This is a genomic window from Flavobacterium sp. J49 (assembly GCF_011742145.1).
In the GTDB taxonomy this organism is placed as follows: Bacteria; Bacteroidota; Bacteroidia; order Flavobacteriales; family Flavobacteriaceae; genus Flavobacterium.
In genome coordinates, this window is sequence record NZ_JAAQQU010000094.1 from 57672 (window position 1) to 114252 (window position 56581).

General features: G+C 38.6%; 47 protein-coding genes and 1 tRNA gene (1 of these 48 running past the window's edge). 28 read left to right on the forward strand and 20 right to left on the reverse strand.

Annotated features, from left to right (window positions below; translation table 11 throughout):
• A protein-coding gene (locus HA632_RS02700; RefSeq protein ID WP_176305684.1) for an Ig-like domain-containing protein crosses the window boundary here: on the forward strand, positions 1–3287 show its 3' portion. Its footprint begins 1741 nt before the window's first position; 3287 of the gene's 5028 nt are visible here — the last part of the coding sequence; its start codon lies beyond the left edge, outside the window; it ends in the stop codon at positions 3285–3287.
• Between the two features lie 261 nt (positions 3288–3548).
• A complete protein-coding gene (locus HA632_RS02705) occupies positions 3549–9401 on the forward strand; it encodes a GEVED domain-containing protein (protein WP_176305685.1) in 5853 nt (1950 codons plus the stop codon).
• A gap of 69 nt (positions 9402–9470) precedes the next feature.
• Here the strand turns inward: HA632_RS02705 and HA632_RS02710 are convergent, their stop codons facing one another.
• A complete protein-coding gene (locus HA632_RS02710) occupies positions 9471–11621 on the reverse strand; it encodes a S46 family peptidase (protein ID WP_176305686.1) in 2151 nt (716 codons plus the stop codon).
• Positions 11622–11863: 242 nt separating this feature from the next.
• Here HA632_RS02710 and HA632_RS02715 point away from each other — a divergent pair, with 242 nt between their 5' ends.
• The gene (locus tag HA632_RS02715; protein ID WP_176305687.1) at positions 11864–12442 is read left to right on the forward strand and encodes an outer membrane beta-barrel protein; all 579 of its coding nucleotides are present in this window, start codon (positions 11864–11866) and stop codon (positions 12440–12442) included.
• 233 nt (positions 12443–12675) lie between these two features.
• Positions 12676–12903: a hypothetical protein gene (locus tag HA632_RS02720; protein WP_176305688.1), complete on the forward strand. Its 228-nt coding sequence runs from the start codon at positions 12676–12678 to the stop codon at positions 12901–12903.
• A 35-nt stretch (positions 12904–12938) separates the two neighbouring features.
• Here HA632_RS02720 and obgE read toward each other — a convergent pair whose 3' ends face one another.
• The 4 genes from obgE to hpt form a co-directional block, all read right to left on the reverse strand.
• The gene (obgE, locus tag HA632_RS02725; RefSeq protein ID WP_176305689.1) at positions 12939–13973 is read right to left on the reverse strand and encodes a GTPase ObgE; all 1035 of its coding nucleotides are present in this window, start codon (positions 13971–13973) and stop codon (positions 12939–12941) included.
• An 82-nt stretch (positions 13974–14055) separates the two neighbouring features.
• Positions 14056–15330: a hemolysin family protein gene (locus HA632_RS02730; protein ID WP_176305690.1), complete on the reverse strand. Its 1275-nt coding sequence runs from the start codon at positions 15328–15330 to the stop codon at positions 14056–14058.
• 60 nt (positions 15331–15390) lie between these two features.
• The gene (locus HA632_RS13955) at positions 15391–15963 is read right to left on the reverse strand and encodes an adenylate kinase (protein WP_228778745.1); all 573 of its coding nucleotides are present in this window, start codon (positions 15961–15963) and stop codon (positions 15391–15393) included.
• A gap of 30 nt (positions 15964–15993) precedes the next feature.
• Positions 15994–16524 carry a hypoxanthine phosphoribosyltransferase gene (gene hpt, locus HA632_RS13960; protein ID WP_228778746.1) on the reverse strand — a complete coding sequence of 177 codons (531 nt, stop codon included), beginning with the start codon at positions 16522–16524 and terminating at the stop codon, positions 15994–15996.
• Between the two features lie 97 nt (positions 16525–16621).
• Here hpt and HA632_RS02740 point away from each other — a divergent pair, with 97 nt between their 5' ends.
• The 5 genes from HA632_RS02740 (at position 16622) to HA632_RS02760 (ending at position 21634) form a co-directional block, all read left to right on the forward strand.
• Positions 16622–17155: a hypothetical protein gene (locus HA632_RS02740; RefSeq protein WP_176305691.1), complete on the forward strand. Its 534-nt coding sequence runs from the start codon at positions 16622–16624 to the stop codon at positions 17153–17155.
• Between the two features lie 96 nt (positions 17156–17251).
• Complete coding sequence (locus tag HA632_RS02745; protein ID WP_176305692.1) at positions 17252–18409, forward strand: 5-(carboxyamino)imidazole ribonucleotide synthase; 1158 nt, start codon at positions 17252–17254, stop codon at positions 18407–18409.
• Between the two features lie 25 nt (positions 18410–18434).
• Positions 18435–19034, forward strand: coding sequence for a hypothetical protein (locus HA632_RS02750; protein ID WP_176305693.1), 600 nt, complete (start codon positions 18435–18437; stop codon positions 19032–19034).
• The gene (gene purE / locus HA632_RS02755; protein ID WP_171222621.1) at positions 19031–19516 is read left to right on the forward strand and encodes a 5-(carboxyamino)imidazole ribonucleotide mutase; all 486 of its coding nucleotides are present in this window, start codon (positions 19031–19033) and stop codon (positions 19514–19516) included. Before HA632_RS02750 ends, purE begins: the two co-directional genes overlap by 4 nt.
• Before the next feature lie 93 nt (positions 19517–19609).
• Entirely contained in the window at positions 19610–21634 is a 2025-nt protein-coding gene (locus HA632_RS02760; RefSeq protein ID WP_176305694.1) for a M3 family metallopeptidase, read from the forward strand.
• Positions 21635–21872: 238 nt separating this feature from the next.
• On the opposite strand, the gene HA632_RS02765 is transcribed toward HA632_RS02760, so the two are convergent.
• The gene (locus tag HA632_RS02765) at positions 21873–25862 is read right to left on the reverse strand and encodes an S-layer family protein (RefSeq protein WP_176305695.1); all 3990 of its coding nucleotides are present in this window, start codon (positions 25860–25862) and stop codon (positions 21873–21875) included.
• 267 nt (positions 25863–26129) lie between these two features.
• On the opposite strand from HA632_RS02765, the gene HA632_RS02770 reads away from it, so the two are divergent.
• The 5 genes from HA632_RS02770 to HA632_RS02790 are packed head-to-tail and all read left to right on the forward strand — an operon-like array spanning position 26130 to position 28227.
• Positions 26130–26633: a GbsR/MarR family transcriptional regulator gene (locus HA632_RS02770; RefSeq protein ID WP_176305696.1), complete on the forward strand. Its 504-nt coding sequence runs from the start codon at positions 26130–26132 to the stop codon at positions 26631–26633.
• A gap of 57 nt (positions 26634–26690) precedes the next feature.
• Positions 26691–27029 carry a hypothetical protein gene (locus HA632_RS02775; protein WP_176305697.1) on the forward strand — a complete coding sequence of 113 codons (339 nt, stop codon included), beginning with the start codon at positions 26691–26693 and terminating at the stop codon, positions 27027–27029.
• On the forward strand, positions 27026–27370 hold the full coding sequence (locus HA632_RS02780) for a hypothetical protein (RefSeq protein ID WP_176305698.1): 345 nt from the start codon (positions 27026–27028) through the stop codon (positions 27368–27370). The genes HA632_RS02775 and HA632_RS02780 overlap by 4 nt, the downstream gene beginning before the upstream one ends.
• 12 nt (positions 27371–27382) lie before the next feature.
• Complete coding sequence (locus tag HA632_RS02785) at positions 27383–27763, forward strand: hypothetical protein (RefSeq protein ID WP_176305699.1); 381 nt, start codon at positions 27383–27385, stop codon at positions 27761–27763.
• Positions 27764–27774: 11 nt separating this feature from the next.
• Positions 27775–28227, forward strand: a complete 453-nt coding sequence (locus HA632_RS02790; RefSeq protein ID WP_176305700.1) for an SRPBCC family protein — start codon at positions 27775–27777, stop codon at positions 28225–28227.
• Here HA632_RS02790 and HA632_RS02795 read toward each other — a convergent pair.
• Positions 28210–29025, reverse strand: a complete 816-nt coding sequence (locus HA632_RS02795; RefSeq protein WP_176305701.1) for a hypothetical protein — start codon at positions 29023–29025, stop codon at positions 28210–28212. The two genes, HA632_RS02790 and HA632_RS02795, sit on opposite strands and share 18 nt — an antisense overlap.
• 179 nt (positions 29026–29204) lie before the next feature.
• Between HA632_RS02795 and gcvP the strand changes: the two genes are divergently transcribed.
• Together gcvP and HA632_RS02805 are read left to right on the forward strand one after the other, a co-directional pair.
• Positions 29205–32048: an aminomethyl-transferring glycine dehydrogenase gene (gene gcvP / locus HA632_RS02800; protein ID WP_176305702.1), complete on the forward strand. Its 2844-nt coding sequence runs from the start codon at positions 29205–29207 to the stop codon at positions 32046–32048.
• Positions 32049–32189: 141 nt separating this feature from the next.
• Positions 32190–32567: a group III truncated hemoglobin gene (locus HA632_RS02805; RefSeq protein WP_176305703.1), complete on the forward strand. Its 378-nt coding sequence runs from the start codon at positions 32190–32192 to the stop codon at positions 32565–32567.
• Between the two features lie 16 nt (positions 32568–32583).
• Here the strand turns inward: HA632_RS02805 and HA632_RS02810 are convergent, their stop codons facing one another.
• A complete protein-coding gene (locus HA632_RS02810; RefSeq protein ID WP_176305704.1) occupies positions 32584–34083 on the reverse strand; it encodes a T9SS type A sorting domain-containing protein in 1500 nt (499 codons plus the stop codon).
• Positions 34084–34259: 176 nt separating this feature from the next.
• Here HA632_RS02810 and HA632_RS02815 point away from each other — a divergent pair, with 176 nt between their 5' ends.
• The 5 genes from HA632_RS02815 (at position 34260) to HA632_RS02835 (ending at position 38357) form a co-directional block, all read left to right on the forward strand.
• A complete protein-coding gene (locus HA632_RS02815) occupies positions 34260–35318 on the forward strand; it encodes a 3-oxoacyl-ACP synthase III family protein (protein WP_176305705.1) in 1059 nt (352 codons plus the stop codon).
• Positions 35319–35360: 42 nt separating this feature from the next.
• On the forward strand, positions 35361–35885 hold the full coding sequence (locus HA632_RS02820) for a methyltransferase (protein WP_176305706.1): 525 nt from the start codon (positions 35361–35363) through the stop codon (positions 35883–35885).
• Entirely contained in the window at positions 35885–36733 is an 849-nt protein-coding gene (locus tag HA632_RS02825; RefSeq protein ID WP_176305707.1) for a glycosyltransferase family A protein, read from the forward strand. The genes HA632_RS02820 and HA632_RS02825 overlap by 1 nt, the downstream gene beginning before the upstream one ends.
• A gap of 110 nt (positions 36734–36843) precedes the next feature.
• Positions 36844–37590 (forward strand): ABC transporter permease, encoded by a 747-nt coding sequence (locus HA632_RS02830; protein ID WP_176305708.1) that lies wholly within the window; start codon positions 36844–36846, stop codon positions 37588–37590.
• Entirely contained in the window at positions 37590–38357 is a 768-nt protein-coding gene (locus HA632_RS02835) for an ABC transporter ATP-binding protein (protein WP_176305709.1), read from the forward strand. Before HA632_RS02830 ends, HA632_RS02835 begins: the two co-directional genes overlap by 1 nt.
• Positions 38358–38359: 2 nt before the next feature.
• Here the strand turns inward: HA632_RS02835 and HA632_RS02840 are convergent, their stop codons facing one another.
• The 12 genes from HA632_RS02840 to HA632_RS02895 all read right to left on the reverse strand — a co-directional run bounded on the left by HA632_RS02840 (position 38360) and on the right by HA632_RS02895 (position 50299).
• A complete protein-coding gene (locus tag HA632_RS02840; protein WP_176305710.1) occupies positions 38360–41836 on the reverse strand; it encodes a gliding motility-associated C-terminal domain-containing protein in 3477 nt (1158 codons plus the stop codon).
• A gap of 110 nt (positions 41837–41946) precedes the next feature.
• Positions 41947–43008, reverse strand: a complete 1062-nt coding sequence (locus tag HA632_RS02845) for a mannose-1-phosphate guanylyltransferase (RefSeq protein ID WP_176305711.1) — start codon at positions 43006–43008, stop codon at positions 41947–41949.
• A gap of 51 nt (positions 43009–43059) precedes the next feature.
• A complete protein-coding gene (locus HA632_RS02850; protein WP_176305712.1) occupies positions 43060–43662 on the reverse strand; it encodes a SprT-like domain-containing protein in 603 nt (200 codons plus the stop codon).
• Positions 43663–43732: 70 nt separating this feature from the next.
• Entirely contained in the window at positions 43733–44410 is a 678-nt protein-coding gene (locus HA632_RS02855) for an SDR family oxidoreductase (RefSeq protein ID WP_176305713.1), read from the reverse strand.
• A 49-nt stretch (positions 44411–44459) separates the two neighbouring features.
• Positions 44460–45083, reverse strand: a complete 624-nt coding sequence (locus HA632_RS02860; RefSeq protein ID WP_176305714.1) for a hypothetical protein — start codon at positions 45081–45083, stop codon at positions 44460–44462.
• Positions 45083–46117 carry a D-alanine--D-alanine ligase gene (locus HA632_RS02865; protein WP_176305715.1) on the reverse strand — a complete coding sequence of 345 codons (1035 nt, stop codon included), beginning with the start codon at positions 46115–46117 and terminating at the stop codon, positions 45083–45085. The genes HA632_RS02860 and HA632_RS02865 overlap by 1 nt, the downstream gene beginning before the upstream one ends.
• A gap of 50 nt (positions 46118–46167) precedes the next feature.
• A complete protein-coding gene (locus tag HA632_RS02870; protein ID WP_176305716.1) occupies positions 46168–46878 on the reverse strand; it encodes an NRDE family protein in 711 nt (236 codons plus the stop codon).
• Positions 46866–47354, reverse strand: a complete 489-nt coding sequence (locus HA632_RS02875; protein WP_176305717.1) for a DinB family protein — start codon at positions 47352–47354, stop codon at positions 46866–46868. Before HA632_RS02875 ends, HA632_RS02870 begins: the two co-directional genes overlap by 13 nt.
• Before the next feature lie 57 nt (positions 47355–47411).
• A complete protein-coding gene (locus tag HA632_RS02880) occupies positions 47412–47801 on the reverse strand; it encodes a DoxX family protein (RefSeq protein WP_176305718.1) in 390 nt (129 codons plus the stop codon).
• A 49-nt stretch (positions 47802–47850) separates the two neighbouring features.
• Positions 47851–48309: a YHS domain-containing (seleno)protein gene (locus HA632_RS02885; RefSeq protein ID WP_176305719.1), complete on the reverse strand. Its 459-nt coding sequence runs from the start codon at positions 48307–48309 to the stop codon at positions 47851–47853.
• Between the two features lie 97 nt (positions 48310–48406).
• Positions 48407–49084 carry a Crp/Fnr family transcriptional regulator gene (locus HA632_RS02890; RefSeq protein WP_176305720.1) on the reverse strand — a complete coding sequence of 226 codons (678 nt, stop codon included), beginning with the start codon at positions 49082–49084 and terminating at the stop codon, positions 48407–48409.
• A 75-nt stretch (positions 49085–49159) separates the two neighbouring features.
• Positions 49160–50299 (reverse strand): acyl-CoA dehydrogenase family protein, encoded by a 1140-nt coding sequence (locus tag HA632_RS02895; protein ID WP_176305721.1) that lies wholly within the window; start codon positions 50297–50299, stop codon positions 49160–49162.
• 96 nt (positions 50300–50395) lie between these two features.
• Here HA632_RS02895 and HA632_RS02900 point away from each other — a divergent pair, with 96 nt between their 5' ends.
• The 7 genes from HA632_RS02900 (at position 50396) to HA632_RS02930 (ending at position 56248) form a co-directional block, all read left to right on the forward strand.
• A complete protein-coding gene (locus HA632_RS02900) occupies positions 50396–51460 on the forward strand; it encodes an anhydro-N-acetylmuramic acid kinase (RefSeq protein WP_176305722.1) in 1065 nt (354 codons plus the stop codon).
• Between the two features lie 161 nt (positions 51461–51621).
• Positions 51622–52848 carry a Glu/Leu/Phe/Val dehydrogenase gene (locus tag HA632_RS02905; RefSeq protein WP_176305723.1) on the forward strand — a complete coding sequence of 409 codons (1227 nt, stop codon included), beginning with the start codon at positions 51622–51624 and terminating at the stop codon, positions 52846–52848.
• 122 nt (positions 52849–52970) lie between these two features.
• Complete coding sequence (locus HA632_RS02910) at positions 52971–53675, forward strand: MotA/TolQ/ExbB proton channel family protein (protein WP_176305724.1); 705 nt, start codon at positions 52971–52973, stop codon at positions 53673–53675.
• Between the two features lies 1 nt (position 53676).
• A complete protein-coding gene (locus tag HA632_RS02915) occupies positions 53677–54069 on the forward strand; it encodes a biopolymer transporter ExbD (RefSeq protein WP_176305725.1) in 393 nt (130 codons plus the stop codon).
• Between the two features lie 6 nt (positions 54070–54075).
• The gene (locus tag HA632_RS02920) at positions 54076–54861 is read left to right on the forward strand and encodes an energy transducer TonB (protein ID WP_176305726.1); all 786 of its coding nucleotides are present in this window, start codon (positions 54076–54078) and stop codon (positions 54859–54861) included.
• Between the two features lie 22 nt (positions 54862–54883).
• Positions 54884–56104 carry a folylpolyglutamate synthase/dihydrofolate synthase family protein gene (locus HA632_RS02925; protein WP_176305727.1) on the forward strand — a complete coding sequence of 407 codons (1221 nt, stop codon included), beginning with the start codon at positions 54884–54886 and terminating at the stop codon, positions 56102–56104.
• A 69-nt stretch (positions 56105–56173) separates the two neighbouring features.
• Positions 56174–56248 (forward strand) — tRNA-Val (locus HA632_RS02930).
• The last annotated feature ends 333 nt before the right edge of the window (positions 56249–56581 follow it).

A 56581-nucleotide genomic window follows, 5' to 3' on the forward strand; every position in this document is an offset into this window, starting at 1 on the left:
TTACCAACACTACGACTACATTAACATACAGCAATATAACGCAAACCACATTTTACAGAGCGGTAGTTCAAAACGGCATTACTTGTAATTTGGCTTATTCTTATGTGGTTTTAGTGGATGTAATCCCTAATATCAGACCCACTCCGGTAACAGCTACTCCACAAACCATTTGTGTTGGTGGCTCGTCAGTATTGTATTCTGAGAGTGGATTTGCCACTAGCTCTTACATCGCAGAAGGCGGAACTTTCAGTAATGCCAATCCCGACAACTGGTTAGTTGACGGTTGTGGAAACTGTTTGAATGCCGGTGGTAGTAACACTACTGAAGGACCTTTCAGATTGAGTGCCACTAATGGTGGGACTTACTCTGGTATCAATTATACCTCTATGGGTAAATTTGCCATTGCCAACGGGAGCTATAACTCAATCATGCAAACGCCTATTTTTAATACATATGGTTTGACTACCGCAGAATTAAGCTTTAACCATGCTTTTAATTTACAAGCCGGCGCTTCAGTTTCGGTTGAATTATCGTTGGATGGCGGAACAACCTACACAGTAGTACTTGCTTCTTTTACCGGACCAAGTATCCGAAGTCCTTACAATGCTTTTCCAAATCAAAGTATTGATTTAAGCAATTATATTGGCCAACCTAATTTAAGAGTTCGTTTTGTATATAACGGCACTGTTAATAGTTCATGGGCCATAGATAATATTTTAATTCCTGAATCACCAGCCAATTTGACAACACAATGGATTGACTCTATTACCGGTGAAGTTATCAGTACTACTGCAACAGCTACTGTGAGTCCAACTACAACTACAACTTATGCCGTAACTTCCTATTTGAACGGTTGTACCAGTTATGGTCCTGAGGGAACTACTTATATCACTGTTAATGTTAATGAAAGACCTACCGCTAACATTGGCCCTTCACAAACCATTTGTTTGGGAAATCCAGCCACATTCAGCGTTGCCTTAACCGGTTCAGCACCATGGAGCATTACGTATAGCAATGGTTCAACCACCACCACAGTGAATAACATCAATACTAATCCCTATGTATTCAATGTAAATGGGATTACAACCAACAGAACTTTTACCATCACGGCCTTGAGTGATTCAAAATGCACCGCAAATTCAACCAATATTACCGGCGCTGCTGTGGTTACTGTTTTAAACGGAACTCCGGGATTGTGGACAGGCATGATTAGTAACGATTGGTTTGATTGTAAAAATTGGGCCGGTGGTATGCCTTCGGCAACTATCAATGCGCAAATTCCTAACGGAGTGGTAAGAATGCCAATTATTGATCCTTCCTCCTCAAGCTTTGCAGCATTGTACGGCAACATTGCCCGTGCGCAAGATGTAATTATTGCTAATAATGCTTCTTTGACAATGGCCACCAATTCAGATTTATATGTAAGCAGAGATTGGAAAAACAGCGGGACATTTTTACCCGGAGCCGGAACAGTAACATTCAATAGTTCGACAGCAAACCAAATTCAGACCATCAATCTTGGTATCAAAACCAACGAAACGTTCTATAATTTAACTCTCAACAATTCAAATACAGCCAGAGGAATTAGTGTGGTTAATGGTTTTGAGTTGACTGTAGAAAATAATTTATCATTACTTAGTGGTGATTTACGCTTAACTGGTGAAGCCCAATTGGTACAAAACGGAACTACTGCCAATCCATCAAACGGAACCGGAAGAATATTAAAAGACCAACAAGGAACGCAAAGCAGTTACCACTATAACTATTGGTCCTCTCCGGTTACAAATAACGGCAGTAACTATACCATTAGCAGCGTTTTAAGAGATGGCTCTGATTCAGCTTCCAACCCTTTCAATCCAAGCTTGTTAAGCTTTGGGGCTGATCTTAATTTTGCAGATGGTGCCTTGACATTTCCGGCTAAATTAAGTACCGGCTGGATGTATAAATTTACCAGTCTAAGTTCTTCTTATGCCGGATGGCAACACATTGGAGAAAACGGAACCGTTAATCCCGCAGAAGGCTTCACTATGAAAGGCCCAACCGGAACCGGATCAGCTTTTGTGGAGCAGAATTATGTTTTTACCGGAAAACCAAACAATGGAACCATTGGATTAAACATTAGTTTAAATCAATCTTATCTTGTTGGGAATCCTTACCCATCAGCTTTAGATGCAGATGAATTCATCAAAGACAACATCAAAGACGGAGATGGTAGAGCAGCAAGCAATATCTTTAATGGCGCTTTGTATTTCTGGGATCATTTTGGTGGACAGACTCATATTTTGGGTCAGTATGTAGGTGGCTATGCGACTTATACTTTGATGGGTGGTGTTGTAGCTTTATCAAACGATCCGCTGACCGCCAATAACGGAAGCAGTGGTACAAAAACACCTAAAAGACATATTCCCGTTGCACAAGGATTCTTTATCGGAACAGGCCCAAGTACTGACTTAGGCTCTAATAATCCAAATTTAAGCACACCGGTTACCGGAGGAACAATAACCTTTAAAAATAGCCAGCGAGCATTTAAAGTTGAGTCGGTTGCCAACTCCGTATTTTTCAGAAATCAAAATGATTCGCAAAATGTTGATTCGGTAAACGATGAAAGACAAAAAATCAGATTGGTTTTTGAATCACCTAATCAAGTATACCGACAAATTTTAGTTGGAGTTGATCAAAATGCTACCAACTCTTTTGATATTGGTTATGATGCGCCACTAATTGAAGCCCATTCGGATGATTTGTATTGGAACATAAGTGAAGGAAAATATACTATCCAAGCGGTTTCTAATTTCAATACAGATCAAATAATTCCTATTGGACTAAAAACCTCTATTGAAGGACTGAGTACTATAAAAATTGCCGGTTTGGAAAACATTGCTGAATCAACAGAAATTTACATACACGATAACGTAACGGGAATTGACCACAATATCAGAAACAGCGATTTTGTGATTGCGCTTCCGATTGGGGAATACAACAACCAATTTTCATTGCGCTTTTCAGGACAAGCATTAAGTATTAACAACCCTGCGGAAGTTAATCCTATCATCTATTTCACCAACAATGACAGTAGCTTAAACATAAAAAATCCGAACTTAAACTTGAATTTAAAATCAGTGAGTCTTTTCAATTTGTTGGGTCAATTAATTTCAACATACAGTATTGAAAATTCTGACCAACAAAACATAAGAATCCCCATTCTCAATATCGCTAATGGTACTTATATTGTGAAAATGGCTACCGACTCCAACAAAAAATTCAGTCAAAAAATTATAAAGAATTAAAAACTTTCCTAAAATCAGCATAGCATTTAATAAAGGCGCTTATAATGAGCGCTTTTATTTTCAAGAATCATTCGAAAACATAAAACAATTTTGACAATTATATAAAAAACAACAGATTATAATCTTAAATAATAACAATTTATCAAAATTAAATTCATGAAGATTATTGCTTATCAAATAATCTAAATATCAGATAGTTACATAATTATTTATTATATTTGATAGTAAAATCAAAGTTGTGGAATGAAAATTATATGTCGCATGAAAAACAATTACAAAACAATGCCCACACTACATTTTAGAATAAAAATTTTAACTACCCTACTGCTGCTTTGCGTCTTTTCATCTTTGCAAGCACAATCCCCTTCTGTCTTTACAACTTCAGGAACGTGGATTTGTCCAGAAGGGGTGACCACAATCCAAGTAGAAGCTTGGGGCGGCGGCGGTGGTGGCGGTGGCTCAGCCAATGGAACCGGTTATAGAGGTGCTGGTGGCGGTGGCGGCGCCTATCAAAGAATCATATCCTTACCGGTTACCCCAGGACAGTCCTATACAGTCACCATTGGTAACGGCGGTACAGCCGGAACAAATAGTGTTAATGGTGGTTCCGGTGGAAACACCCTTTTCCTACTTGGCGCAAGCAATTTATTAACCGCGAACGGAGGTAGCGGCGGACAAACACAAACTACAACAACCGCTCCAATCGCAGGAGTTGGAGGAATCGGAACTTTTAATGGTGGAAATGGTTTTATTGGCACCACGACAACAGGAGGTGGAGGTGGCGGGAGTGCCGGAACTACAACTAATGGTGCAACCGCGACCTCAGCGACAGGGGGTGCTGCCGGTACCGGTGGTACAGGTACTGGTGGTTCAGGTGGCGCATGCGGTGCCGGTGCCGGTGGTGAAGGGTGTCCCGGAGTTAATTACGGTGGCGGTGGCGGTGGCGGAAATAAAAACAAAGCCGGTGGTGCTGGTGCAGGTGGTTATATGAAAATAACTTTTAGCTGTCCTTCAAACACTATCGCTGCAGCAGGCTCTGACCAAACATTAACTTGTGGAACAACGACTACTTTAGCCGGAAATACACCTGCCTACGGAACAGGAACTTGGACAGTAGTAAGTGGCGCAGCAACAATTACCTCTCCTAATTCCCCAACCTCAACTGTTACAGGCTTAATCCTTGGCAGTTCTGCTACTTTGCGTTGGACTATTGATAACGGCAGATGTGGTAGCACATTCGATGACGTGACAATCAGTACGCCAATCGGTATTGGATGTTGGACTTATTGCACTGCCAATGCTACCAATGTATACGCAATCTCATCCGTTAGTTTTAACACTATAAATAATGCTGTTGTTGGAACTACAGGTTATGAAAACTTTACTTCTATTTCAACCTCATTAACCGCAGGATACTCTTATACTATTTCGGTAAATGTGATTGGAGCCAATGGCAATCCGGCCTATACTAGTGTATGGTTTGATTGGAATAACAATGGTACTTTTGATGCCGGTGAAGAATCCCAATTGGGGACTTACAATACCGGAACATATGCCTTTACAACTTCCATAACTGTTCCACTTAATGCGGTTACCGGCACTACTCGAATGAGGGTGATAAACCGAATTTTAACCGGTTATCCTCCGGCTTGTGGCACTATCACCTATGGTCAAATTGAAGATTATACCATAAATATTGTAGCGCCTCCAGCTTGTACTACCCCAACAGCTCAACCGACTGCTTTGGTGTTATCGCCTAGTGGCACCTCATTAGCGGGAAGCTTTACGGCGGCATCTCCTGCTCCTAACAATTATTTAGTGGTAATCAATACAACAGGAACAACGCCAATACCAACCAATGGGGCAACATACACAATTGGAAGCGCAATTACAGGCGGTACTGTTGTTGATATTGACAATAACACCAGTTTTGTTGCTACAGGGCTATCAGTCTCAACCGTATATTACATCTTTGTCTTTTCTTATAATTCAATCTGTACCGGTACTCCATTGTATCTTGTAACAAGTCCTTTAAACAACTCCACCACTACTTTGGCCACCAGTTATTGTATACCAACTGGAAGTTTAGACTGTGCTACCAATGGTGATTATATTGCCAATGTCACTTTTAACACCATCAACAACAGTAGTATCTGTGCTCCCGGAGGCTATATTAATTATGCCGCTACTGCCGGTCAAACGACCACTTTAATTAGAGGAAACACTTTTAATTTGAGCATCGGGACCGGACACGGAAATAAAAAACACGGAGCTGCACTTTGGATTGATTTCAATCAAAATGGTTCTTTTGCTGATGCCGGTGAATACTTCCTGATTGGAAATAATATCATTGCAAATTCAACAAATACTATAGCCGTTGCAATTCCGGCCGGGGCAACCTTGGGACAAACCCGTATGAGAATTCGCTATGCCCAAAAAGTCACCATGGCATCAACTTTGAGCTGTACCATGAGCGGCAGTTTCGGCGAAACAGAGGATTATACAGTAACCATAGCAAACTCTGTAGTTTGTGCTGCGCCAACAACACAACCAACCTCTTTAATTTTGAGCTCAACCGGAACAACTGTATCAGGAAGTTTTACAGCCGCTGATCCCGCGCCCAACAATTATTTGGTTATTATCAATACTACCGGAACAGTCCCAACTCCAACAAACGGCACAACTTATACTGTAGGCGGTGCTATTACCGGAGGAACTGTTGTGGATATTGACTCCAACACCACATTCACAGCAACCTCTTTAACTACTCTGACCACTTATTATTTCTTTGTTTTCGCTTATAATTCAATTTGTACCGGCGGCCCCACTTATAATTTAGTCAACCCGCTAACCGGAAATATCGCTACCATAACCTCTAATTATTGTGTTCCCTCAGTAACAAGCGGAAGAGAAAGCCTTAATTATTTGACCGAGGTTAGTTTCGTAGGAACTTTAAACGATGTATCGAATTATTCTACTTATTCCTCAAGTCCTTTGGGATATCAAGACTTTACCGGCTTAGCAAACTTATCCAGACAAGCACAAGGAGAAGGTGTTAATGTTTCTGTACAGGCTACCTACTCTTCCTTCATGAAGGCCTGGGTAGATTGGAATAAAGATGGCACTTTTGATAACACCACAGAGATCATTTATAATTCAGGAACCATATCAACCGGTTCAACAACGTTTGGATTTGTAATTCCTATAAACCAGGCCTTAGGAAACTATAGACTGAGAGTTCGTGTAGACATAAACGACGGTGGTGGTTCAACTACTTTTACTGCTTGCGGCAATCTAAACAACGAAGGAGAAACAGAAGATTATTTATTTACAGTTGTGGCTAAATGTAATGCTACAATAACCGGTATAACCGAAGGCCGAACTTGTGGTCCTGGGACGGTAACTCTTGAAGCCGCTAGTTCAGTTGTTATCCCGGCGGTAACAGAATTCAGATGGTATACAACTCCTACAGGCTCAACGTTAGTAGGTACTACTAGTAGCGGAAGCTGGACAACTCCTTCTATCAACACTACTACGAATTACTATGTAACCGCATATAATGGCTGTGAATCACTTACGAGAACGGAAATTAAAGCTATTGTAAGTCCAATTCCTAATTTAACTTATTTGCCATTAAATCCGGTTTCTTGTGGCGAAGAACAAGGTGTTGAATTATCAGCCACGGGAGACGTAGAGGAAGTTTACTTAATTGATGAAAAATTCAATTCCGGATTAGGCACTTTTACCAATACCAATATTACCTCAAGTATTCGCAATGCAGATACACAATGGCAAAACAGAACCAGCACCTACATCCCAACAGCCATTTCAGGTACAAATACTTGGTATCCGGCGATATCCTCAGGAATCAGCGGTGATAGTTTTGCTATGGCAACTTCTGACTTCGCAGATGCTTTTCCATATGTTCAGAATCAAATCGCTTCTTCAGCCGTTAGTACAGTTAACTTTACCAGTCTTACCTTAAGCTTGAGAATGTTTTACTCCAGATATTTCATGGATGGTATCTATCCGGCTGAGGAATATGTGACTATAGATGTATCGACTAACAATGGAACCAATTGGATTGAAATAAAACGATTTACAGAAGATGTTGGTATTGGAACTAAATTTCAGGACCTGACTTATGATTTATCAGCTTATGTTGGTGTAAATCAATTTAAAGTGAGAGTTAGATATTACAACAACAATTGGTGTGATGGAATTGCTATCGATGATGTGCAATTATTCGGTAACCGACCTAATGTTAACTTAAATTGGACTACTACCATTCCGGCCTTTATAGATGCAGCTTGTACCACTCCTTACGACCCTTTAACAACAGCTGCTGTAATTTATGTTAAGCCAACATTAGCGCAGTTAGAAGTTACCAGCTTTAATTTTACGGTCAATGCGGTTTTAGATAATGGCTGTACCTCTTCACAAGTCATAACTGTAACAAACAATACAAAAATTTGGAACGGGACTGATAGCTTATGGGATGATGACGAAAACTGGAAACCTCTGGGGAAACCCACTGCTAATAGTTGTATTGTAATTCCTGACACTCCTTTTGACCCAATAATTTCAGGCGCAAGTTATGATGCTTTCGGAAAAAACATCACCATTAAAACGGGAGCTAATCTTACCATAGAACCCGCAAACAACATCACTATAACCGATGAAGTAATTGTTAAATCGGGCGGATTATTTGACATAAAAAACAGCGCCAGTTTAATCCAAACTAATGATGCCGCAATCAATTCGGGAAGTATAAAAATGACCCGAACCACACGTCCAATGACGCGTTGGGCTTATGTTTATTGGGGCTCACCAATTGTTGAAGATGCTTACAGCCAAATTCCAATTGAGTTTGACTATAAATTTGCTTGGCAATCCGGAACTTCCACAGGAACCTGGCTAGGACTATCTTCGATTACTCAAGGTAACGGATTTATAACCCGTGTAAGCAACGTAGCGCCTTTCAGCACAGGAACAGGCACCATTGATTTTATTTTTAACGGAACTCCGGGCAACGGTGCCATAAACGTACCGGTTGACAGCTTTGATTCAAGTTCTATGGTTGCCGGAAACACGGTACTTTTAGCGAATCCTTACCCGAGTGCGGTTGATGCAACCTCGTTCTTAACCCATTCGAACAATACCGAATTAGGAGGAACATTATTCTTTTGGACTTCAATTACTACTTACACCGGAACCGGCATCTATAATGTTTTAGACTATGGAAGTTGGAATCTTTCCGGTGGAACAGGAACGGCACCTGCCACTGATCCAAGTAACAACAGCTTAAAACCAAACGGTAAAATTGCTGCCGGACAAGGTTTCTTTGCTCAAGTTTTTGCTGATGGAAATATTACCTTCAACAATAGTATGCGTGCGGCAGATTTTAACAGTCAATTTTTCAGAACCGGTAATCCAAATGTAGACGTATCAGAAAACAATAGAATTTGGCTTAATTTATACAACGAAACCAACTTCAGACAAATGATGGTTAATTACAAAGCAGAGGCCACAAATGGATATGACAGATTATATGACGGTAATAGTTTCACGACCAACGAAATTGACCTTTATTCTATCTTGGACAACAGAAAATTAGTCATTCAAGGAAGAGGCTTGCCATTTGATGAAAATGACATTGTTCCCTTAGGTTACCGAATAACTAACGGCGGTATTTACAGCATAGCCATTGATGAGTTAGATGGCTTGTTTACACAGAATCAAAACATTTACCTCAGAGATAATTTATTGGGAATAGACCATAACATCAAAGAAGGAGCTTATAGTTTTACAACCACAGCCGGCACATTTGAAAACCGATTTGAAATTGTTTATGTATCCAATGCTTTAGGCGTAACTAATCCTGATACCAGCACAACTTTTGCCAGTATAAATCACAATACGATTAAAGTAGAGTCTAGTGAATATATTAAAACCATCAACCTCTATGATATATCGGGTAAACTGATTAACCGTTATCATTTGGCGAATGCCTCAAAACAACTTACAGACAGTTTTAATTATCCTAATGGCATTTATGTAGCCGAAATCACGTTGGAGAATGATGTAGTGGTCAAAAAGAAATTGATTCATTAATTAATAATTTAACCCAAAAAAAACGTCCCGATTGCTCGAGACGTTTTTTTTTTGCAAACTAAGCTGAAATTATTTCACCAAAGTCATTTCATCTACAATATGTTTAGCACCTGAGAAGTTCTCAATTACCCACAATACATAACGAATATCAACATTGATTGTTCTTTGCAATTTGCTGTCAAAGATAACGTCACCGGCCATAGCTTCGATGTTTCCGTCGAAAGCCAAACCAATTAATTCTCCTTTACCATTCAATACCGGAGAACCTGAATTACCACCGGTAATATCGTTATCGGTTAAGAAATTTACGTGTAACGAACCGTCTTTATCAGCATAACGACCGTAATCTTTGTTTTTGTTCATTTCCAAAACTTTCAACGGTAAGTCAAACTCTTGGTCTCCTTTTTTGTATTTTTTCACCTGACCATCAAGCGTAGTATAGTTGTTGATTTTCGCATCATTGCGTTTATCAGCCGGTAACGAACGTACTTTTCCGTAAGTCAAACGCAAAGTTGAGTTAGCATCCGGGTATTTGATTGTTCCGATTTTAGATTCTCTTAAACCTTCTACCAACAAACGGAAAGAAGCACTGTAATCGTTTTGAGCTTTGGCAATTTCGTCTGATTTTGCACCGAAATGCGTTAACATATCATTAGACAATACATACAACGGATCATTATCTAAAACCCCTTGACTTGGAATAACCAAGAAAGCTTTGATTCTGTCTAATGAAGTAAAAATACTCATATCGAAAGCCGCGTTCACGTATTTAGCAAAATCATTGTTATTCTCATCTCCAATCTTTTTTACAGAAGGTGCAATAGCATATCCGTTTGACTTGGTGGCGTACAATTTTAATTGAGCCGCCAAAATGTCTTTCTCTGCAGGGATGTGCAACTCTTTGTACATTTCTGTAGCCATTTCTTCGATAGCCGGAGCCATTTGTGCACGTTTAGCTGCGTCAGCTTTAACATAAACATCTAATTGTCTTCCCAAAGTTCTTCCAATCGTTCCAAAAGTTGTAGTTCTGAACAATTGTTGCATATAATTATCATGTCTTGACTTTTCGTTGGTCAAAGCATAAAACTTATTGATATTAGCAATAACATTACCGTATTTCGCTTTATTCGCCGGTTTATTTGCCCAAGTGTTAAATTTAGCTTCTTGCGCTGCTTTGGTTTTAGCCGTTCCAAATTTGGTTAAAGCATCAATCATTCCTTGACGGTTTTTCCAATAGTTGGCTGTTGAAGCATATTTTGAAGCATAAACCAAGTTCAAAGCATCACTTTGATCCATGTATTTTTTCATGTTGTCCATACCGGTTTTAGCACCTTCAACCCAAGCCGGATAAGCAAATTTTACATTTTGCTCAATTCCGCCAGCCGGCATCCAACGGTTGGTTCTACCCGGATAACCTAAAATCATAGCGTAATCATTTTCTTTTACACCATTAATATTTACCGGTAAATAATGTTTAGGCTGTAAAGGCACATTGTTTTCTGAATACTCTGCAGGGTTACCGTTTTTATCGGCATATACTCTGAACATAGAAAAATCGGCTGTGTGACGTGGCCATTCCCAGTTGTCTGTATCACCTCCAAATTTACCTAAACTTTCCGGTGGTGTTCCTACCAAACGAACGTCTTTATAGTCTTGGTAAACAAAGTAGTAAAACTCATTTCCTTGGAAAAACGGGCGAACAGAAACGGTATACTTTCCACCTTCGTTATTCTCTTTTTCAATAGCAGCGATTTCCTGATTGATGGCTTTTTCTCTTTCTGCTTCGGTCATGGAAGGATTAACTTTAGCCAAAATACGTTTGGTACAATCATCCATTCTTACGAAGAAACGAACAAACAAACTTGCCGGTTTGATTTCAGCTTTTCTGTTTGATGCCCAAAAACCGTCTTTCAACAAATTTTTCTCAGCTGTAGATAATTCGGCTATGGCATCATAACCACAGTGGTGGTTGGTCAAAACCAAACCGTCTTTGGAAATGATTTCTGCCGTACAACCTCCGTTGAATTGCACAATGGCATCTTTCAGACTGTGGTTGTTGATACTGTAAATTTCTTCGGCTGTCAATTGTAAGCCCATTTTTTGCATGTCTCTGTGGTTTAATCTTTCGATAAACATCAAAAACCACATTCCTTCGTCAGCTTTAACACTTGTCGGAACAAGCATAATGGCAGCAATCAAGGATAAAATAATTTTTTTCATTGTATTGATATATGTTAATAGTTTGAATGTTAGTAGTCTATCTGAAAAAATAATTGTTACATCAAATAATCTAAAAACGAGTGCGAAGATACTTTTTTTTCAGGAAATGAATTTAAAATTTTGTTAAAAACTATAACGTTATAGCTATTTCCTGAAACAAAAAAAATATTCAAGCTTAATTACATAAGAGTATTCCCTTTAAAACTATATTTTTTTTTACATTAGCCCCATAAATCCTATCCATGAAAAAAATCATTCCACTACTGGTTCTATTTACAACGCTACAAGTATTTTCGCAACAAAAAGCCTCGGTCGAATTAAATTATCCCATTCCTAAAGGTGACAATTTTATGAGCAATTACAAAGGTCTGATAGATGTTGGTTTTAAATACCGATTTTCAGACAAAGAAGATTTTACTTTTGGTTTATCCTTAAATGCCAATTATTTAACCTATACCTATGATAATCCGGGGGTTAATTTCAAAACCCAAAATTATAATTTACAACCTAGGGTTTTTGGCGAACTTAAATTAAAAGGGGTTCCAAGATTACATCCTGCTCTTGGAATAGGCTATACTTTTATGCAATTCAGCTCAAGCGGAAGTGGCGATACTGGGGAAGAAATCATTAATTTTAATGAATCTGAGAGCTTAAGCGGTTTTAATTTCAATGTCTCTTTTTCCTTTGATTTCACCAAAAAAATGTTTGCTCAAGTCCAATATGATGTCATAAAAGTAAGCGATACTCCTGAAGGTGTTCCGGACACAAAATACAATACCACAGCAAATTTTATAAAATTGGGTATTGGCTACAGATTCTAATTACTGAATTATAAAAACAAAAAATCCCGCTTAAATTGCGGGATTTTCTATTTATATACCATAACTATTTTCAGGTTTTTCAGCATCAACATTCAGCATCTCCCATAGTTTGTCTTTAATTCGGAGCATAGTTTAAATTATTTTTTTATATTTAACAAATAATCATTTTGTTGCAACAAAAAAAACTACATTAAGTTTAAAAAACATTTGTCCAAAATTTAAACTATATCGTTATGGAGGCTAATCAAACAGAAGGAAATAAATTTTTAGCATTTGTTAAGAAAGAAACTAGGAAACCCGCGTTTAGAAAGGCATTACTGATATTTTTTATCTGTGTAATTCTGGGATTTGCTATAGGATTTATTTTTGATATGCTTCAGCTTGCCGCATCAGCAGGTATAGGATTCGGACTTATCTGGATGGGTGCTGCCTATTTCGGCCAAGATGAAAACGAGAAATAAATAGAAAATCCCGCAATTTAAGCGGGATTTTCTATTTATATACCATGACTATTCTCAGGTTCTTCAGCATCAACATTCAGCATCTCCCATAGTTTGTCTTTCAATTCTGTCAACCCTTGATTAGCGACAGAAGAAATAAACATGTACGGAATACCTTTGAAGTCTTTGTCTAATTGTTGGCGCATTTCTGCTTTCAATTCGTCGTCTAACATATCACATTTGGAAACGACAATCAAACGGTCTTTGTCGAGCATTTCAGGATTGTATCTTCTCAACTCATCCAATAAAATCTCATACTCTTTTTTGATATCATCCGCATCGGCTGGTACCAAAAACAACAAGGTCGAATTGCGCTCAATATGTCTTAAAAAGTAATGACCTAAACCTTTTCCTTCGGCTGCACCTTCAATAATTCCCGGAATATCTGCCATTACAAAAGATTTGAATTCTCTGTAAGCTACAATTCCTAAATTCGGCTTTAAAGTTGTAAACGGATAGTCGGCAATTTTTGGTTTGGCTGAAGTCAGCACCGACAATAAAGTAGATTTTCCAGCATTGGGGAAACCCACCAAACCTACATCGGCTAAGACTTTTAATTCCAAAATAATGTCTAATTCTTCCGCAGGCATTCCGGGTTGAGCGTATCTTGGGGTTTGATTGGTTGAACTTCTGAAATGCCAGTTGCCCAAACCGCCTTTTCCGCCTTTAATCAATATTTTTTCTTCACCATGTTCGGTGATTTCGAATAAAATTTCATCGGTTTCTTTGTCGCGTACTACGGTTCCTAAAGGCACTTCGATGATTTTATCTTCTCCGTCATGACCGGTACTGCGAGAACTTCCGCCATCGCCACCGTGTCCGGCTTTGACGTGACGCGCAAATTTTAGGTGAAACAACGTCCAAAGACTTTTATTTCCTTTCAATATGATATGCCCGCCTCTGCCACCATCTCCACCATCGGGTCCGCCTTTTTCAATAAATTTTTCTCGGTGTAGATGCGAAGAACCCTTTCCTCCTTTTCCGGAAGAAACATAAATTTTTACGTAGTCTACAAAATTTCCCTCTGTCATAATTTCAATTTGTTGGTTACTGGTTGTTGCTTACTGGTTGCTGGCTTTATTTTTCCATCAACTGTCAACTGTCAACCATCAACTATTCTTTTATCGCTTTCACAAGCACTTTATCAATCTTCACGCCATCCATATCGATAACTTCTAATTCAAATTTGTTCCAAATCAGTTTTTCTCCTGTCTTGGGTATATTCCCTAATTCGGTCATGATTAAACCGCTTACCGTGGTTACATCATAATCGTTAATCAATTCATCCATGTCAAAATACGTCAAGAAATCGTGCAACGAATAATGTCCGTCTACCAACCAAGTGCCGTCTTCACGAGCAATTAGCTTGAATTCGTCTTCATAAAAATCCGCGGCATCACCAACCAGCGCTTCTAAGATGTCATTTAAGGTAATAATTCCCTGAAAAACACCGTATTCATCGGTTACCAAAGCATAATGCACTTTTGATTTTTTAAAATTCTCCAACGCTTTGTATGCCGAAGTGTGTTCTATCAAATACACCGGATCTTTGGTGATGGCTTTTAAATCAAACGGCCCTTTTTCAAAACCGGCGAATAAATCTTTTAATAAAACTATGCCAACCACGTCGTCTAAATTTTCATGACATACCGGATAAACCGAATGCAATTCGTCTAACACTTTGGCCTTTAACTCTTCGATGGTATCATCATAAGACAAATAAACGATTGACTTTCTGTGCGTCATTAAAGAGTTTACTTTTCGGTCACCAATATGAAAAACGCGTTCTACGATATCTTGTTCAATTTCCTGTACTTCTCCACCTTCGGTTCCTTCTTTAATGATGGCTTTGATTTCTTCTTCGGTCACTTTACCATCTGCGGTGGGTTTGATTTTGAAAACATTCAAAATAAAATCCGTCGAAACCGTTAGTAGCCAAATAAAAGGCATGGTCACTATCGAAACCATTTTCATGGGAACTGCAACGGCTTTGGCTATGGCTTCCGGATAATTTAAGCCGATTCTTTTCGGCAATAATTCGCCTAAAACCAAAGAGAAAAACGTCAAAATCACCACCACAATCCCAACGGAAATCGAGTGTGAATAAGGCTTTAACACTTCAAACCCTTCTACAAAAAGGTTGACATCTTCGGTTACTTTATCGCCCGAATAAATCCCGGTTAAAATACCGATTAAAGTAATCCCGATTTGAACGGTTGATAAAAATTTATTGGGTGAATTGGCCAAGTCTAAGGCAACTTTAGCATTCGTATTTCCTTTTTTAGCGGCTGTTTCCAAACGGTTTTTACGGGCCGAAATCAAAGCGATTTCCGACATCGAGAACACACCGTTTAACAGGATTAAAAAAAGAATAATAAGTATCTCCATTTTGAGTTATGAGTTATAAGTTATAAGTTATGAATATAACCTTCTAACCAAAAATTTCAATTATAAATTGTCTATCACTTTGCTTAAACGCTCGGTTACTTCCTCGACAGAACCAATTCCGTTCACAGCGTGAAATTTACCTTGTGCCTCGTAATAATGCATCAAAGGTGCGGTTTTTTCGTTGTATTCTTGGTATCGGTTGCGGATTTTTTCCTCATCCTGATCATCCGGTCGTCCCGAGGTTTTTCCTCTTTCCAATAATCGTTGTACCAAAATCTCATCATCGGCTTCTAAAGCTACGGTAGCCGTGATGTTTTGCCCTTTGGATGCTAAAAATTTATCCAAAGCTTCTGCTTGAGCAATCGTTCTGGGGAAACCGTCGAATAAAAATCCGGCTGAATGTGGGTTTTTATCTACTTCGCTTTGCAGCATTTGAATGGTCACTTCGTCGGGAACCAAATCTCCTTTGTCCATAAAGGTTTTGGCTAATTGGCCTAACTCGGTGTCGTTTTTAATATTGTATCTGAAAATATCTCCGGTTGAAAGATGTGTCAAATTGTATTTTCCTTTTAAAAATTCAGCTTGTGTGCCTTTTCCTGCACCTGGTTTTCCGAAAAGAACGATGTTAATCATTTTAGTAGTTATGAATTATGAGTTATTAAGTTATTGTGCCAATTGGTAAACGTCGGGTAAATTTCTTCCCAAACCATCGTAGTCTAAACCGTAACCCACGATGAATTTGTTTGGAATTCTAATCCCAACATAATCTATCTTGATGTCTTTAGTATAAGCTTCGGGTTTGAAAAATAAAGTCGCAATTTTCAAGTGCTTAACTTTTTTCTCTTTAAAAATGGCTTTCAATTCTTCTATAGTATTTCCGGTATCCACGATGTCTTCAACGATGACAACCGTTCTGCCTTCTAAATCTTGATTCAAACCGATTAATTGTTTGACTTCATTCGTGGTTTGTGTTCCTTCATAAGAAGCCATTTTAACAAAACTCACTTCACACATACCTCGGTATTTTTTCATCAAATCACTCAGCACCATAAACGCACCATTCAAAACACCAACAAAAACCGGAACTTCATCAAAAAAATCGTCGTCCATTTGTTTGGCCATATTCGCAATCGCAAAATCAATTTCTTCTGAAGAAATAAACGGCTCGAAGGTTTTATCGTGTAAGTGTATCATTTTGGTTTGAATTTTAAATAAGGTGCAAATTTACGCAAGTATTAAGTATCAAGTAGCAAGTATTTTAACTTTTTTGCAAATTTGATATATTTACCAAATGAATCCGGAATACTATAAAACCATAGCCAACAGTACGGCGCATCGAAAAAGCAGAGACGACAATAAGGATTTTGTCTTTCAACATCCGGAATTCCTGAAAGATTTACTCGAAATCAGTTTCAACACTAAAGATAAAAACCACCACAAAGCCTGCTGGATTTTAGAGCTAATTTTTGAAGAACGCCTGGAACTCATCATCCCGTTTCAAGAAGCCTTTTGCCAATCTTTAGCGCATTATGCTTCTCCTTCTGCCATTCGCTCTTTGTCAAAAATTTGTCTGTTCTTGTCCAAAAGCAAAAAAATAACCTTAACCGAAATCCAAGAAGAAAAAATCATAGAAGCTTGTCTCGATTGGCTTATCCAAACCGACAAAGCCGCCAATGCTGCCTATTCTATGAGGACTTTATATAATTTTGGCAAAAAATACTCCTGGATTAACGAGGAATTAAAACTTATTCTTTCGCGAGAATTTGAAAACCAAACACCCGGCTATCGTTTTGCGGTTAAAGACCTTTTAAAACGATTGCAATAATTTTTAACTATTGCTTATCTTTGCAGCAACTACAACAACACAGCATGACACGAGCGAAGCGACTGCATGAGACCATTAAAATAATAACAACGACGAATGAACTATTTTTCATCCGATTTTAAACTCGGCATCCTCGGTGGCGGACAATTGGGCAAAATGATTTTGGCCGAAACCCGAAAATTCGATATCCAAACTTACATTTTAGACCCAAGTGAAGCAGCTCCTTCTCAATTTGGCGCGACACAATTTTTCATCGGCAGTTTGATGGATTTTGATACCGTGTACCAGTTTGGTAAAAGGGTCAATCTGTTAACCATCGAAATCGAGAATGTGAATTTGGACGCTTTGGATAAATTGGAAGCCGAAGGGTTACCGGTTTTTCCTTCACCCAAAACACTGCGCCTCATTCAAAACAAAGGAAAGCAGAAAGATTTTTATGTTGAAAACAATATCCCAACTTCACCACACCAACGGCTTGTTGATCTCAACGATTTAAAAAAATCAATCGAAAAAGACGAATTAGATTTTCCGTTTGTGTGGAAATGTGCCCAATTTGGTTACGACGGCAATGGCGTAAAAATAGTTCGTTCGGCTATTGATTTAGTCAATTTGCCCGATGTAGAATGCATCGCAGAACAAATGGTACCGTTTAAAAATGAGCTAGCGGTTATTGTTGCCCGTTCGGTTTCCGGTGAAGTAAAAACGTATCCGGTCGTGGAAATGGAATTCCATCCCGAAGCCAACCAAGTAGAATATGTCATTTGCCCGGCACGAATTGACGACAAAGTAGCTCAAAAAGCTACCGAAATAGCCTTACAAGTATCAGAAGCTTTCAATCATGTTGGATTGTTAGCGGTAGAAATGTTCCAAACCTCGGAGGACGAAATTTTAGTCAATGAAGTCGCGCCACGTCCACACAATTCAGGACATTACAGCATTGAAGCCAGTTACACTTCGCAATTTGAAAACCATTTGCGTGCCATATTGAATTTACCACTGGGAAATACCGCTAGTAAAGTTGCAGGAATTATGGTAAATTTGGTTGGCGAAGAAGGTTTTTCAGGTCAAGTGGTTTACGAAAACATCTCCAACATCATGGCGATTGAAGGCGTAACGCCACACATTTACGGCAAACGCGAAACCCGTCCGTTTCGAAAAATGGGGCATGTGACGATTGTCAACGAAAACATGACAGAAGCCAGAAAAATTGCGGAAGAAGTAAAAAATAGTATAAGAGTGATCAGTGGTCAGTAATTAGTGTTCTGATAACAAAAAATAGATGAAGAAGGTTTTTTATACAATTGTTTTTTTTATTCTGTTTTTTGTAATTCAGCGGATACCTTATATTTTTGATAATGGAAGAGTCGGTTTTCCTTTTGCAACCCACAAGCATTGGTTTACGACAGAAAGCAACAATCGATGGAATACATCAATTTCTACTACACATATTATTGACCGCCCACAAAACATTTACCTCAATTTTGCTATATACTCAATCATTGTATTTTTGACATATTGCATTTTTGCAAAGCAAAATCCTTTTAGATTAATAACAAATAAAACAATAGGTGCTGTCAAATCGAAATGGTTTAGAAAAACATTTGAATTACTTGGCTACTCTTTTATTATTTTTGCAATAGTCCAATTTTTGCCTTTTAGTTATAACTTTGAAAATGGTATGGCTAAAAAGATAGGTTTTCCAATAGTCGCCTATTACGTATATGATGCTGACTGTTATATTGGTAAATTTTTTCATTATGATATTTTAATTGCAAATTTCGTTATTGTAACAATTGCCACATTTTTGATTTATCTCACAATACAACTTATTAAATTAATACTAAACAAACTAAAAACTACAAATCATAAACTACAATGAGCAAAGTAGCCATAATCATGGGTTCAAAATCAGATTTACCCGTAATGCAAGAAGCCATCGATATTCTTCAAGGATTTGACATCCCGACTGAAGTCGATATCGTTTCTGCACACCGAACGCCTGAAAAGTTATTCGAGTTCAGTAAAAACGCCCACCATCGCGGGATTTCGGTCATTATTGCCGGCGCCGGCGGTGCTGCACATTTACCGGGAATGGTCGCTTCGATGAGCCCACTACCTGTGATTGGCGTTCCCGTAAAATCGAGCAATTCTATCGACGGTTGGGATTCTGTCCTTTCCATTTTACAAATGCCTGGTGGCGTTCCGGTTGCAACCGTGGCTTTAAACGGAGCCAAAAATGCCGGAATTTTAGCCGCACAAATTATAGGAAGTCACGACAAATGTGTCTTGGACAAAATCATTTTTTACAAAGAAAGCTTGAAAGAAGCGGTGAACAAATCATCGGACGAACTGAAAAAATAATAGCTTTATTTGGAGCTGTTTCCCGCTTTCCGCTGTATCTCTTCGAGGATACTTGCTGCAATCGGGGCTATAAAAACATTTAGAATATACCACATGAAAATCTTAACCGAAACATTTACCACCAAACACAATACGGCACCGTTTTCGCAAATCAAAATCGAAGATTACCAACCTGCTTTTGAAGCCAACATTACCAAAGCCAGAGCCGAAATCGATGCCATAACCCACAATCCGGAAGCTCCAACTTTTGAAAACACTATTGAAGCTTTAGATTTTTCGGGACAAGAATTGGACAGATTGTCGTCTATTTTCTTCAATTTAAATTCGGCGGAAACTTGTGACGAAATGCAAAAAATTGCGCAAGAGGTTTCGCCTTTATTGACTGCTTTCGGTAACGACATCACCTTAAATGAGGATTTATTCAAAAGAGTCAAAGCCGTTTATGAGCAAAAAGACAGCTTAACACTAACACCGGAACAAGCCACTTTACTCGACAAAAAATACAAAAGTTTTGCCCGAAACGGCGCCTTACTTTCCGAAGATAAAAAAGAACTTTTGCGCGAAATTGATAAAGTTTTGGCCAAACTGAAACTTACTTTCGGAGAAAATGTTTTGGCGGAAACCAACAGTTATAAATTACACATCGCCAACGAAGCCGATTTAAAAGGACTACCCGATGGCGCTAAAGAAATGGCGCGTTCTTTAGCCAAATCCGATGATTTAGACGGTTGGTTATTTACTTTAGATTTCCCAAGCTATTTACCATTTGTAACCTATGTCGATAACCGTGAATTGCGTAAAGAAATGGCGATAGCCGCGGGCAAAAAAGCATTTCAGGAAAACGATTACGACAATCAGGAAAATGTGAAGAACATCGTGAAATTGCGTCACGAACGAGCTCAACTCCTGGGCTATAAATCGCATGCGCATTTTGTTTTGGAAGAACGCATGGCGCAAAATCCCGAGAAAGTGCAATCGTTTTTGAATGATTTATTGGAAAAAGCCAAACCGGCAGCTCAAAAAGAGTTTGCCGAACTGACCGCTTTCGCTAAAGAACTCGACGGATTAGAAAACCTTGAAAAATGGGACGGCGCATACTATTCTGAAAAATTGAAGCAAAAATTATTCAGTTTGGATGATGAGATTTTAAAGCCTTATTTCCAATTGGAAAATGTTTTAAATGGTGCATTTACCGTAGCTGAAAAACTATTCGGTATTACATTCAAAGAAGTATTCGATATCGAAAAATACCATGACGATGTACAAACTTTTGAAGTGTTAGACTTTGAAGGAAAATTAGTTGCTGTCTTTTACTCCGACTTCTTCCCGAGAAAGGGCAAACGCAACGGCGCTTGGATGACTTCGTTCAAACCACAATATATTAAAGGAGGCGTAAACGAAAGACCACATGTTTCTATCGTGTGCAATTTTACACCACCAACCGAAACCAAACCTTCACTCCTAACCTTTAACGAAGTAACAACTTTGTTCCATGAATTCGGACACGCGTTACACGGCATGTTGGCCAACACGACGTATCCGAGTTTATCGGGCACTTCAGTGTATTGGGATTTTGTGGAATTGCCAAGTCAAGTGATGGAAAACTGGTGTTACGAACCTGAAGCTTTGGCGTTGTTTGCCAAACATTATCAAACGGGAGAAATCATTCCGCAACAATATGTGGATAAAATCAAAGAGAGCGCCAGTTTCTTAGAAGGTATGGCGACTTTACGTCAATTGAGTTTTGGGATTTTGGATATGGCTTATCACGCCAAACCGCAAACCATTGACAACATAAAAGCTTTTGAAAAAGCTGTCATGGATCATACAACATTATATCCGGATGTGGCTGAAAATTGCATGAGTGTTTCGTTTTCGCATATTTTCCAAGGTGGTTATTCTTCGGGGTATTACAGTTACAAATGGGCGGAAGTTTTGGATGCTGATGCTTTTGCGTATTTCCAAGAGAATGGTATTTTCAATACCGATGTCGCCACCAAATTCAAAGACCATGTACTTTCTAAAGGCGGCACCGAATTGCCGATGGAATTGTACAAACGTTTCCGCGGTCAAGAACCGAAGCCGGAAGCTTTGTTGAAAAGAGCAGGATTGATTTAGATGGTTAGACTACTTAGATTGTTAGATAATTAGAAACCGAAGTTAATGCTTCGGTTTTTTTATGCATAGAAGTTTGCGTTAGGGATTCCTTCGGCAGTCGCTTCGCTCGTGTGCAGTGGAAATCCTTTTTCTTGAAAAAGATTGGAGTGGAAAGCCCGACCCAAAGGGGAAGGCCCAAATTCTATTAAAAACAAAAAAGCCACCTTGCGGTGGCTTTCTCTATAATGATAAACTAGATTTAGTTTTTAATTACTTTGATGGTTCTTGAAGCGTTTTCGGCCTGTACTTTTACAAAGTAAGTTCCACCGGCTAATGGCGACATGTCCACAGTAGTGCTGATAGCGTTGACATTTTTAGCAGTGATTTTTTGACCCACCAAGTTGTATACTTCAATTGAAGTAATGGTAGCTGTGTATTCTACATTTAACAAATTGCTTGTTGGGTTTGGATACAATTTCAATCCGGCTAAATCAAAAGAAGCATTACCTAAAGTTACGGTAACCGTTACGGCAAACGGTAAACTTCTACAGCCTTCTGCTGAAGTATTTACTGCATAGTAAGTAGCCCCACTAACCAATTGGGTTGATAACGCTAAAGGATTGATATCGTCAATCGCATCGTCTTCGGAAGCATACCAAGCTACATCAGTTCCTGTAGCCACTAAATCGGCCACAGTAGCATCGGCTGCGTCAGATACTTCAAAAACCTGAACAGCATCCCCTGAAGGAATTGGTGCCAGGTTAACCGTGATTCCAATGTTCGTTTCAGCATAACAACCTGTGGCAGGATTAGTTCCTCTTACGGTGTAAGTCGTTGAAGTGGCTGGAGCCACTAAAACAGTGTTACCGGTTAAGGCACCCGGATTCCATGTCCAATCTAAACCTCCTGCACCAATGCTTCCTACTTGACCTCCTAAAACAACATTCAAACGTTGTAAAGAAGTTGTTGGCGTTACCGTTCCGGCGCTAACCATATTTTGAATAGGATTAGTAGCAAAGGTTGTACTGGTAATTGCTGAAAGAGTCATGTTAGCGGTAGTAGCAGTATAGTAAGTAATGGCATTGTTGATACTATCTGCTCCATTTTGTCTGATGTCAACAATGATATTAGAAACACCATCCCAAAGATAAGGCGTTGTAAAAGTAATGGTGTTAGCTCCTATGGCATGAGTATAAGTAGCCGGACCATAAACCGTAGTCAATCCGGTTGTAACGAAAGTAGCCAAAGTAGTGTTGGTTGTATTTCCGATTCTAACTGAGAAATTAGTTACGTTAGCACCATCTCCTAAGGTAGTAATATTATAAGTAATTGAGTTAATATTTCCAGGTTTCAAACCAGCTGCTTGAAGTTCAGCCGCTGTAAATATGGTTTGGTTCCAATATTGAGCCCAACGGTTACAGAATGCAGTCGGTTGATTGGTTGCACTTGTTAGTGTAGTAGCAGTTCCAATAGTTACATTCCCCGGAGCCGTAGTTTCAGTCACAGCAGTTAAAGTAGTGGAATACCCTTCACAGATGGTTTCGTTAGTTGCTGAAGCATTTACAGTAGGATTAGAATTTATATTAACGGTCAAGTTAGTTGTAGTCTGACACAAAGAACCTGAAGATTGAGAAGCCGTTAAAGTGTAGGCTGTAGTAGTTGATGGATTGAATACCCAACCGTTTACCGCATCTCCTGTTACATTGGTAGCCGGAGACCATACATAAGAATCATAATCTGTTGCGCCGGTAACAATAGTTACCGCAGAAGTTGATTGTCCTGAACAAACTGCAGCTGTACTGTTAGTACTTAAAGCTAAAGCTGGTGGAGTTGTAACGGAAGCCACAACTTCTGTTCTTGCCGATACACAAGGTGATTTGTATTTCACATCATAGAAATAATAGTAATTGGCAGTAGTGGTTCCTCCCCATTCAGAAGCAGTAATGTTTAAACCTCCGTCTGTTCCATTGTACGGAAAAGTAACTCCTGAGTTATCACGAATTAAATTAACTCCTGAATAGGCTTTAACCAAAATTCTGTAACCTGTTCCAGCCGGCACAGTGAAGTTTAAAGGAATGATGTTTGGTGTTGTTGTTCCTCCTGCTACAACTGCGATATCGCCTGTTGCATACAATTCTGTCAAAGCGGCATTGGTGACTTTTATATTAATTGTTCCTGCAGAAGTAGAGTAAACAGATACACTTTGCAATTCAACCGGCGCTGTGGCGTTGAAAACAATACCCCAGTTGTTTGTAGTTGAAGTTGTAGCCGCCGCTGCCGGAGCCGATTTTCCAGAAGTTTGTGTTGAACCTGCTACACTAGCTTCTACCCAATAAGAAGTAGTTGTGTTGATCGTTGGAGTCGTATAGTTGGCACCCGTAACCAAAGCATTCCCTCCGGTTTGAGCGGCGTACCATTTGATATTTCCTTCACTGGCAGTAGCCGATAAATTTACAGTTCCTTGACCGCAAACAGCGCCAGGTGTTGTTCCTGTAATTGATGGAGGATTACATGGTGTTGCAAAACTTACCGGTGTCAAAGTCCAATCGCTTGTGATTCCGGAACCACAATTTCCTCTTACCCACACAAAATATGTAGTACTTGGTGTTAATGATGATAAAGTAGCTGTTAAAACACCCGCTACAACACTACCTGAAGGAGTAGTCCCTGCTGTTGGGGCAGTATTGTTGGTTGCATAATAATACTGATAACCGTCACTTGGATTTGATAATGAAGCTGTCCAATTTAAAGTAGCGGTGAAAGCTGTATTCGCCGCAGCTGTAACTCCTGATGGAGCCAAACAAGCCGGCTGTGGTATTACAGTAAGTTTGTAATCTTCTGCTTCTGTTCTGGCATTGGCATTTGAACAAGCATCCGGAGTAATCGAATTATAGTCGATTCTGATTCTCATTCTGTAATCTCCCAAAGCCGTTCCGTTTGGCACTACAAAACTACCGGTTTGGTTGAAACCGAAAGCCGTAGTAACAAATACTCTTTCAGTTGCATTGTCAAAGATTAAATCATTATTCCAATCAACCCAAATAGCGGTTCCCACAGAACCACCTACGATATCTGAAGCAAAATTAACAGTTCCTGTAGCGTATTGACTTACAGCTGTCGTGTTGAAATTATTTTGGTATCCACCAGTAGTGTAACCTGAAGCTAAATTTGATATATTGGTTGATCCACCGGTAGTGGAAAAGTTATTGATATATGTAGCTGTTGAAGTGGAAGACGGTACACAATATCCCGTATAAAAACTTCCACTGCTCCAAGAGCCAAAATCATTTGAGCCGCAATTTGACCTTACATAATAAGTGTAGGTAGTATTGGCTGTCAATCCTGTCAATGGCAATGAAACTCCGGTTGTAGTTCCGCTAGTAAACAAACCTGTAGCACCACTTCCTACTGCGCCACTGGTTCTAACTTCATAATCATATCCGCTTGCCGGTGCAGGAACAGCTGCAGTCCAACCAACAGTAGCGGTTGTACTAGAAAATGCAGAGGTTACTAGTGCTGTAGGGCCTGTACAAGTATAGGCTACAAGTGATATGTTATCAACGGAAGCTGGTGGATTAGTACCTCCTGAACCATCATTTTTCCATACAAAAACCAAACGTTTTGTACTACCCGACACATAAGTTGATTGCGCTGTCGTGAAGCTATAGGTAACATTTGTTGTTGAAGTTGGAGTACTAGTACCATTTCTTTGTAACAAATAATAACCCGTAGTTCCATTAGTATAGCCTGTCCATGTGGTATTAGTTGTATTTGTTCCGGTTGGTCCTGAAATCATAGGAGTAATTGAGGTATCTACAACATAAACCAACAAATTATCATAATTACCATCATTTCCATTAGCCCTCCAATCAAAGCTTAAAGTTACTGCATTGGTATTTGCCGGAAAGGTAACATCTCTGTAAAAAAACGAACGGTTGGCAATATTGTTGGTATAAGCCCAAGATGTTCCGCTGTCATTAGAAACATAAGCACCTCTGTCTCCTGAAAACCAAGCCGGTGTTGCTCCTAAATTCCATGTATTTGTTGCAGCATTGACGGTAGTCCAACCGTTGTCCACAAAAGTAGTCCCGTTTTCAAAACCGCCTTCTGCAGTAGGATTGATAAGGACTGTTTGCCCGGTCACAAATTGCCCTAAAAAGAGGACAAAAAGGAATAAAAAAGTACAATTGTTTTTCGATTTCGTAGGATTAAGCAATCGAAAACAATTGAAAAAAGTAATTTTTTTCATCTGTAAAAAAGATTTGGTTAATAAAACAAAATTAGATTCTTTTATTAGCATTGAAAATCATTATAAATGATTTAACGATAACAACAATTTTTTATTAAAGAAATAACTTTTTTAACATTTATTTTTTCTTAAATAAGTTAATTTATTTTCACAAAATGCAATTCTATTCAAAATTTTATTAGGTAAAAAATTACGCCCCGCTATGATTTTTTTTAAATACTTTCATTTTTTTTTGAAAGTTTAAAAACTTTTATTTACCTTTGGGTTATGGAATTCAAAGAAGCAAAAAATAAGTTCGTTCAAACTTGGGGTGCCTTGGGCTCACAATGGGGCATCAACAAAACCATGGCACAAATTCACGCCTTGTTGATGGTCTCAAACGAAGCGGTTTCTATGGAAGACATTATGGAAGAATTGCAGATTTCTCGTGGCAATGCCAGCATGAATTTAAGAGCTTTAATGGATTGGGGCATTGTGTACAAAGAATACAAAACCGGAGAACGTAGAGAGTATTTTACTGCCGAAAAAGACTTAGATGAATTGGCCGTAAAAATCTCCAAAGAACGCAGCAAACGAGAAATTAAACCGGCTTTGAAAGTGCTAAAAGAAGTGTCCTCCATCGAAGCAGACGGAACCGCCGAAGAGAGACATTTTGTAGAGCAAACTACCAAGTTGTATGATTTTGTTCTTAAAGCCGACAACGTTTTAGACAAAATGACCGAATACAAAGACAATTGGTTGGCGCAAATTTTATTAAAATTCATGAAATAAACCCTTTTTTAATCAAAACTTTCATTTTTTTCTGAAAGTTTAAAATTTATAATAATTATGAAAAACATTCAATATTTCAATGCTTTTGCGGTTGGACTTCCATTCGTCATCTTAATTTCATATCCCATCATTAAAGAAGGAGCATTTATATATTCAATTCTGTCAACAATGTTAACAGGATTCATACAAGTTATTTTAGGCTTATGCCTACTGAATGATGCACCTAACGATAGAAAACTACAATTTTACATTGGTGGCGTAGTAGCATTTTTCACGCTTTGGTTTATTAATGCTCAAATTGGATATAATGACAACTTAACCTTCATTTTGATTGGTATTCCTCCTTTGTTAGCCTTCTATTTAACTTTTGTAATTTATAAAAAAGCAAAGCCATGAACCTCAACATCATTGGCTACGCGATTTACTTACTGATAACCATTGTCATCATTGTCAAAGTAGGCCGAATTTGTTACCAAAACGGCAATGTTTATATCGCCCAACTCATTCCCGACCATAAAGACTTGTGTCATAAAATCAATCAGGTTTTACTATTGGGATATTATCTGATGAACATTGGCTACTGTGCTATGACTTTAATCTCTTGGGAAAAGATTGTCACATTCGACCAACTCATAGAAACCATCGCCTTCAAATCGGCTATCATCATCGGAACAATTGCCTTAATGCATTACCTCAACATTTACGTTCTTACCAAATACATTCAAAAATTAATTTAAATACTTACTATCATGGAAACTACAAAAATTCTAATCGGTTACGCCATTTATTTACCTGTGGCTTTGTTTCTCACTTATTATGTTTCTAAAACACTTTTCAAAAACAGTAAAATATACATGTTAGACATTTTTAAAGGCCGAGAAGAAATAGCCAATGCGACCAACAAACTTTTTGAAACCGGATTCTATTTGCTCAATCTTGGCTTTGCCTTAATGATTTTGGAAATGAATCTTTATGATGACAGCTACCAATTGCTTATTGAAGAACTCAGTTATAAAATTGGAGGATTTACCATCTATCTTGGGTTGATGTTGTTCCTCAATCTGTATTTCTTTTTTAGAGGAAAAAGAAAAGCCAGAGAAAATCAAAACCAACAAAATGCGATTGCCTAAATTTTAAAATCATGACCACCATTCGTCTCATCACCAAAATAAATGCACCGATTCAAACCGTATTTGATTTGGCCCGAAACATAGATGTTCACCAACAATCAACTGCACTATCTGACGAAAAAACAATTGCTGGTAAAACTTCAGGATTGATTGAATTGGGTGAAACGGTCACTTTTCAGGGAAAACACTTTGGCTTTTATCTCCAACACCAAAGCCAAATCACCGAAATGGAAATGCCGAATTATTTTGTGGATGAGATGCGTAAAGGTCATTTTAAATACTTCCGTCACGAGCACACTTTTGTCACTCAAAATGGTCATACGGCTATGATTGATTTTTTGCAATACAAAGTGCCTTTTGGGGTTTTGGGTAAATTGTTCAACAAATTATTCCTCCGAAAACACTTAGAAGATTTTTTATTGAAAAGAAATCAAATGCTGAAAGATTTAGCCGAAAAGAAGTAGCAAAACCCACCACAAAAAGGGAATGCTTTCCGCCCAAAAAGAAGAATAATACTTCGACCGTTTTTCATTGGCAAAGATCAAAAAAAGCAACACTGTTACAGCAATTCCTATCTTCAAAAACAAAATGGGATAATTAAAATCAGCGTATAAAAATTCCAAACCAACAAACACGAACAAAAGTAAGAAACCTAATTTTTTAGTTCGCTCCACGCCTATTTGTTGCGGTACTGTTTTCAAATGCGGATCGTCTTGCTTTAAATCGATGATTTCAAAAATCAAAATCAACACAAAAATCAGAATAAAACGTTGAATCGCGACCAAAAAAACATAAGTAGTCAATGAGATTTCTGCGTTAATTATCGGCAAAAACAAAGTCACCCCAACCCAACACAAAGCCACAATATAAATCTTTACTCCTGCCCAATTCCGAGCATTCTTTTTATTGGGAAAGAACGGTAAAGTGTAAAGCAAAGTCAGAATCAAAAAAACAACGGCAATGATTTTGGTTTTTTGCGCCAATTGCAGAAAGTAAAAGCCACAAGCCAACAACGATAGAAAACTCAAAACGGCGATTACTTTTAATTGGGTTCGCATTTGTAATTTTTGGGTTCGAGCCAAAGCATCATACTTCACAAAATTATACCCGACGATCGTCCCGAAAAAAGCAAAAAAAGCAGTCGCTTCAATGGCCGAAATTTGAAACAAAAAACCCGTCATTCGTACCAAAGCATAAACCGACAAAGCCACGTGAATACTGCTGTTGATGTAAAAATCGAGAAGTCGTTTTAAAAATAGCATAGGCTAAAAGTAAGCAAAGTGTTAATAAGAGTACATTTTGGTTAAAAAATTCTCAAAATATTAGACTTTGTTTAGCACAAAATTAGAACATTAATAATTACTTTTGTTGGCGTTAAAAAACAAACTCGTTTTCTAGCAAAACACGCACAACTAAACACACTTATAGAACTTACAATTTAATGAGAACAGACGCATTTGCATTACGCCACATAGGTCCACGTGAGAGCGACCTAAACCACATGTTCAAAACTATCGGAGTTGAAACTTTTGACCAATTAATTTACGAAACCATACCGGACGATATTCGCTTGAAAAACGACTTAAATCTGGATGCCCCGATGACCGAATATGAGTATTTAACGCACATTCAGGAATTAGGAAAAAAAAATAAAGTGTTCAAATCGTATATCGGTTTGGGTTATCACCCAACGATTGTTCCGGCAGTAATTCAAAGAAATATTTTTGAAAATCCGGGTTGGTACACGGCCTACACACCGTATCAAGCAGAAATTGCTCAAGGTCGTTTAGAAGCCATCTTGAATTTCCAAACCATGGTTATCGAATTGACCGGAATGGAAATCGCCAATGCCTCTTTGTTAGACGAAGGAACAGCAGCGGCCGAAGCCATGGCACTATTGTTCGACGTACGTTCTCGTGACCAAAAGAAAAACAACACCCGTAAATTCTTCGTTTCAGAAGAAATATTACCACAAACCTTATCGGTTTTACAAACCCGTTCTACGCCAATCGGTGTGGAATTGGTTGTTGGAAACCACGAAACTTTTGATTTCTCTACCGACTTTTTCGGAGCGATTTTACAATATCCGGGCAAATACGGTCAGGTAAATGATTATGCTGCCTTTATGGCTAAGGCCAATGAAAATGAAATCAAAGTAGCCGTGGCTGCCGATATTTTATCTTTAGCCAAATTAACTTCTCCGGGAGAAATGGGCGCTGCTGTAGTAGTAGGAACGACCCAACGTTTTGGAATCCCAATGGGTTACGGCGGACCGCACGCAGCTTATTTTGCCACTAAAGAAGAGTACAAACGTTCCATGCCGGGTAGAATCATCGGAGTTTCTATAGATGCTAACGGAAAGCGTGCGTTGCGCATGGCTTTGGGAACTCGTGAGCAACACATCAAACGTGAAAAAGCCACTTCCAATATTTGTACGGCACAAGTTTTATTGGCCGTTATGGCCGGAATGTATGCGGTATATCATGGGCCAAAAGGATTGAAATACATCGCCAATAAAGTACACGCTTCGGCGGTAACTTTGGCTGATGCCTTAAATAAATTAGGCGTTTACCAAACCAATACCGCTTTCTTCGATACCATTTCCGTAAAAGCGGATGCGCCTAAAGTAAAAGCGATTGCGGAAAAACACGAAGTTAACTTCTTCTATGTAGATGGTGAAACGATTTCTATTTCGTTAAACGAAACGACTTCGTTAAACGACTTGAACCAAATCATCGCCATTTTTGCAGAAGCGACTAGTAAAGAAGCTTTCAAGGTTTCTGAATTAAGTTCAAACAACAATTTCCCAACTTCCTTAGAAAGAACTTCAACGTTCTTGCAACATGAGGTGTTCAACAATCATCATTCTGAATCTCAGTTGATGCGTTATATCAAAAAATTAGAGCGCAAAGATCTGTCGCTAAACCACTCGATGATTTCTCTGGGTTCTTGTACGATGAAGCTTAATGCCGCGGCTGAAATGTTGCCATTGTCTATGGCGAATTGGAATAGCATTCACCCATTCGCGCCTATCGAACAAGCAGAAGGGTATATCACAATGCTTAAAAAATTAGAGCAACAATTAAATGTAGTAACCGGTTTTGCCGGAACAACTTTGCAACCCAACTCCGGTGCGCAAGGCGAATACGCAGGTTTAATGGCGATTCGTGCCTACCACCAATCTCGTGGCGACAACCACAGAAATGTGTGTTTGATTCCATCCTCAGCTCACGGAACCAATCCGGCTTCGGCAGCGATGGCAGGTATGCAAATTATCGTAACCAAAACCATGGAGAATGGAAACATTGATGTAGAAGATTTGAGAGCAAGAGCAATTGAACACGCAGCCAACTTGTCTTGTTTGATGGTCACTTATCCATCAACTCACGGGGTTTTTGAAAGTGCCATTTGTGAAATAACCAAAATCATCCACGACAATGGTGGTTTGGTTTATATGGATGGTGCCAATATGAATGCACAGGTTGGTTTGACCAATCCGGCCACTATTGGTGCAGATGTTTGTCACTTGAACTTACATAAAACCTTCGCGATTCCTCACGGCGGTGGCGGACCAGGTGTTGGACCAATTTGTGTCAACGAAAAACTGGTGCCTTTCTTACCAACGAACCCAATCATTCCGGTAGGTGGAAACAATGCGATTACCGCCATTTCCTCTGCACCATATGGTTCAGCCTTAGTGTGTTTGATTTCTTATGGCTATATCACCATGTTGGGTGCTGAAGGCTTGAAAAGCTCAACAGAACACGCGATTTTAAATGCCAATTATATGAAAGCCCGTTTAGAAGCACATTATCCGGTTTTATATTCAGGAGAAATGGGCCGTGCGGCACACGAAATGATTTTAGATTGTCGTGCCTTTAAACAAAACGGAATTGAAGTTACGGATATCGCCAAACGCTTAATGGATTACGGTTTCCACGCACCAACGGTTTCCTTCCCGGTAGCCGGAACGTTGATGATTGAACCAACAGAATCGGAAGATTTAGCCGAGTTAGATCGTTTTTGTGATGCGATGATTTCTATCCGTAAAGAAATTGCTGCGGCTTCGGCTGATGATACTAATAACGTATTGAAAAACGCTCCTCATACTTTAGCGATGCTAACGACTGACACTTGGACTTACCCTTACACGCGTGAGCAAGCCGCTTATCCTTTAGAGTACATTCACGAAAACAAATTCTGGCCAAGTGTTCGTCGTGTAGATGATGCTTATGGTGACAGAAATTTAGTTTGTTCTTGTGCACCGATTGAGGCGTATATGTAATACAAATTTAGAAGTACTAAATACGAAGTAAAAATTAAAAGGTTTCAAGTTGTAAAATTTGGAACCTTTTCTTTTAAAAGCTGACTCTAATCAGCAAAACAAAATTTGTGAAGTTTTATTTTTGTGCCAAATGAAAAAATAATGAATGACATTCAAACCCAAGACGACTTGTATTTACTCGTCGATGAGTTTTACAAAAAGCTTTTATCAGATGATGCTATCAGTTATATTTTTACCGATGTAGTCAAAATAAAACTCGAAGAACACTTACCAATTTTGGTTACTTTTTGGTCTCAAGCCATTTTGGGCACCGGTGGTTATACCAATAATTTGACGCAAATTCATTTAGATGTCAATGCCAAAGAATACCTATCGCCTGAACTGTTCAAAACTTGGCTCCATCATTTTTATACAGCCGTAGATGAGAATTTTAAAGGTCAAAAAGCCGAGCAAATTAAGACTCAAGCCTTGAGTATTGGCACGATTATGCAGATTAAAATAAAAAACGAGAGGAGTTAACCTCTCGTTTTTTATTTTATTTCTTAATTATTCTTTTAACAACAGTACCCGAATCACTGTTCATTTTAAGTACATATACTCCGGCTTGTAAAAACCGAACATCAATTTCATTGGAGTTAAAAACACCTTTTTGAACAATTTGTCCTAAATGATTATACATCTCATAATTAATCAAATAATCTGAATGAAGTACTTGTAAAAAATCATGTGTCGGATTAGGATAAACTTCTATGTTTTGAAGCAAATTCTCTAGAGTACTCAAAGTGGCATCTACTAAACAAATATTAAAACTTGACGTAGTTATCGGGGTCGAATACTCGTTTACCACCCGCACATAGTACTCGTTACCTACAGTATAATTTGTATATGTATAAGTTTCACCTGATCCGTTGCCATTTACATTTCTACAATAGACTAATGTCCCGTTACATCCTCCTTCGTACACCTGATAACCATTACTAACATCGACAACAGTTGACAAAGTAACGGTCATACTTGTATTAGTTGCTGTAAATTTATACCAAACATCTTGTGAAGGATTAGGCGAACACGAAAATATAGAACCTACACCATCCAGGGTTGAACCGCTTAATGCTACCGTATTGGTGGCACAAGTTGTGCTGGGTTGGAGAGTAATAGCGTTCACACAATTATCATTAGCCGGTGGTGGATAACTCTGTACACAAATAGAGAAGGTATTAATAGATGTTGCTATAAAAGCATTAAAAACCCTAATAAAATAGGTGGTGCCTATTTCAAAGTTATTATACAATAGGTTTTCACCGGAACCGGTTGTATTGTTAGCGTTTCTGCAAAGGAATGTCGATCCGCTGCAGCTACCGGTCAACACTTCAAATCCGTTACTAATTCCTGGAGTTCCGAATAAAACTATCCCCATTGTTTTCTCTGTTGCCACAAAACTATACCAAACATCCTGAGAAGCACTTGTCCCACAGCTAGGAGCAGCAGTATTAATTGTAGAACCAGAAAATGTGCCCTCAACTGAATTACATGAAGAGGAAGGATTCAAAGCAACAGCATTCGAACAATTATCGTTAGCCGGTGGAGGATAACTTTGCAAACAAATAGAAAATGTATTTGAAGAGGCAGCTATAAATGCATTAAAAACGCGGATATAATAAGTGGTTCCTATTTCAAAGTTATTGTACATTAAATTCTCTCCAGAACCTGAAGTATTATTGACATTTCTGCAAATAATTACCGACCCGTCACAACTTCCGGTTCTAACTTCAAATCCGTTACTAATTCCTGCTGTTCCAAATAAAACTATCCCCATCATTTTCTCAGTAGCCACAAAACTATACCAAACATCCTGTGAGGCATCAGTGGCACAACTTGGCTTAGGTGTTGAAATTGTAGCGCCGTTAAATGTCCCTTCAACAGTTATACAAGAAGAACCCGGTACTAAAACCGTAGCATTGGCGCACAAATCGTTTTGAGAATAAATTACAGTTGCACTTAAAAAGGCAACTAATAGAAAGTAAATTTTTTTCATTTGCTTTTTTTACAAAAATATAATAATCCATTTATTTACAAAAACGGTCATAATATAAATTTTGTTAAAAAAACTAGGTAAAAAACAAACGAATTCGCAAAAATTATCAATTAACAAACAAAAGTGTTTAATATTATTTTTAAATCAATAATTTAGTGGAACTATTACCATTACACATGAACATTAAAATAACCGGTTCCGGAAGCTATATCCCGACCGAAATAGTTACGAATAAAGATTTTACCAAACACGTTTTTCTTAATGATGACGGAACACCATTTCCACTTCCAAATGAGGTCATCACCGAAAAATTTTACGATATCACCGGAATTGAGGAACGCCGATATGTTACGGATGATTTACAAACTTCCGACATTGCTACTATCGCTGCCCGAAAAGCCATAGAAGACTCCGGAATCGATGCGGAAACTTTGGATTATATCATTTTCGCACACAACTTCGGCAACGTAAAAAAAGGCGCTATTCAAACTGACTTATTGCCGAGTTTGGCGACCAGAGTCAAATTTGATTTGCGTATCAAAAACCCAAAATGTGTTTGCTACGACATGCTTTTCGGTTGTCCGGGTTGGGTGGAAGGCGTAATCCAAGCGCAAGCGTTTATCAAAGCCGGAATGGCTAAAAAATGTTTGGTCATTGGTGCCGAAACTTTATCAAGAGTGGTTGACATGCACGACCGCGACAGTATGATTTATTCGGATGGTGCCGGAGCGACAATCGTAGAAGCCACAGAGGATGAAGGCGGTATTTTAGCCCATGCATCAGCGACTTTTACTTACGATGAAGCTTATTATCTATTCTTCGGAAACTCTTTTAATAAAACCCACGATCCTGATGTGCGCTATATCAAAATGCACGGCAGAAAAATATATGAATTTGCTTTGAGTCAGGTGCCCAAAGCGATGAAAGAATGTGTGGAAGCCAGCGGCATTGACATCAGTAACATCAAAAAAGTATTGATCCATCAAGCCAATGAAAAAATGGATGAAGCCATCATTCAACGTTTCTACAAACTCTTCGGACAAACCGCTCCCGAAGGCATCATGCCGATGAGTATTCACAAACTCGGAAACTCGAGCGTGGCGACGGTTCCAACGTTGTATGATTTATTGGTCAAAGGCAATCTCGAAGGCCATTCTCTTCAAAAAGGTGATGTCATTCTTTTTGCTTCGGTTGGTGCCGGAATGAATGTTAATGCGATTGTATACAGAATGTAATAAACTTTGTAACTTTGGTGCTTTAACTTTGTAACTTAATCAATGTACGAGAAGACATACCCAAGTAAGCGCTTTAACATTACCCTTCAGTTTTTAAAAAAACACATTACCACTGCTGAAACCATTTTGGATTTAGGTGTGCCCAATCCGTTTTCCAAAATCATGGAAGACAATGGCTATACCGTTATCAATACCAAAGGCGAAGATGTAGACAACGACCAATCGGCCTTGCAAAATGAAAACTACCAAGTGTTTACTGCCTTTGAAATCTTCGAACATTTACTCAATCCGTATACCGTTTTAGAAAATGTAAAAGCCAATAAAATATTGATTTCGATTCCGCTGCGTTTGTGGTTTTCTCCGGCTTATCGCAGTAAAACAGATATGTGGGACAGACATTATCACGAGTTTGAAGATTGGCAACTCGATTGGCTCTTGGAAAAAACCGGCTGGAAAATTGTGGATAGCGTAAAGTTTACACATCCCGTAAAGAAACTAGGTTTCCGTCCTTTATTGAGATATTTCACTCCGAGATATTACATGGTTTATGCTGAGAAGATAAAATAATGAACTACTATATTGTCATTCCGGCGCATAACGAAGAAGCATTCATGGCTTTGACTTTACAATCGTTAGTCGAGCAAACTGTTTTGCCCACCAAGGCCGTGATTGTGAATGACAATTCTACAGATACCACCGCTGAGATTGTTTTGGCTTTCGCCGAAAAGCATCCTTGGATTTCTTTGGTCAATAAAACTTCAGACGCCATTCATTTGCCGGGAAGCAAAGTGATTCAGGCATTTCAAAAAGGGTTGGAAACTTTAGATGAGAATTACGACATCATTGTAAAAGCCGATGCCGATTTGATTTTTCCCGTTAATTATTTTGAAACGATAATCAACCATTTTCAATCCGATGAGCAAATCGGAATGGTAGGCGGTTTTGCCTACATCGAAAAAAACGGCGATTGGATTCTGGAAAACCTAACAGATAAAGACCACATTCGCGGTGCTTTTAAAGCGTACCGAAAAGCTACATTCCAACAAATTGGTGGATTGAAACCGGCTATGGGTTGGGACACGGTTGACGAATTACTCTGTAAATTTTACCATTGGAAAGTCGTTACCGATGCATCTTTAAAAGTCAAGCACCTCAAACCCACAGGTGCCAATTACAATAAAACCGCACGTTACAAACAAGGAGAAGCTTTTTATTCTTTAGGCTATGGCTTTTTCATCACCTCGATTGCTTCTTTAAAACTGGCCATGCGAAAAGGAAAACCATTACTTTTCCTGGATTATATAAAAGGATTTTGGAAAGCTAAATCAGCTAAGAAGCCATTGTTAGTGACCAAAGAGCAAGCTCAATTCATCCGAAACTACCGTTGGAAAAAGATGAAGGAAAAGTTAATTTGAAGATTCGAGAATCTGAAAATTTGAAGATATTAAATTGAGCTCCTTTTCAAATTTCCAAATTGGTACATTTTCAAATTAATTATCACTATTTTTGACATTATTTTAAACCTATGATGCTCGTTCGCTATTTATCCCAAATAGGAAAATATTTCTTGATGCTCAAAGAAGTATTTAACAAACCCACGAAATGGTCGGCCATGAGACAGTTGATTTTCAAGGAAATTGATGATTTAATCATTGATTCGCTTGGGATAGTTTGTTTTATTTCATTCTTCGTTGGTGGCGTTGTTTCCATTCAAACAGCATTAAACTTAACCAATCCGTTGATTCCGAAATACCTTATCGGTTTTGCGACCAGACAATCGGTGATTTTGGAATTTGCCCCAACGTTTATCTCCATCATTATGGCCGGAAAAATGGGTTCGTTTATCACTTCAAGCATAGGAACGATGCGTGTTACAGAGCAAATTGATGCTTTGGAAGTGATGGGTGTGAACTCACTTAACTATTTGGTTTTCCCCAAAATTATTGCGCTACTACTCTATCCTTTTGTTATTGGAATTGCGATGTTCTTAGGCGTTTTTGGCGGTTGGATTGCCTCAGTTTACGGCGGATTTGCTTCGAGCAACGAATTTATTACCGGAATCCAACAAGAATTTATTCCGTTTCATATTGCATATGCTTTTATTAAAACCTTTGTCTTTGCGATGTTATTGGCAACAATTCCTTCGTTTCACGGGTATTATATGAAAGGCGGCGCTTTGGAAGTTGGTAAAGCCAGTACGGTTTCGTTTGTGTGGACATCGGTAACCATTATTTTGACCAACTATATATTAACGCAATTACTATTGACCTAATGATAGAAGTAAAAGATATAGAAAAGTCATTTGGCGACAGCAAAGTATTAAAAGGGATTTCCACCATTTTTGATACCGGAAAAACCAATTTGATAATTGGTCAAAGTGGTTCAGGAAAGACCGTATTGCTCAAGAGTTTGTTAGGCATTCATTCACCCGATAAAGGCACTATTTCTTTTGACGGCAGAATTTATTCGGATTTGACACCGGATGAAAAACGAACTTTACGTACCGAAATCGGAATGGTATTCCAAGGCAGCGCACTTTTTGACAGCATGACCGTAGAAGAAAACGTAGGTTTTCCGTTGAAAATGTTTACCAACAAATCGGCTGCTGAAATTAAAGAACGTGTCAATTTTGTAATTAATCGTGTGAATCTCATTAATGCCAACCATAAAAAACCCTCTGAAATTTCGGGTGGAATGCAAAAGCGTGTGGCCATTGCCAGAGCAATTGTCAACAATCCGAAGTATCTTTTTTGTGACGAACCCAACTCAGGACTCGACCCAAAAACGGCCATTGTAATTGACAATTTGATTCACGAAATCACTTTAGAATACAACATTACGACCGTGATTAATACCCACGACATGAACTCTGTGATGGAAATCGGTGACAAAATTATCTTTTTAAAAGAAGGTATTTTGGCTTGGGAAGGCACTAAAAAAGAAATCTTCAAAACCGATAATGAAGCCATTACCGATTTTGTATATTCTTCCAATCTTTTCAAGAAAATCAGAAAAGCTCAGAATAAAGGAGATTTATAAGCCTATCTATTAGCGCTTAAGAATATCCATCCGGCTTTGTTTTCTCCGGTTCTTAAATTGAGAATGTAATAGTAGGTCGAATCAGGTAATCTTTCGCCATTCATATTTTGGCCATGCCATTCATCGATGTAGTTGTTTTTCTCATATACTTTTCTACCCCAACGGTTGTAAATTTCAATTCGGTCGACTTCAAAACCGGCCAGGTTAAAACTCTCATTAGTAGTATCATCATTTGGCGTAATCACATTCGGAATAAAACAAATCGTTCTGACAACATCAATAGTTTGTGAAGCCGAACAACCATTGACATCGGTTACAGTTAAATTGTAAAGCCCTACTTCGCCACCGGTGATAACAATAGGATTTTGAGCAGCAGTAAAATTATTTGGACCAGTCCAAGCGTAGGTCGCCATTGAAGCGTCAAACGAACCGGCAATTGGCGTAGCGGTAACTACATATTCACTTTGGATACAATTCTGACTCAAATCAAACTGAGGCAAGGCATTGACCAAAACAGCAACACTCGATGTCCCAGACTGACATCCATTTTGGCTGGCAGAAACTGTATAAGTTCCATTATTATCAGCCGAGAGATTTGAGATTATCGGATTTTGCTCAGTAGACATAAATCCATTTGGCCCGGTCCATTGGTAAGTTCCATTGAGAATAGTAGTGGCATAAAGTTGTAAACTTCCGCTTTCGCAAATAATACTATCGACACTGGCTACCGGTATCGCCGGTATTTCATAAATGATGATGTTGATAAAGGCCTCGTCAAACAAACTACAACTTCCATCAACATGGTATCTGAATTCGTAACTGCCATAAGGAACAGTGCCGGTGTTCCAAAGATTACCGCTGAGTGTACCGCTTGAAGTCATCTCATCCCAAGTCCCACCCGAATCATAATTGCCTTGCGATTGCAGTAGCGAAAATAAATCGATAGTGCCTTGTCGTCCACAATAGCTAAAAGAGCCACTATTTCCGGCATTTGGAGGAATATTCGTCACCAAAACCACATAGCTCAATACCTGATTCAAACAAGAGTTCGGATTGTTGCTGTAACTAATGCTAACGTGATAAGTTCCATTGTTGGCAGCAGCATTAAAAGGATTGAAATTCAAAGAACTTGTTGTACTGAGAATGTTGGTTGTGTCGTTGTCTTTCCACCATTGGTATTGAAAAAATGAAAAATTGGGCACCGAAAGTGTTAAGTTGTCTCCGTCACAGAACACTTGATTCGCCGTAATTTCGAGCGGATTGGGATTCACGATCTCGAAAGCACTGTTTAAGAAATTGCCACAAGCATCCTGTACCTGAAAGTTATACGTAGCCGGTTCTAAACCGGTAAAAATATTAGAATTTCCGTTCTCCACTAAAAATGGCTGTCCGTTTTTAAGGGTAATCCTGTACTGCAAAGGATCAAAACCAACCGCCATTACAATTACTTCAAAAGTACTGCCACAAGAAATGGAATATACATCTTCAATCATCGGCAATCCGTTGTAATCAAATTCATAAATAGTTTTAAAACAATTGGTTTGAATGATGCTGTTGCTCACAAAACTCCTAAAAACTTTCAAAATTCTGAAATGTCCTTGGTAAGCCAAATTATAATTGATGGTGTTATTAATTAAAGGAATAGAGTTGCTGTTATCCGGCAATACTCCCTCTACGTAAACAGTCCCGGTAGCCGGATGTCCCCAATCATTGGTAACCGTGTTCAATTTTTGTAACCAATAAGTGGTTATGCCGGTGTTGGTACTGGTGTTGTTTAAGTTAAGATCAAACGAACCGCAATTCGGAATTACGGCAACATTGGTAGTATCCTGATGTCCCAAAATAGTAAAAGCAGTATCAGTTGTGACGTTACAGGAATTGGTCGATTGAATCACATAATTTCCGGCCGGAAGTGAGTCTATTACCAAATTCGTATTGTTTATTATAAGATTACCATACAAGTTCTGCGGTAATGTACTTTGATAAGCCACCGGCGCTGTAATCAAGCTTATAGCAGTAAATTCTCCTATCATTCTGATTGCACCTGTTCCATCTTGGCATCCTTCACGTACAAAAATCTCAGGAATAACCGATATAGGATCTATATGAATCTCCAGTGTATGTGGTGCTCCACATAAGTCCAAAACGTCAAAAATATAAATCCCTACGGGTAAATTTACAAAGGTGATATAATCAGCGGAATTGATTAAACTCGTATAATCATGGGGTAAAGTAACCTGGTATGTCGCCGGAGCGGAAACCATAATGATTTCAGAAATACCATAGATAGACAAAGAACCCGTAGTACAATTTTGCCCAAAAATACTTATGAAAGGCGGTGCGATTTCCACAATAATTATTTCAATGGTAAACACTTGCGGATTACCACAAATATCGGTGGTATTGAAAACATAAGTACCTTCAACTAAATACAATATTGTAACAGAATTGTTTACAATTTGGCTTGTGTAACTCTGTGGCAGCGAAGTTGTAAAGGCTGCCGGAGCGGAAACCAAAGTGACTGTGGCCACATTAAAAAAGCTGACTTGTTTGTAAATACAACCTTGAGGCAAAACGGTGTAAGAAGCTGCAATAGACAAATTATCGATTACGCCATTATGGGTATAAACCGTACCACAACCATCGGTAAACGTAATGCTGTAATTATAGGGTTGATTGGTATAAAAAGGAACTTGTTGAAAACTGGTAAAACCGCCGTTTACTGTTTGATTGTAAGTAATAGAACCTCCGGTTGGCGGAAAAACAGTTGTGGTAACTTGTAATGGAAACTTTACTACTCCAAAGGGCGAAGGGAATAGCGATTCAAAACTGAACCCGACATTCACCGAGGTACAACTCGCCAAAGCCGGTGATAAAAATTCGACATCTAACGCCGGATTGGTTGGTTGCACGGTAAATGTTTGCACCACTCCTTCACCACAAGCGTCATAAACCCTAACTTGGTAAGTACCGGCAGTCAAATTATTGAACACATTGGAAGCTTGCAATTCTCTGATCATCGGTCCGGAAAAAAGCTCATAATTCAAGCCATTAGCCGTTAGATTTCCCGATAAAACATTGACCGTAATTCTTCCGTCATTGCCGCAAATTTCATTGATACTGTTGACCTGATAAGTCAATGCTTCAACTTCATCAAGGATGATTACGTCTTGTTGCTGCGTTCCACTGTTACCGGCTAATGATTGTGTGGCAACTACTCGGTAAGTACCGGCATTCAACCCCGACAATGAGCCACCGGATTGGATTGAGATTGGGTTAGCAACATCGGGCAGCAGATAAATGCTATATAAGATGGTTGAACCCGGAGTTGTATTGGACACACTGAAAGTCAAAGACCCATTTCCGGTACAAGTTTCATCGGTATGGTTAACCGTTAGGGTAAAATTGGACAACTGACTAAAAGTCAATTGTGTTAGGAGTAAAAAGACAAAAGTTAACTTCAATTTCAGCTGATCCATTATTACTATTTTTTTCTGACAAAACTAAATGGAAAGATACAATAAAAATTTAATGATTGTGTAAATTCTTAGTTTTTGATGGAAAGAAATGAGTAACCGCTGATTCCGGACTATAATTCGTTGGCTTTGGCTGTTATTTTTTTGATGTCTTGCTCTTTATTCTTGGGATAAATCATGAGTACATTTTCGTTATCAACGATAATATAATCATCCAACCCATCAATAACCACGAGCTTTTTAGCATTGGAACGAATAATATTATTGGAAGCATTTTCCAAAATTACAGTGGCATTAACCACAGCGTTATTTTGGTCGTCTTTATCTAACTTTTCGTGAAGTGAACCCCAAGTCCCCAAGTCGTTCCAGTCAAATGTGGCCGGAAGCACATAGACATTTTGGGCTTTTTCCATCACAGCATAATCGATGGAAATGTTTTCCGCTTTGGCATAATGGTCTTCTATAAACTGTTTTTCATTTGAAGTGTTATAATTTTCCATCCCTTGTTGGAACAAAGCATGCATTTGAGGTTGGAATTGTTGAAAAGCTGTTGAAATCGACTTTACACTCCAAATAAAAATCCCTCCGTTCCAGAGGAAATTTCCGGCCTCCAAAAACTTTTTGGCGGTTTCATAATCGGGCTTTTCTCTGAACTGTTTTACTTTTTTGATTGGATTGGTGTCGCTTTCATCAAACTCGATATAGCCAAAACCCGTATTGGGAAAAGTGGGTTGAATTCCCAAAGTCATCAAAGCATTTTCTTTTTGACAATAATCAAAACAATGCGCTAAGTTATCGGCAAAGGCCACTTCGTCTTCAATCCAATGATCGCTTGGCGCAACAACCATCACCGCATTGGGATTCTGTTTCTGAATTTTCAACGAGGCATATAAAATACAAGGTGCTGTATTACGCATGGCTGGTTCTAATAAAACTTGCACTTGCTTTACCATAGGCAATTGTTCCAAAACCAAACCGTTGTAACGTTCATTGGTTAAAATGAATATATTTTCAACTGGAACTAATTTTGACAAACGACTGAAAGTTTTTTGAATCAAAGTTTCTCCCGAGCCCAACATGTCGTGAAACTGCTTTGGAAAATCGGTGGTGCTTACCGGCCAAAATCTTGAGCCAACACCGCCGGCCATTAATATTGCGTAATAGTTGTTGTTCATTGTATGAAGTGCAAAGTGCCAAAGTTACAAAGTTACAAAGTCATATGGTAGTTATCCCGGAATTATTTCTACCTCAGCATTTGCATTGAACAAATACAATCTTCCGGTTTTGACTTCCAAACATTCATAACGCTTAACACGCAAGCCTTTCTTCTGAAAAATTCTGCCGTTTTTGATTCTAAATAAACTGCCGCTTGGGACTTCGTGTACAAAGTGAATATCGGGTTTTCTCTCGTCAAATTGTTTTAGGGCAAAAGCCAATCGGGCATCGGTATCGCTACTCGCCGTGGGATTTCGGAAATGATTGGCCACCAATGGCAGTACCGAATGTGGGAAAATCTCCGGCCGGATAAATGGCACCATCAATCTTTGAAACGTATGTTTCCATTCATTGCCGTGCGGTTTGATTAACCGTCCGAATTTTTCATAAGCTACTAAATGCGCAATTTCGTGAACTAAAGTTATCAGAAATCGGTACTTATTCAAATTGGCATTAACCGTAATCTCATGCTTTCCTCCTATCGCCCGACGGTAATCTCCGTGACGCGTTTGGCGTTCGTTGACGATTTTCAAATGCACATTGTTGCTCTTGATTAGCTCAAAGCAAGACGGCACAGCGTGTTCGGGCAAGTATTTTTGAAGGACTTCGCTCATATTCAGTTATCGGTTGTCGGTTGTCGGTTGATAGTTATATTCAACTACTATCGCCAAAAACCATCAACTTTTATGGAGTACTCGATGAAACCTGGATTATTTTTCCGTTATGGTATTTATTGCCGGTTAAGGCAAAACTATAGATGTAATCGGCCATTTCTTTCGCAGAAATCGGTGCTTCATACCCGGGAAAAGCTTCTTGCAACATTTCGGTATTCACGGCTCCGAGTGCCAGCACATTGAAAGCAATTCCTTGTTCTTTGTATTCTTCGGCTAATAATTCCGAAAGTGTAATTACAGCTCCTTTACTCGAACTGTAAGCGGCCAATCCGGCAAATTTCATACTGCCTTGAATGCCGCCCATCGAGCTGATCGAAACGACATGACTTCCTTTTTTCAAATACGGTAAACAAACCCGCGTCAAATTGGCTACCCCAAAAACATTCACTCGGTAAATGCTTTCAAAATCTTCTTGCGACGTTTGAGAAAATGGTCGGTTGAGCAAACTTCCGGCGTTGTGAATGACAATATCCACTTGCTGCCAAGTGCGAGCAAGAAAATTTTCAACTTCAATCAATTCTTCTTCTTTCCCCAAGTCAACGGAGAGACAAGTGATGTTTTCGTTTTCAATTAGGGCTTGAGGAGTTTTTCGGGAAATGGCTAACACTTGGTGTCCGGCTTGAGCAAATTGTAGTGCCAATTCGTAACCAATGCCACGCGAAGTTCCGGTGATAATAATATTCTTCATGGGTTTCTTTCTTGTCGTAAATATACTAAAAGTACGGACTTGAAAACCATCAGCAATATTTCTTCCAAAATTTAAATCCTTGCCAGATTCCAAACCCCACAAACACCAACGGAATGATGATTCGCATTAAATATTGGGCCAAAAATTCCACATTGGAGGCAAAATAATGCAAGGCCAAAATCAGCGTTAACATTCCGCAAAAAGTACCGACAATCGTTCCTAAAACAAAAACATATTTTCTGCAACCTGAAATTTCAATATACTTTCCGTTCAAAAGCCAAAGATTCCAACCGGTCCAAAACGGAATTTGAATGAAGTTCAAACAACTAAGCACGATTCCCAAAAGAAATGGGGCATAATTATAAGTGGTTGAAAAATCGCTTTTCGAGTTGGCGCTGGAATAAAAAACATATGCCAGCACAAACATGAATACTATCGAAAAACCTTCAATATACTTAGTCAGTTTTTTATTCTCAGCTAATCTTTTGGCAAAGATTAAGGTAAAATAAATCACAAAGAACTCAATAATGATTACGCCTAATAAATACAAGGCTGTTGGCGTCAAACCCGATTTTTCATAAACCTGAAAACCCACCACATTGAGGTAACCCAATGGAATTGACCCGATGAAACTCACCAGAAAACCAACGAATATGTTTTTTAAGTTTTGCATTAAAAATTCACAATTTTATTGCTTTGTTCCAAATGCAAATTGTACTGTTCCATTCCGATTTTGTGAGGCAAATAATCATAACCGCGTTTGTGATTGACCACACTGATTTCATACATATAAGTAATGTGTCTCGTCAATTCTCTCCAGGCAAAAAACAGCGAATGTTTCGGATCATAAATATGCGTAGGTTCACTAGCTGCGCCGTTTAGTTCGACTATAGAGAAGTTTTTGCCCTGTTCGAGTTCTTCCCAAGTATGGTACATTAAATCCATTCGTCCAAAATAAAACTCATCGATTTGCAGACACATATCGTCAATAACTTTGGTCAACTCGGGTGAAATTAAATGACTGTAATCTAAAAATTTAGCCCCGCGAGCATGATTCCCATACGGAACCAAATTGCGTTTTTCGCCTTTGGGCAAAATGTCTTTGAGTTGGTTGCTGTATTCTTTTTGCAACGCTTTCAACTGCAATTCATAACGAGGATTGGTTTTTATCAACTCTTCAATAGTCGAAAAACCGTCGCCTTCCACAATCAGGAATTCTTTGGCTACAATTCCGGTGATTCTTCCGTTTTTTTCATGGGGATAACGCACGTAAAAAATCCCGACTTCATTCGGAAACGGAATTAAATCTTGTACTAAATAATCAAAATCAGCTTTGCGGTGATAGCTTTTTAAGTCGTCCAAATCTTTAATCTTTTTCACTGCCGAACCACGCAAACCAATATCGGGCTTGGCAATAAAAGGAAACTCGATTTTGGAAGCATTTAAAATCTCTTCTACTTCCTCAAATGACAATTGTTCTTTGACCAACTTGGTTTTAGGATAAAATTGTGGTGGAATCAAATCATAGATTTCCATTTTGCTGTCCATAATAAATCCGCCGTTTCGCATGGTCGGATTGCAAGTATTGAAAAAGAAAATCGTCCGCGCTCTCAAAGCATAATAAGCCCAAAGAAAATAAATTGGGATATATACAACTTTGAACGGCCAATATTCCCAATGGAAGAGTTTGTGTAGAAATAGTCTCAAGAATGATGAGTTATAAGTTATGCCCTTCGACTGCGCTCAGGGTGACATTTTTAAACTGAAATAAAGGTATTGGAAAAATCTCGTTCGGCAATCAAATCATTGTAATGAATGGCAACTTTGTTCTTTTCGATTACGGTTTGCGTGATACTGAGTGTTTTTAAGATGTCGTTTCGGTTGATGACCAAACCGTGTTCGGTGTTGCCTTCTTCAGTATACCGGTGAAAATTGAATAGTTCTTCTTCGTTGACTTCGGGTTTAATATCCAAAAAAGTGTAAAACCAGTTGGCTCTTTCTTCTCTAATCTCCTTTGAATATAAAGTCGACGACGACCAAATGTGGCTTTGGTTGGTATTTAGTTCGAAACTGCTTTTCTCCCATTCATTCCAGCGCAATTGGTACAGCTTTTGGTTTTCAAATAAGACCAAAGTAAAAGGTTCGATATTTTCCAAATCGATGTTTTGCCAAGCTTCCAAAGGCGAAGGGCTACCGATTAAATCGAGTACGATTAAACCACGGCTTTTGCGATAACTGTCTTTTAAAACATGCTTTTCTTCGGCACCATTTAGCAGAACCAAGACATTTGAATGTTCATCGATGGCATACCAAGTGCCGCCGGCTTTGTTGTCTTTAGGAAAAATGACTTTCTTATTATTGAGGCGGTAACTTTTAGGTTCAATAGCGTTCGGACGCAGCAGTTTCTCATCACGGTTTGACGTAATGATAATTTTACCATTGGTGTTGACAAAACTTACTGTGCACATTGTTTTCGGTATTCGATAGTGGAACGTGCTACCCCAAAATTTTCATCTATATCTACAGTATCCGACTGGATAATCGCCACTTTTATTAACGCTTGGTGGTGGATGCAATGCTCTAAATTGTACAACAATTCACGATGGTAATTACTGTCTATCAGCAGTTCCTCGCCATCGACAATTTGTTGCAATTGCAAGTTTTTATTCGGTCTATCTACTTGGTTCAAAATAGTATCGATACATTCTTTGGCGAAAGCCGTATTAGTTTGAATCAGGTAATCTCGCTTGCGGTGGTCATAATTCACAACACCTGATTCGTATTGATTTTCGAGACACTGAAACATTTCAATAATGTGACGGGTGTGTTCCCCAATAGTGGCATTGCTCAAGTCATGACAAGGACAACAATACTCGTCGTCCGAAAGTTGCAAGACCAAACCTGACAATTCGTTGAGGGTTTTACAGATGGCCGGAATGAGCATATTTTAGTTTTTGTTTGTTTATTCTACTAGTTACGATTTTGGTCAAAAAATAGTTTTCTATTCCTTAAATCGCAATAACTCTGGAATTTTATTTCGCTCTGTATACACCAAAAACAAACAGCTTATTAAAGTGATTACAGCCAAAACAAATAACGTTCCACCATCATTTTGCACTTCGATTCCTAACACAAATATATGAGAAAAAATGGCGCCCAACATGGTACCCAATCCTAAAAGTGCACCAAGCAAGGTTGTTCTCGGAATTAAAATTAAAATCGAAGCGATTAATTCGACTACGCCCGAGCCTATTCTTCCGTAAGGTTCTATGCCTAAAGTTTGAAAAATATACACACTTTCCTCGGCTGCGGTGAATTTAAAATATAAGGTTTGCAAAAGGATTACCACTGCGATGAGCTTGACAATCCAAAGGATAATTGGGTTTTTCATTTTAGATTATGAGATTGTTAGAAGGTTAGCGTTGATTACTGAACACTGATTACTGATTACTAATTTTTTTCCAGTTGGCATCGGCTTTTTTCTTCAAATTGACTTCGTCTTTGTTCCAAGATTTCAAGGTGTTGTTGAAATAAGCATTGTAAAACAAATACAATTTGCCATCTAAAATTTTAAAAGTTTCAGGATTAACTTCCACCTTTTTGCCATAATCGCCCATGGCAAAAGCACACCAACCACCGTATTGCGGTTCGTAACGCGAAGGATTTTTAGCAAAAGTCTCTTTGTTGGCTTGAGAAGAAAAATAATAGGTTACGTCTTCATAAGTTGAGGCGATTTCCTTTTTGCCTTTTACAGCTTTTTTCTGCGTAAAATAAGCTACCGGATCATAGCCTTGCAAGGCAATTTTGTATTCTAAATTGAAATGGGTTGCTCTTGAATTTTGAGCCAAACCGGTTATTGAAATTAAAGCAACCAGTAAAATTAAAATGGTTTTGTTCATGAGATTTAATTTTTAAATTATCTATTTTGATAAAGCAAAAGTAAAACGCCATGAAAAGCGGTTTTGTCGGGTAGTTTACAATTGGGACAAAATAATTTTAGAGCTTCGAAATATCTTCTATAATGATTTCTTTTCGACCATAATGCATCAGTCCGTTTTCTTCTAACTCATTTAATAAAACAGTAGCGGTTTGGCGCGAAGTACAAATGATTTGAGCGATGTCATTTTGGGTGAGATAGTTTTGAATCGTTACCCGATTGCCATCGTGTTTCCCATCGCGTTCTGCCCAATCCTTGATAAACGTGAGCAATCTGGTTTTAGCATCTTTGGAAACCAAATTGGCGTAGTTGTTTTTGATGCGTTTTAATTTCAGTCCGACAAACTTGGTGTAAGACAGCGCCAAACTAGGATTGCGCAACAACAAATCTTCAAAATCCGAGAGCAGAAAACTGCAAATGATGATATCATCGGTTAAGGCTTTGGCATATTCATTAGAATTTTTATCATTTTCTAAAGTCAGTTCACCAAATAAATCGCCTTTTTCGATAATGTCTTTGATGGTTTCGTTGCCGTCTTCATCGACGGAGACGATTTTGATGTTCCCTTTTTTAAGTAAAAAAACACGTGGCACATCAGAAGAAGAAAAGTAAATGATATCGCCTTTTTTGGCCTTTTTAAAACCGGTAATAATACACAACTGCTTGATTTGGTTCATGCTCAATGTCCAAAACAATTTGTGATCGCGGAGATACCAATATTTTAATTCTTCATACATTTAGTAAAAGTATAAATTTTATCCAATAAAAAACCCTTCCGAAAAGAAAGGGTTGATTTATCGTTTTGGGTTTGATTAAGAAACCAAACCTCTTGAAATGACAATTCTTTGAATTTCTGAAGTACCTTCATAAATCTGAGTGATTTTAGAATCACGCATCATTCTTTCTACGTGGTATTCGGCTACGTAACCGTTTCCACCGTGAATTTGTACCGCTTCATTGGCTACTTCCAAAGCAATTTCGGAAGCGTATAATTTAGCCATCGCACCACTGTGGGCAATGTCTTTGCCTTCGTCTTTTTCGCAAGCCGCTTTCATGATTAGCAATTTGGCTGCGGTAATTTTCACATACATATCGGCCAATTTGAACGCAATGGCTTGGTGTTTGAAAATTTCTTTCCCGAAGGCTTTACGCTCTTGCGAGTATTTCAACGCCAATTCGTAAGCACCGGTGGCAATTCCCAAAGCTTGAGACGCAATTCCGATTCTTCCGCCGTTTAAGACATTCATCGCAAAGTTGAAACCGAAACCGTCGGCACCAATTCTGTTTTCTTTTGGCACTTTTACATCGGTGAACATTAAGGAATGCGTATCACTTCCGCGAATACCCATTTTCTTTTCTTTGGGTCCGATTTCAAATCCGGCCCAACCTTTTTCAACGATAAAAGCATTGATTCCTTTGTGTCCTTTTTCGACATCGGTTTGTGCCATAACTAAATAAGTCGAAGCCGTTCCGCCATTGGTAATCCAGTTTTTGGTTCCGTTTAACAAATAGTAATCGCCCATGTCATTAGCCGTGGTTTTTTGTGAAGAAGCATCGCTTCCGGCTTCAGGCTCTGACAAACAGAAAGCACCGATGACTTCACCTTTGGCCAAAGGCACTAAATATTTCATTTTTTGTTCTTCCGAACAGTATTTTTCCATTCCGGCACAAACCAGTGAATTGTTCACCGACATGATTACCGCAGCTGAAGCGTCCACTTTGGCAATTTCGGTCATCGCCAAAACATAAGAAACACTGTCTAATCCGGCGCCACCATATTTTGGGTCAACCATCATTCCCATAAACCCTAAATCAGCCATCATTTTGACTTGTTCGGTTGGAAATTTGGAGTGTTCGTCTCTTTCTATTACGCCCGGTAACAATTCCGCCTGAGCAAAATCGCGTGCGGCTTGTTGAATCATTAACTGCTCTTCGGTTAAATTAAAATCCATATAATGTAACGATTATTGTTTGTTGTTTCTTTACTTTTGGTGCGCAAAAATAGGATTTAAAAGTTAGAATTTCAAACGTTTTCGTAAATTTAGCCAATGTTGAAAGAAAGTTATAAAGTTATCGGTGTCATGTCGGGCACATCCTTGGATGGCGTTGATTTGGCACACATTAATTTCACTGTTACTAGAGACAAATGGCAGTATAAAATCCTTGAAAGTGAGACCGTTTCTTATAGCGACGATTGGTTAAACAAATTGCGAACGGCTGTGGATTTTTCGAAAGGCGAATTGAAGCAATTAAACCAAGATTTCACGCTTCTTTTAGGCAACATCATCAAAGACTTTATCCAAAAACACAAAATTGTTAACCTCGATGCGGTTTGCAGTCACGGGCATACGATTTTGCACCAACCGCAAAACGGTTACACTTTACAGATTGGCAACCTAAAAGAAATTGCCACAATTGTTGGCGAAACTGTCGTTTGTGATTTTCGGGTGCAAGATGTGAAATTGGGCGGACAAGGCGCGCCATTGGTGCCGATTGGTGACCGCATTTTATTCTCTGATTATGATTATTGTTTGAATTTGGGTGGCTTTTCAAATGTTTCTTTTGAGCAAAACGGCAAACGAATAGCCTTTGACATTTCTCCGGTGAATACAGTGTTGAATTTTTATGCCAATAAACTTGGCTTAGCCTATGACGACAAAGGAAACATAGCCCAAAGTGGCGACACAGACCTTAATTTATTAGAAGAACTTGACAATTTATCTTATTACCAAAAACCCTATCCGAAATCTTTGGGTTTTGAATTTGTCAAAACTATTGTATTTCCTTTGATGGAAAGTTACGACCTCAGTATTGAAGACAAAATGCACACATTCATAAAACATATCGCCAAACAAACCGCTTTAGCATTACCAAACAGAGGTGGCAAAATGCTAATCACAGGAGGCGGTGCATACAATACTTTTTTGTTAGAAAGTATGCAAAATTATTTACCAGAAGTATCGTTTGTAGTTCCTGATTCGAAAACTTTAGAATACAAAGAAGCTTTGATTTTTGGACTCCTTGGCGTATTGAAATTACGCAAAGAGATTAATGTTTTGAGTAGTGTGACCGGCGCGAAGAAGGATCATTCTTCAGGAAAAGTATATAAGTAATAGTTTAAAAAACAGTCTGAAAACTGATTAATTCAGTGGTGTTTTTATATCCGTAATTCCCAATTCGTAATTCGTAATTTTCAAATTCCTATATTTGCACCACAAACTAAATTACACTCTAACTAAAACTAAGAATCTGAAGTGAGCTCAGATGATACACAATGAAAGACTTATTAAAAAAATTCGAAAACAAAGAACCTGAAATCATTTTCAACTGGAAAGACGCGGAGACGGAAGCCGAAGGATGGACAGTAATCAATTCGCTTCGCGGTGGCGCTGCCGGTGGTGGAACCCGCATGAGAAAAGGACTAGACATGAATGAAGTTTTGTCATTAGCCAAAACTATGGAAGTGAAGTTCTCTGTTTCAGGTCCGGCGATTGGCGGTGCGAAATCGGGCATCAATTTCGACCCGAATGACCCACGCAAAAAAGGCGTGTTGCAACGTTGGTACAAAGCGGTTTCTCCCCTATTAAAAAGCTATTACGGTACCGGTGGCGATTTGAATGTAGACGAAATCCACGAAGTAATTCCGATGACCGAAGAATGTGGCGTTTGGCATCCGCAAGAGGGTGTTTTTAACGGACATTTCAAACCAACAGAAGCTGATAAAATCAACAGAATCGGACAATTGCGTCAAGGTGTGATTAAGGTAATCGAAAACCCGAAATTCTCTCCGGATGTTTTAAGAAAATATACTGTAGCTGATATGATTACCGGTTTTGGTGTTGCCGAAGCGGTTCGTCATTATTACAGCATTTATGGTGGTGACGTTGTTGGCAAAAAAGCGATTGTACAAGGATTTGGAAACGTAGGTTCGGCTGCAGCTTTTTATTTGGCCGAAATGGGTGCCAAAGTAGTGGGAATCATTGACCGCGATGGTGGTGTGATTAAAGAAGAAGGGTTTTCTTTTGAAGAAATCAGAAGATTGTTCTTGAATAAAGACGGTAATAAATTGGTCGCCCAAAATATGATTCCGTTTGCCGAAATCAACGAAAAAATCTGGACATTAGGCGCTGATATTTTTGCCCCTTGTGCCGCTTCAAGATTGGTAACCAAAGACCAAATCGACAACTTAATTGCCAATGGCTTGGAAGTGATTTCTTGTGGTGCGAATGTACCGTTTGCCGACAAGGAGATATTTTTTGGCTCGATCATGGAGGAGACAGACAGTAAAGTAAGTTTGATTCCGGATTTTATTTCGAATTGCGGTATGGCGAGAGTTTTTGCCTATTTCATGGAGAAAAAAGTACAAATGACTGACGAAGCCATCTTCTATGACATTTCGGAAACGATAAAAAAAGCCTTAGACAAAGCCCACGCCTTGAATTCCGACAAGAAGAATATCAGCGCAACTGCCTTTGAAATTGCACTGAAACAATTGGTATAATATTTTAATGTTTTTTGCGTTATATATTTAGACGTTAAAGAAAAATTAAAACATTGTTTAACATCAAAAGATTATAAATACATTTACATCAATCCAATAATCATTTAAAACCTATTAACCCTATGAGTTTATTTCTTCAAGCCGACTCGCTTTCAGTACCTCAAGATGCTTTAACAGAAGTAGCACCCGTTGAAAAAACGATTTCAATTTGGGAACTTTTAACTAGTGGCGGTTTAGCCGGGCAAATCGTTATGATTGCCTTATTTGTGATGCTTTTCTTTGCACTTTATTTGTATTTTGAAAGACTAATGGCCATCAACGCGGCTTCAAAAATAGACAACAATTTTATGATGCAGATAAAAGACCACATTTCCAATGGCAGATTTGACTCAGCTAAAATGTTATGTGCTTCAACCAATTCTCCTGTATCCAGATTGATTCAAAAAGGAATTTCCAGAATTGGCAATCGTTTAGAAGACATCAATACAGCTATAGAAAATGCCGGAAAGTTAGAAATTTACCGTTTGGAAAAAAATACGAGTATGTTAGCCACTATAGCCGGCGCAGGCCCAATGACCGGCTTCCTTGGAACAGTAGTCGGAATGATTATGGCCTTTCACAAAATGGCCAGCGGTGGCGGACAAATAGAAGTAGGCGCATTGGCAGAAGGAATTTATACTGCGATGACAACCACAGTGGTTGGTCTAATAGTTGGTTTAATTGCCTATATTGGCTACAATCACTTGGTCGTAAAAACGGATAAAGTAGTTCACTTAATGGAATTGAACGGCGTTGAGTTTTTTGACTTATTAAACGAAAAGAAATAAGATGAATTTAAGAGGTAGAAATAGAGTAAGTCCAGAATTCAATATGTCGTCAATGACGGATATCGTTTTCTTATTGTTAATCTTCTTCATGTTAACATCTACTATGGTAACCACTAATGCTTTAGATTTGGTATTACCTAAGGCAAAAGGGAAAACTGACAGTAATAAAAGTATCTCTGTAAGTATCAACAAAGACCTACAATTTTACATTGAGAAAACACCGATTGAAGAAAGTTCGATTGAGGCACAATTATTGTCACTGACTTCTAAAGATAAAAATATACCTATTATTCTGAGAGCAGAAGAAGGCGTACCTATAGAAAAAGCTGTTTATGTAATGGATATTGCCAATAGAAATCAGATGAAGATTGTATTGGCTGTTAGACCTAAATAAGGAATCATGAAGTTTTTAGAAACCAAAGAGGAGAAAAAATCATTTGGCATCACAACCGTAATTTTTGTGATTCTGCTATTATTATGCTTTTTTTTCGGGCTAACTTATATGGATCCGCCGCCTGAAAATGGCATAGCCATCAACTTTGGCACCTCTGATGTTGGTCAAGGTGAAGTGCAACCTCTTGAACCAGTCAAATCTTCCCCACAACCGGAATATACGCCGCCACAAAAAACGGTAGAAGATGAAGTAGCAACCCAAGACAATTCAGATGCTCCGGTCATCAAGAAAACGGATGCCAAAAAACCCGTAAAAGAAGTTAAGGAAGTAGTTAAACCAAAACCAAAGTTATCTCAAAGCACCACTAGTGCTTTGGAGAGTTTGATTAATGGTCCTAAAACAACGGGAGCAGAAGCCAGTCAAGGCAATGATAAATTACCAGGTGATAAAGGAGACCCTAACGGAGACCGTTATGCCAGTAGTTTTTATGGCAGCGGAAACGGTAATGGCTCCGGAAACGGAACGAGTTGGGGTTTAAAGGGCAGAAAATTAAGTTCTCCAGCAAAAGAAGTCCAAGATTGTAATGAGTATGGAAAAGTTGTGGTTAAAATTTGGGTGAACCGTCAAGGAAATGTTATCAAAGCGGAGCGTTCCCAAGGAACAACAAATACTAATCCTTGCCTAGTAAATCCAGCCTTATCTGCCGCTAGAAAATTCAAATGGCAACCCGATAATGAAGCTCCAGAGACACAAATTGGATTTATCGAAATTAATTTCAAATTAGGAGAATAGTGAAAGCTATTCTTTTTTTATTATGAACTACCAAGAAACCTTAGATTGGATGTTTAACCAATTGCCGATGTACCAAACTCAAGGTGCCACAGCTTATAGAAAAGACATCACCAACACGGTTTTATTAGCCAATCATTTAGGCAATCCTGAAAAGCATTTGAAGTGCATACACGTAGCCGGAACCAACGGCAAAGGTTCTACTTCACACCTGCTCGCTTCTGTTTTACAAGAAGCCGGTTATAAAGTTGGTTTATATACTTCGCCTCATTTAAAGGATTACAGAGAACGAATTACTATCAACGGAAAACCAATATCTGAAGATTACGTTTGTGATTTCATCAACAAAAACAAGTTGTTTTTTGAAGCCCATGAATTGAGCTTTTTTGAAATGAGCGTCGGATTGGCTTTCGAATATTTCGTTAAAGAAAAAACTGATATCAACATTATAGAAGTTGGTATGGGCGGCAGATTAGATTCTACTAATATTATCACGCCATTGGTTTCTGTTATTACCAATATAGGATTAGACCACACACAATTTCTGGGAGATACTTTAGAAGCGATTGCCTATGAAAAAGCCGGCATTATTAAGCCTAATATTCCTGTAGTTATAGGCGAATATGTACCCGAAACTAAACCCGTTTTTGAAGCCAAAGCCAAGGATGCGAATTCTGAAATATACTTTGCTTCCGATTTGAGCCATGAAAACTATCCTTCAGCCTTATTAGGCGATTATCAGTTTCACAATAAAAAAACGGTATTGCAAACTTTGAAAGTATTACAAAAAAAACAACTGCTTTCTATTTCTGAAGAAGCCATCAAAAAAGGCTTTTTGAATGTGATTAAAAATACCAATTTGCAAGGGCGTTGGCAGCAATTAGGAGAAAATCCGAAAATAATTTGCGATACGGCACACAATGCGCATGGCTTATCGATTGTTTTAAATCAGTTGAAAAAAGAAAAATTTGACCAATTGCATATTGTTTTAGGTGTAGTAAATGATAAAAATCTAAGTGATATTCTGCCCTTGTTTCCAAAAAAAGCAAAATATTATTTTTGCAAGCCCAATATTCCTCGCGGTTTAGAAGCTGAAATTTTGGCTGCAAAAGCCAAAGATTTCGAACTTAATGGTGAAATATATAATTCTGTTTCAAATGCTTATGAGAACGCTACAAAAAAAGCAACGGCTAATGACTTTATTTATATAGGAGGAAGCACTTTTGTTGTTGCAGAAATTTTGTAATTTTTTTTCATTTTAATTTGCAGAATCAAAAAAACGGTCTATATTTGCACTCGCAATCAAGCGCAAGACGGGCGATTAGCTCAGTTGGTTCAGAGCATCTCGTTTACACCGAGAGGGTCGGGGGTTCGAATCCCTCATCGCCCACAAAGAAAACCGATTAGGAAACTAATCGGTTTTTTTATTTCCTAAAAGTGCCAAAAGTTTACTTTTCCTTCGGCAGTCGCTTTGCTCGTGTGAGTGCTTTTAGGAAATAAAAAAACAAGGCTATGAAACAGCCTTTGGTTTTCTTTGTTCAGGGCTCCTCGGAAGGGGATTACCGAAGGTAATCATCATCTCTTAAGAACTAAAGTTAGAATACCTGAAGCCCACAGGGCTTCCTCCTCTTAATATCAAATCTCATCGCCCACAAAGAAAACCGATTAGGAAACTAATCGGTTTTTTTATTTCCTAAAAGTGCCAAAAGTTTACTTTTCCTTC

Coding starts and splice junctions, on each gene's coding strand:
- HA632_RS02895 (WP_176305721.1), bottom strand. CDS start 50,299: ATGGATTTTAATTTAACCGAAGAGCAGTTAATGATTCAACAAGCCGCA.
- HA632_RS02760 (WP_176305694.1), top strand. CDS start 19,610: ATGAAAATCTTAACCGAAACATTTACCACCAAACACAATACGGCACCG.
- HA632_RS02855 (WP_176305713.1), bottom strand. CDS start 44,410: ATGAAGAATATTATTATCACCGGAACTTCGCGTGGCATTGGTTACGAA.
- HA632_RS02805 (WP_176305703.1), top strand. CDS start 32,190: ATGAATGACATTCAAACCCAAGACGACTTGTATTTACTCGTCGATGAG.
- HA632_RS02885 (WP_176305719.1), bottom strand. CDS start 48,309: ATGAACAAAACCATTTTAATTTTACTGGTTGCTTTAATTTCAATAACC.
- HA632_RS02825 (WP_176305707.1), top strand. CDS start 35,885: ATGAACTACTATATTGTCATTCCGGCGCATAACGAAGAAGCATTCATG.
- HA632_RS02925 (WP_176305727.1), top strand. CDS start 54,884: ATGAACTACCAAGAAACCTTAGATTGGATGTTTAACCAATTGCCGATG.
- HA632_RS02875 (WP_176305717.1), bottom strand. CDS start 47,354: ATGCTCATTCCGGCCATCTGTAAAACCCTCAACGAATTGTCAGGTTTG.
- HA632_RS02705 (WP_176305685.1), top strand. CDS start 3,549: ATGAAAAACAATTACAAAACAATGCCCACACTACATTTTAGAATAAAA.
- HA632_RS02780 (WP_176305698.1), top strand. CDS start 27,026: ATGAACCTCAACATCATTGGCTACGCGATTTACTTACTGATAACCATT.
- HA632_RS02910 (WP_176305724.1), top strand. CDS start 52,971: ATGAGTTTATTTCTTCAAGCCGACTCGCTTTCAGTACCTCAAGATGCT.
- HA632_RS02795 (WP_176305701.1), bottom strand. CDS start 29,025: ATGCTATTTTTAAAACGACTTCTCGATTTTTACATCAACAGCAGTATT.
- HA632_RS02785 (WP_176305699.1), top strand. CDS start 27,383: ATGGAAACTACAAAAATTCTAATCGGTTACGCCATTTATTTACCTGTG.
- HA632_RS02765 (WP_176305695.1), bottom strand. CDS start 25,862: ATGAAAAAAATTACTTTTTTCAATTGTTTTCGATTGCTTAATCCTACG.
- HA632_RS02905 (WP_176305723.1), top strand. CDS start 51,622: ATGAAAGACTTATTAAAAAAATTCGAAAACAAAGAACCTGAAATCATT.
- HA632_RS13955 (WP_228778745.1), bottom strand. CDS start 15,963: ATGATTAACATCGTTCTTTTCGGAAAACCAGGTGCAGGAAAAGGCACA.
- HA632_RS02920 (WP_176305726.1), top strand. CDS start 54,076: ATGAAGTTTTTAGAAACCAAAGAGGAGAAAAAATCATTTGGCATCACA.
- HA632_RS02860 (WP_176305714.1), bottom strand. CDS start 45,083: ATGCAAAACTTAAAAAACATATTCGTTGGTTTTCTGGTGAGTTTCATC.
- HA632_RS02850 (WP_176305712.1), bottom strand. CDS start 43,662: ATGAGCGAAGTCCTTCAAAAATACTTGCCCGAACACGCTGTGCCGTCT.
- HA632_RS02845 (WP_176305711.1), bottom strand. CDS start 43,008: ATGAACAACAACTATTACGCAATATTAATGGCCGGCGGTGTTGGCTCA.
- HA632_RS02890 (WP_176305720.1), bottom strand. CDS start 49,084: ATGTATGAAGAATTAAAATATTGGTATCTCCGCGATCACAAATTGTTT.
- HA632_RS02915 (WP_176305725.1), top strand. CDS start 53,677: ATGAATTTAAGAGGTAGAAATAGAGTAAGTCCAGAATTCAATATGTCG.
- HA632_RS02770 (WP_176305696.1), top strand. CDS start 26,130: ATGGAATTCAAAGAAGCAAAAAATAAGTTCGTTCAAACTTGGGGTGCC.
- HA632_RS02720 (WP_176305688.1), top strand. CDS start 12,676: ATGGAGGCTAATCAAACAGAAGGAAATAAATTTTTAGCATTTGTTAAG.
- HA632_RS02775 (WP_176305697.1), top strand. CDS start 26,691: ATGAAAAACATTCAATATTTCAATGCTTTTGCGGTTGGACTTCCATTC.
- HA632_RS02790 (WP_176305700.1), top strand. CDS start 27,775: ATGACCACCATTCGTCTCATCACCAAAATAAATGCACCGATTCAAACC.
- HA632_RS02815 (WP_176305705.1), top strand. CDS start 34,260: ATGAACATTAAAATAACCGGTTCCGGAAGCTATATCCCGACCGAAATA.
- HA632_RS02900 (WP_176305722.1), top strand. CDS start 50,396: ATGTTGAAAGAAAGTTATAAAGTTATCGGTGTCATGTCGGGCACATCC.
- hpt (WP_228778746.1), bottom strand. CDS start 16,524: ATGATACACTTACACGATAAAACCTTCGAGCCGTTTATTTCTTCAGAA.
- HA632_RS02820 (WP_176305706.1), top strand. CDS start 35,361: ATGTACGAGAAGACATACCCAAGTAAGCGCTTTAACATTACCCTTCAG.
- HA632_RS02810 (WP_176305704.1), bottom strand. CDS start 34,083: ATGAAAAAAATTTACTTTCTATTAGTTGCCTTTTTAAGTGCAACTGTA.
- purE (WP_171222621.1), top strand. CDS start 19,031: ATGAGCAAAGTAGCCATAATCATGGGTTCAAAATCAGATTTACCCGTA.
- HA632_RS02745 (WP_176305692.1), top strand. CDS start 17,252: ATGAACTATTTTTCATCCGATTTTAAACTCGGCATCCTCGGTGGCGGA.
- HA632_RS02710 (WP_176305686.1), bottom strand. CDS start 11,621: ATGAAAAAAATTATTTTATCCTTGATTGCTGCCATTATGCTTGTTCCG.
- HA632_RS02835 (WP_176305709.1), top strand. CDS start 37,590: ATGATAGAAGTAAAAGATATAGAAAAGTCATTTGGCGACAGCAAAGTA.
- HA632_RS02830 (WP_176305708.1), top strand. CDS start 36,844: ATGATGCTCGTTCGCTATTTATCCCAAATAGGAAAATATTTCTTGATG.
- HA632_RS02880 (WP_176305718.1), bottom strand. CDS start 47,801: ATGAAAAACCCAATTATCCTTTGGATTGTCAAGCTCATCGCAGTGGTA.
- HA632_RS02715 (WP_176305687.1), top strand. CDS start 11,864: ATGAAAAAAATCATTCCACTACTGGTTCTATTTACAACGCTACAAGTA.
- gcvP (WP_176305702.1), top strand. CDS start 29,205: ATGAGAACAGACGCATTTGCATTACGCCACATAGGTCCACGTGAGAGC.
- obgE (WP_176305689.1), bottom strand. CDS start 13,973: ATGACAGAGGGAAATTTTGTAGACTACGTAAAAATTTATGTTTCTTCC.
- HA632_RS02840 (WP_176305710.1), bottom strand. CDS start 41,836: ATGGATCAGCTGAAATTGAAGTTAACTTTTGTCTTTTTACTCCTAACA.
- HA632_RS02740 (WP_176305691.1), top strand. CDS start 16,622: ATGAATCCGGAATACTATAAAACCATAGCCAACAGTACGGCGCATCGA.
- HA632_RS02870 (WP_176305716.1), bottom strand. CDS start 46,878: ATGTGCACAGTAAGTTTTGTCAACACCAATGGTAAAATTATCATTACG.
- HA632_RS02750 (WP_176305693.1), top strand. CDS start 18,435: ATGAAGAAGGTTTTTTATACAATTGTTTTTTTTATTCTGTTTTTTGTA.
- HA632_RS02730 (WP_176305690.1), bottom strand. CDS start 15,330: ATGGAGATACTTATTATTCTTTTTTTAATCCTGTTAAACGGTGTGTTC.